60 protein-coding genes and 3 pseudogenes (2 of these 63 only partly in view) are annotated in these 54,226 nt (G+C 62.3%); 21 read left to right on the forward strand and 42 right to left on the reverse strand.

Translation table 11 applies throughout. The features are described 5' to 3' along the window. Nucleotides 1–177, forward strand: the 3' end of a protein-coding gene (locus LV28_RS26160) for a hypothetical protein (protein ID WP_038619068.1). 672 nt of this gene lie to the left of the window's left edge; the window shows 177 of its 849 coding nt (coding positions 673–849); its start codon lies off the left edge, out of view; the stop codon is at nt 175–177. Here the strand turns inward: LV28_RS26160 and LV28_RS26165 are convergent. The 9 genes from LV28_RS26165 to LV28_RS48240 all read right to left on the reverse strand — a co-directional run bounded on the left by LV28_RS26165 (nt 174) and on the right by LV28_RS48240 (nt 7,733). Further along, the gene (locus LV28_RS26165) at nt 174–1,328 is read right to left on the reverse strand and encodes a phage late control D family protein (RefSeq protein WP_038619065.1); all 1,155 of its coding nucleotides are present in this window, start codon (nt 1,326–1,328) and stop codon (nt 174–176) included. The genes LV28_RS26160 and LV28_RS26165 overlap by 4 nt on opposite strands. Next, nucleotides 1,328–1,837 carry a phage tail protein gene (locus LV28_RS26170; protein WP_038619062.1) on the reverse strand — a complete coding sequence of 170 codons (510 nt, stop codon included), beginning with the start codon at nt 1,835–1,837 and terminating at the stop codon, nt 1,328–1,330. Before LV28_RS26170 ends, LV28_RS26165 begins: the two co-directional genes overlap by 1 nt. A gap of 10 nt (nt 1,838–1,847) precedes the next feature. Beyond that, a complete protein-coding gene (locus tag LV28_RS26175; RefSeq protein WP_038619059.1) occupies nt 1,848–4,508 on the reverse strand; it encodes a phage tail tape measure protein in 2,661 nt (886 codons plus the stop codon). Beyond that, nucleotides 4,505–4,609 (reverse strand): GpE family phage tail protein, encoded by a 105-nt coding sequence (locus LV28_RS49210; RefSeq protein WP_255315191.1) that lies wholly within the window; start codon nt 4,607–4,609, stop codon nt 4,505–4,507. The genes LV28_RS26175 and LV28_RS49210 overlap by 4 nt, the downstream gene beginning before the upstream one ends. After that, nucleotides 4,606–4,923 carry a phage tail assembly protein gene (locus tag LV28_RS26180; protein ID WP_048806470.1) on the reverse strand — a complete coding sequence of 106 codons (318 nt, stop codon included), beginning with the start codon at nt 4,921–4,923 and terminating at the stop codon, nt 4,606–4,608. Before LV28_RS26180 ends, LV28_RS49210 begins: the two co-directional genes overlap by 4 nt. A gap of 62 nt (nt 4,924–4,985) precedes the next feature. Continuing rightward, a complete protein-coding gene (locus LV28_RS26185; protein ID WP_038619056.1) occupies nt 4,986–5,495 on the reverse strand; it encodes a phage major tail tube protein in 510 nt (169 codons plus the stop codon). A gap of 22 nt (nt 5,496–5,517) precedes the next feature. Then, the gene (locus LV28_RS26190) at nt 5,518–6,696 is read right to left on the reverse strand and encodes a phage tail sheath protein (protein WP_038619053.1); all 1,179 of its coding nucleotides are present in this window, start codon (nt 6,694–6,696) and stop codon (nt 5,518–5,520) included. Between the two features lie 132 nt (nt 6,697–6,828). Then, nucleotides 6,829–7,548 carry a DNA-methyltransferase gene (locus LV28_RS26195; RefSeq protein ID WP_038619050.1) on the reverse strand — a complete coding sequence of 240 codons (720 nt, stop codon included), beginning with the start codon at nt 7,546–7,548 and terminating at the stop codon, nt 6,829–6,831. Next, nucleotides 7,506–7,733, reverse strand: coding sequence for a Com family DNA-binding transcriptional regulator (locus LV28_RS48240; RefSeq protein ID WP_081326795.1), 228 nt, complete (start codon nt 7,731–7,733; stop codon nt 7,506–7,508). The genes LV28_RS26195 and LV28_RS48240 overlap by 43 nt, the downstream gene beginning before the upstream one ends. A gap of 373 nt (nt 7,734–8,106) precedes the next feature. Between LV28_RS48240 and LV28_RS26200 the strand changes: the two genes are divergently transcribed. Further along, nucleotides 8,107–9,102, forward strand: a complete 996-nt coding sequence (locus LV28_RS26200; RefSeq protein ID WP_038619044.1) for a tyrosine-type recombinase/integrase — start codon at nt 8,107–8,109, stop codon at nt 9,100–9,102. A 3-nt stretch (nt 9,103–9,105) separates the two neighbouring features. On the opposite strand, the gene LV28_RS26205 is transcribed toward LV28_RS26200, so the two are convergent. The 17 genes from LV28_RS26205 to LV28_RS26285 form a co-directional block, all read right to left on the reverse strand. After that, nucleotides 9,106–9,456, reverse strand: coding sequence for a hypothetical protein (locus LV28_RS26205; protein ID WP_038619042.1), 351 nt, complete (start codon nt 9,454–9,456; stop codon nt 9,106–9,108). A 592-nt stretch (nt 9,457–10,048) separates the two neighbouring features. Further along, on the reverse strand, nt 10,049–11,386 hold the full coding sequence (locus LV28_RS49125; RefSeq protein ID WP_218918588.1) for a phage tail protein: 1,338 nt from the start codon (nt 11,384–11,386) through the stop codon (nt 10,049–10,051). After that, complete coding sequence (locus LV28_RS26215; RefSeq protein WP_038619035.1) at nt 11,383–11,997, reverse strand: phage tail protein I; 615 nt, start codon at nt 11,995–11,997, stop codon at nt 11,383–11,385. Before LV28_RS26215 ends, LV28_RS49125 begins: the two co-directional genes overlap by 4 nt. Continuing rightward, nucleotides 11,994–12,929, reverse strand: coding sequence for a baseplate J/gp47 family protein (locus LV28_RS26220; RefSeq protein ID WP_038619029.1), 936 nt, complete (start codon nt 12,927–12,929; stop codon nt 11,994–11,996). Before LV28_RS26220 ends, LV28_RS26215 begins: the two co-directional genes overlap by 4 nt. Next, nucleotides 12,926–13,297, reverse strand: coding sequence for a GPW/gp25 family protein (locus LV28_RS26225; protein WP_038619027.1), 372 nt, complete (start codon nt 13,295–13,297; stop codon nt 12,926–12,928). The genes LV28_RS26220 and LV28_RS26225 overlap by 4 nt, the downstream gene beginning before the upstream one ends. Further along, a complete protein-coding gene (locus LV28_RS26230) occupies nt 13,294–13,929 on the reverse strand; it encodes a phage baseplate assembly protein V (protein WP_038619020.1) in 636 nt (211 codons plus the stop codon). Before LV28_RS26230 ends, LV28_RS26225 begins: the two co-directional genes overlap by 4 nt. A 70-nt stretch (nt 13,930–13,999) precedes the next feature. Continuing rightward, nucleotides 14,000–14,452 (reverse strand): phage virion morphogenesis protein, encoded by a 453-nt coding sequence (locus tag LV28_RS26235; RefSeq protein ID WP_038619018.1) that lies wholly within the window; start codon nt 14,450–14,452, stop codon nt 14,000–14,002. A 2-nt stretch (nt 14,453–14,454) separates the two neighbouring features. Then, nucleotides 14,455–14,904, reverse strand: coding sequence for a phage tail protein (locus LV28_RS26240; RefSeq protein ID WP_038619015.1), 450 nt, complete (start codon nt 14,902–14,904; stop codon nt 14,455–14,457). Further along, nucleotides 14,901–15,413: a hypothetical protein gene (locus tag LV28_RS26245; RefSeq protein ID WP_115344426.1), complete on the reverse strand. Its 513-nt coding sequence runs from the start codon at nt 15,411–15,413 to the stop codon at nt 14,901–14,903. Before LV28_RS26245 ends, LV28_RS26240 begins: the two co-directional genes overlap by 4 nt. After that, on the reverse strand, nt 15,410–16,225 hold the full coding sequence (locus LV28_RS26250) for an N-acetylmuramidase domain-containing protein (protein ID WP_038619013.1): 816 nt from the start codon (nt 16,223–16,225) through the stop codon (nt 15,410–15,412). The genes LV28_RS26245 and LV28_RS26250 overlap by 4 nt, the downstream gene beginning before the upstream one ends. After that, nucleotides 16,209–16,532 carry a phage holin family protein gene (locus LV28_RS26255; RefSeq protein ID WP_038619011.1) on the reverse strand — a complete coding sequence of 108 codons (324 nt, stop codon included), beginning with the start codon at nt 16,530–16,532 and terminating at the stop codon, nt 16,209–16,211. Before LV28_RS26255 ends, LV28_RS26250 begins: the two co-directional genes overlap by 17 nt. Beyond that, nucleotides 16,529–16,903 carry a phage holin family protein gene (locus tag LV28_RS26260; RefSeq protein ID WP_038619009.1) on the reverse strand — a complete coding sequence of 125 codons (375 nt, stop codon included), beginning with the start codon at nt 16,901–16,903 and terminating at the stop codon, nt 16,529–16,531. The genes LV28_RS26255 and LV28_RS26260 overlap by 4 nt, the downstream gene beginning before the upstream one ends. Before the next feature lie 2 nt (nt 16,904–16,905). Next, a complete protein-coding gene (locus tag LV28_RS26265) occupies nt 16,906–17,109 on the reverse strand; it encodes a tail protein X (protein WP_038619007.1) in 204 nt (67 codons plus the stop codon). Next, the gene (locus tag LV28_RS26270) at nt 17,109–17,591 is read right to left on the reverse strand and encodes a head completion/stabilization protein (RefSeq protein WP_038619005.1); all 483 of its coding nucleotides are present in this window, start codon (nt 17,589–17,591) and stop codon (nt 17,109–17,111) included. Before LV28_RS26270 ends, LV28_RS26265 begins: the two co-directional genes overlap by 1 nt. A gap of 100 nt (nt 17,592–17,691) precedes the next feature. Further along, nucleotides 17,692–18,375, reverse strand: a complete 684-nt coding sequence (gpM, locus tag LV28_RS26275) for a phage terminase small subunit (RefSeq protein WP_038619003.1) — start codon at nt 18,373–18,375, stop codon at nt 17,692–17,694. A gap of 2 nt (nt 18,376–18,377) precedes the next feature. After that, nucleotides 18,378–19,388, reverse strand: a complete 1,011-nt coding sequence (locus LV28_RS26280; protein ID WP_038619000.1) for a phage major capsid protein, P2 family — start codon at nt 19,386–19,388, stop codon at nt 18,378–18,380. 51 nt (nt 19,389–19,439) lie between these two features. After that, nucleotides 19,440–20,318, reverse strand: a complete 879-nt coding sequence (locus tag LV28_RS26285) for a GPO family capsid scaffolding protein (protein ID WP_038618997.1) — start codon at nt 20,316–20,318, stop codon at nt 19,440–19,442. Between the two features lie 142 nt (nt 20,319–20,460). On the opposite strand from LV28_RS26285, the gene LV28_RS26290 reads away from it, so the two are divergent. Both LV28_RS26290 and LV28_RS26295 read left to right on the forward strand, forming a co-directional pair. Beyond that, entirely contained in the window at nt 20,461–22,233 is a 1,773-nt protein-coding gene (locus tag LV28_RS26290) for a terminase ATPase subunit family protein (RefSeq protein WP_038621740.1), read from the forward strand. Beyond that, nucleotides 22,230–23,288, forward strand: a complete 1,059-nt coding sequence (locus LV28_RS26295; RefSeq protein WP_038618994.1) for a phage portal protein — start codon at nt 22,230–22,232, stop codon at nt 23,286–23,288. Before LV28_RS26290 ends, LV28_RS26295 begins: the two co-directional genes overlap by 4 nt. A gap of 8 nt (nt 23,289–23,296) precedes the next feature. On the opposite strand, the gene LV28_RS26300 is transcribed toward LV28_RS26295, so the two are convergent. Then, nucleotides 23,297–23,542 carry a hypothetical protein gene (locus LV28_RS26300; protein ID WP_147291585.1) on the reverse strand — a complete coding sequence of 82 codons (246 nt, stop codon included), beginning with the start codon at nt 23,540–23,542 and terminating at the stop codon, nt 23,297–23,299. Between the two features lie 918 nt (nt 23,543–24,460). Between LV28_RS26300 and LV28_RS26305 the strand changes: the two genes are divergently transcribed. The 3 genes and pseudogenes from LV28_RS26305 to LV28_RS48250 form a co-directional block, all read left to right on the forward strand. Next, the gene (locus tag LV28_RS26305) at nt 24,461–25,054 is read left to right on the forward strand and encodes a hypothetical protein (RefSeq protein WP_038618988.1); all 594 of its coding nucleotides are present in this window, start codon (nt 24,461–24,463) and stop codon (nt 25,052–25,054) included. Nucleotides 25,055–25,140: 86 nt separating this feature from the next. Continuing rightward, nucleotides 25,141–25,350 carry a hypothetical protein gene (locus tag LV28_RS26310; protein WP_147291584.1) on the forward strand — a complete coding sequence of 70 codons (210 nt, stop codon included), beginning with the start codon at nt 25,141–25,143 and terminating at the stop codon, nt 25,348–25,350. Between the two features lie 372 nt (nt 25,351–25,722). Further along, a pseudogene (locus LV28_RS48250) lies at nt 25,723–25,966 on the forward strand (Arm DNA-binding domain-containing protein); the annotation flags it as partial. Nucleotides 25,967–25,968: 2 nt separating this feature from the next. On the opposite strand, the pseudogene LV28_RS48255 reads toward LV28_RS48250, so the two are convergent. From LV28_RS48255 to LV28_RS48260, 4 genes and pseudogenes are all read right to left on the reverse strand, one after another. Continuing rightward, nucleotides 25,969–26,268: pseudogene (locus LV28_RS48255) on the reverse strand (lambda-exonuclease family protein); the annotation flags it as partial. Between the two features lie 73 nt (nt 26,269–26,341). Then, nucleotides 26,342–27,304 (reverse strand): DUF932 domain-containing protein, encoded by a 963-nt coding sequence (locus LV28_RS26315; protein WP_038618982.1) that lies wholly within the window; start codon nt 27,302–27,304, stop codon nt 26,342–26,344. Between the two features lie 91 nt (nt 27,305–27,395). Continuing rightward, a complete protein-coding gene (locus LV28_RS49215) occupies nt 27,396–27,875 on the reverse strand; it encodes a complement resistance protein TraT (RefSeq protein ID WP_257125735.1) in 480 nt (159 codons plus the stop codon). A 260-nt stretch (nt 27,876–28,135) separates the two neighbouring features. Further along, nucleotides 28,136–28,459 (reverse strand): annotated as a pseudogene (locus tag LV28_RS48260) (JAB domain-containing protein); the annotation flags it as partial. 351 nt (nt 28,460–28,810) lie between these two features. On the opposite strand from LV28_RS48260, the gene LV28_RS26330 reads away from it, so the two are divergent. The 7 genes from LV28_RS26330 to LV28_RS49220 all read left to right on the forward strand — a co-directional run bounded on the left by LV28_RS26330 (nt 28,811) and on the right by LV28_RS49220 (nt 37,352). Beyond that, complete coding sequence (locus tag LV28_RS26330; RefSeq protein WP_038618976.1) at nt 28,811–29,002, forward strand: ribbon-helix-helix domain-containing protein; 192 nt, start codon at nt 28,811–28,813, stop codon at nt 29,000–29,002. A 3-nt stretch (nt 29,003–29,005) separates the two neighbouring features. Then, nucleotides 29,006–29,413, forward strand: a complete 408-nt coding sequence (locus LV28_RS26335; protein ID WP_038618973.1) for a very short patch repair endonuclease — start codon at nt 29,006–29,008, stop codon at nt 29,411–29,413. Then, entirely contained in the window at nt 29,406–30,593 is a 1,188-nt protein-coding gene (locus tag LV28_RS26340) for a DNA cytosine methyltransferase (RefSeq protein ID WP_038618970.1), read from the forward strand. Before LV28_RS26335 ends, LV28_RS26340 begins: the two co-directional genes overlap by 8 nt. A 21-nt stretch (nt 30,594–30,614) precedes the next feature. Beyond that, nucleotides 30,615–32,963: an ATP-binding protein gene (locus LV28_RS26345; RefSeq protein ID WP_038618967.1), complete on the forward strand. Its 2,349-nt coding sequence runs from the start codon at nt 30,615–30,617 to the stop codon at nt 32,961–32,963. Nucleotide 32,964: 1 nt separating this feature from the next. Continuing rightward, nucleotides 32,965–34,641, forward strand: a complete 1,677-nt coding sequence (locus LV28_RS26350; RefSeq protein WP_038618964.1) for a DEAD/DEAH box helicase family protein — start codon at nt 32,965–32,967, stop codon at nt 34,639–34,641. Beyond that, on the forward strand, nt 34,638–35,174 hold the full coding sequence (locus tag LV28_RS26355) for a hypothetical protein (protein ID WP_038618963.1): 537 nt from the start codon (nt 34,638–34,640) through the stop codon (nt 35,172–35,174). The genes LV28_RS26350 and LV28_RS26355 overlap by 4 nt, the downstream gene beginning before the upstream one ends. Nucleotides 35,175–35,339: 165 nt before the next feature. Next, entirely contained in the window at nt 35,340–37,352 is a 2,013-nt protein-coding gene (locus LV28_RS49220; protein ID WP_052408617.1) for an ATP-binding protein, read from the forward strand. 39 nt (nt 37,353–37,391) lie between these two features. Here LV28_RS49220 and LV28_RS26365 read toward each other — a convergent pair whose 3' ends face one another. After that, nucleotides 37,392–37,700: a hypothetical protein gene (locus LV28_RS26365; RefSeq protein ID WP_038618960.1), complete on the reverse strand. Its 309-nt coding sequence runs from the start codon at nt 37,698–37,700 to the stop codon at nt 37,392–37,394. A gap of 91 nt (nt 37,701–37,791) precedes the next feature. Between LV28_RS26365 and LV28_RS26370 the strand changes: the two genes are divergently transcribed. Beyond that, nucleotides 37,792–38,178 (forward strand): uracil-DNA glycosylase family protein, encoded by a 387-nt coding sequence (locus tag LV28_RS26370; RefSeq protein ID WP_218026210.1) that lies wholly within the window; start codon nt 37,792–37,794, stop codon nt 38,176–38,178. Nucleotides 38,179–38,239: 61 nt separating this feature from the next. Continuing rightward, entirely contained in the window at nt 38,240–38,428 is a 189-nt protein-coding gene (locus tag LV28_RS49225) for a transposase (protein WP_115344424.1), read from the forward strand. On the opposite strand, the gene istB is transcribed toward LV28_RS49225, so the two are convergent. From istB to LV28_RS26385, 3 genes are all read right to left on the reverse strand, one after another. Then, complete coding sequence (istB, locus tag LV28_RS26375; RefSeq protein ID WP_038618959.1) at nt 38,397–39,182, reverse strand: IS21-like element helper ATPase IstB; 786 nt, start codon at nt 39,180–39,182, stop codon at nt 38,397–38,399. The two genes, LV28_RS49225 and istB, sit on opposite strands and share 32 nt — an antisense overlap. Continuing rightward, the gene (gene istA, locus LV28_RS26380) at nt 39,179–40,195 is read right to left on the reverse strand and encodes an IS21 family transposase (RefSeq protein WP_038618958.1); all 1,017 of its coding nucleotides are present in this window, start codon (nt 40,193–40,195) and stop codon (nt 39,179–39,181) included. Before istA ends, istB begins: the two co-directional genes overlap by 4 nt. A gap of 454 nt (nt 40,196–40,649) precedes the next feature. Then, on the reverse strand, nt 40,650–41,702 hold the full coding sequence (locus LV28_RS26385) for a GGDEF domain-containing protein (protein ID WP_038618957.1): 1,053 nt from the start codon (nt 41,700–41,702) through the stop codon (nt 40,650–40,652). A gap of 294 nt (nt 41,703–41,996) precedes the next feature. Here LV28_RS26385 and LV28_RS26390 point away from each other — a divergent pair, with 294 nt between their 5' ends. Next, entirely contained in the window at nt 41,997–42,836 is an 840-nt protein-coding gene (locus tag LV28_RS26390) for an FCD domain-containing protein (RefSeq protein WP_081326796.1), read from the forward strand. A gap of 85 nt (nt 42,837–42,921) precedes the next feature. Here LV28_RS26390 and LV28_RS49230 read toward each other — a convergent pair whose 3' ends face one another. The 3 genes from LV28_RS49230 to LV28_RS26400 form a co-directional block, all read right to left on the reverse strand. Then, complete coding sequence (locus LV28_RS49230; protein ID WP_257125736.1) at nt 42,922–43,629, reverse strand: porin; 708 nt, start codon at nt 43,627–43,629, stop codon at nt 42,922–42,924. Beyond that, nucleotides 43,596–44,129 (reverse strand): porin, encoded by a 534-nt coding sequence (locus LV28_RS49235; RefSeq protein ID WP_058371619.1) that lies wholly within the window; start codon nt 44,127–44,129, stop codon nt 43,596–43,598. Before LV28_RS49235 ends, LV28_RS49230 begins: the two co-directional genes overlap by 34 nt. Before the next feature lie 106 nt (nt 44,130–44,235). After that, complete coding sequence (locus tag LV28_RS26400; protein WP_048806468.1) at nt 44,236–45,159, reverse strand: alpha/beta hydrolase; 924 nt, start codon at nt 45,157–45,159, stop codon at nt 44,236–44,238. 190 nt (nt 45,160–45,349) lie between these two features. Between LV28_RS26400 and LV28_RS26405 the strand changes: the two genes are divergently transcribed. Genes LV28_RS26405 through LV28_RS26415 form a run of 3 tightly spaced genes read left to right on the forward strand, consistent with a single transcriptional unit; the run spans nt 45,350 to nt 48,163 of the window. After that, a complete protein-coding gene (locus LV28_RS26405) occupies nt 45,350–46,348 on the forward strand; it encodes an NAD-dependent epimerase/dehydratase family protein (protein ID WP_048806467.1) in 999 nt (332 codons plus the stop codon). A gap of 3 nt (nt 46,349–46,351) precedes the next feature. Next, entirely contained in the window at nt 46,352–46,762 is a 411-nt protein-coding gene (locus LV28_RS26410) for a RidA family protein (RefSeq protein ID WP_023593938.1), read from the forward strand. A gap of 48 nt (nt 46,763–46,810) precedes the next feature. Further along, nucleotides 46,811–48,163: an MFS transporter gene (locus tag LV28_RS26415; protein WP_081326797.1), complete on the forward strand. Its 1,353-nt coding sequence runs from the start codon at nt 46,811–46,813 to the stop codon at nt 48,161–48,163. Between the two features lie 100 nt (nt 48,164–48,263). Here the strand turns inward: LV28_RS26415 and LV28_RS26420 are convergent, their stop codons facing one another. From LV28_RS26420 to LV28_RS26435, 4 genes are all read right to left on the reverse strand, one after another. Further along, on the reverse strand, nt 48,264–49,616 hold the full coding sequence (locus LV28_RS26420; RefSeq protein WP_023593940.1) for an acetyl-CoA carboxylase biotin carboxylase subunit: 1,353 nt from the start codon (nt 49,614–49,616) through the stop codon (nt 48,264–48,266). A 92-nt stretch (nt 49,617–49,708) separates the two neighbouring features. Continuing rightward, nucleotides 49,709–50,632: an IclR family transcriptional regulator gene (locus tag LV28_RS26425; protein WP_160117962.1), complete on the reverse strand. Its 924-nt coding sequence runs from the start codon at nt 50,630–50,632 to the stop codon at nt 49,709–49,711. A gap of 152 nt (nt 50,633–50,784) precedes the next feature. After that, a complete protein-coding gene (locus tag LV28_RS26430) occupies nt 50,785–51,573 on the reverse strand; it encodes an enoyl-CoA hydratase/isomerase family protein (protein ID WP_038621714.1) in 789 nt (262 codons plus the stop codon). A 36-nt stretch (nt 51,574–51,609) separates the two neighbouring features. Beyond that, nucleotides 51,610–53,148, reverse strand: coding sequence for an acyl-CoA carboxylase subunit beta (locus LV28_RS26435; protein WP_048806465.1), 1,539 nt, complete (start codon nt 53,146–53,148; stop codon nt 51,610–51,612). A 256-nt stretch (nt 53,149–53,404) separates the two neighbouring features. Between LV28_RS26435 and LV28_RS26440 the strand changes: the two genes are divergently transcribed. After that, nucleotides 53,405–54,226 carry the 5' portion of an ABC transporter substrate-binding protein gene (locus tag LV28_RS26440; protein ID WP_255315189.1) on the forward strand. It continues 780 nt past the right edge of the window, so 822 of the gene's 1,602 nt are visible here — the first part of the coding sequence; its start codon is at nt 53,405–53,407; its stop codon lies beyond the right edge, outside the window.

Consider the following 54,226-nt stretch of genomic DNA (forward strand, 5'->3'; position numbering starts at 1 on the left):
GAGGTGCAGCTCATTTGCAACCAGGGGGTGCACGGCGTTAAGCCGACGTCCGCACAGATTTCATTCGTTCGAGACATGGCGCCTGTGCTAGTCGCCATCCTCAAGCGAATAGTGTTCGATGGCTCGAAGGCAACTGCACTCGCCGGTGCCTTTCGTCGTTGGAAACCCAGAGGTTAGTCCTGTTCTTCCGGCACATCCGTCGCCTTCATCTCCAGCTCGAGTTCCGTAGTGAAACCTCCATTGCCATCGAGCGCGTGAACGGCCCTGGCCAAGAGCCACTCGGTTCCATCGATCTGCGGTTTGAAACCTCGTACCGACGCGGGTACCTCGGGGAACAACTCGGGCCTGCCCCGCGCCAACGTCCACGAGAAGCTCGCCACCCCCCGCTGAATCCGCTGCCACTCCGCGCGTGCGGCGCGCAACGCATTTGTCTTGCTCGCGTAGGTGTGCCGCAGCTCCTTGGTGTTGCCGGTGGGTTCGACGATTGGCGGCTCTTTTTGTGCTGACTGATCGTTGCCTTTCTTTTTCGAGGAACTACGGGCCGAGCTCGTCTCAGCCACGGCGGTGACAACAACCTGTCCCTTCTTCGCTGCGCGCGTGTCCTGATAGTAGGCGACCACGGAGTCGAATGACTCACGATCGGCCACGGAGAAGTGATGGCGGTCACCTGTCTGCCGTGTGATCGTGACAGGGGACAGGGCTTTGCCGGATGCTGTGACAGCCTGCCCAATCTTCGTGAACAGCAGCTTGTCGGCTTTCACTGTGGCGATCGCATCGAACATCTTCGCCACGCGGGTGAGCAGGCTCGCATCGGACTCGCCCGTCTGGTCGAGATGCGAGAGCAACTGGTTGGCCAGAGCCGATGCCACCATCGCGCCGAGATTGTGCCGCCCGGCGATGAGGTTGACGAGATCCAGTACGGAGATGCCGTGGTAGGACGTCTCCCGCTTCGTCGTCAGACCCGAGCGCAGATCGGCGCTGCGCGCGCGAATGATGAGGCGGTCCGGCGGGCCTTCGTGGGTGATCTCGTCAACGGTGAAAGAGCCCTTGTCGACCAGCCCCTCATGTTTCCAGCCGATGGCTACCGATAGCTTCGCGCCGCGCGAGGGCAGCTCGAGCGCACCGTCGGAGTCATCCAGCTCGATGTCGAGCCGATCGGCTTCGAAGCCGCGGTTCTCTTCGAGCCGCAGACTGATCAAGCGGCCATCGAAAGCGCCCGTAATGTCTTTGCCGTCTTTCCTGATGCGGTAGATCGGCACCGGGACCAGATCGTCCTGCGTGCCGACGGCCTTTTCGAGCAGCCCGGCGGCGTCTACCAACGCTTCCATCACGGCGCCTTCCCCACTACGCCGCCCACCGCCGCACCTATCGCGCCGCCCACGAGTCCGCCGGCGCCTCCGAGGGCGTCGCCCGCAAGGTTGCCGAGGAGACCGGTGGCGAGGCCGAGCAGGCGAAGGTCATAGTTGTCCGCGCGTTTGAAGGTCGCCGTAAATTCGATGCGCCGCGGGGTGCCGTTGCTGAAGAACACCGTGCTTGTCGTTTCCAGGCTCTCGAGCGTGTACATGCCGTAAATCGTGCCCGTGCCTTCGATGAGCGGCCACGCTTTGCCTTGCGAGCCGAGCAGCTCGAGCACCTTGAGCGACAGGCGCCCGCCCGACAGCTCGGGCAGCAGCACGCCGCTTAACGTAATGGGCTCCTCATCGGGGCCGAGGAACTGACGAGACGGTCGCATGCCGATGCGTGCGTTCGATGCAAAGCGCCAGCTCACCTGGCGCTTGAATTCCTGATAGGGCACGGTGCTCAGCGTGAACACGAACAGCCCGTAAGCCATCATCATGGTGAATACCTCAATCCGGGTCGGTGAGTCGTGAGCGCACGCGCGCTGCGTCTCTACGCTGCAGCTCTTGCAGCTTGCGCTCGAGCATTTGCATGAGCTGCGCTTCGCTCATGCCCGGCGCGGCGTGCAGATGAATCTCGTAGTGATTGCCCGCCACCGGTGTTGCCGTGGCCGCGCTTGCCGCGATGGGCGGGCGCGTATCGAAGGCGATGTTGGCTGCGGCGGGCATGCTGGCGGCAAATGCGATTCCTACCCCGGCTCCGGCGAGCTGCCGCGCAAGCGATCGCACGGCGGACAGGGGGCCTTCCTGCGTGCCGGTGATGCCCTGCTCGAGGCCCGCCGTCGTGAAGCCGCCCAGCTCGGCGAACACGCGGCTCGGCGAGTGGATGCCGAGCTTTTCCTTGAACCACCCGATCGTTCGGTCGCCGAGCCCCACGACGGCATCTCTTGCCGCGCCGAACGCGCCCGTGATGCCGTTGACCAGGCCCATGACCATGTTGCGGCCGAATTCGGTGAACTTGCCCGGCAGCTCGATCCCGAACCAGCTCAGCACGCCGGCGAATGCCTGGTAGAACATGCCGAGCGGCGACCAGTTGAGCAGCAGCGAGGCGATGGCGCCAATACCGCCCGAGAATGCCGTCCGGATCTCGGCCCATAGCCCCACGAAGTACGCCTTCACCTTGTCCCAGTTGGTGTAGATCAGGACGGCGGCAACGGCCAGCGCCGTAAGTGCGATGCCCAGCGGATTCGTGAGCAGTGCGCGGCCCATCCACATGATGGAGGTGCCGACGAACCGGAAGGCGGAGCTGACCAGGCGCAGGCTGGTCGCCAGCACGCCGCCCTGAATACCCGCCGCCTGGAACGCGAATCGCAGGACGGCGAAGGGGCCGAGCAGGGCTGCGGCCGCGAGCATGGCCGGGCCGAGCAATAGCAGCACGCCCGCAATGCCGGCCATCGCGACCATCAGCACCTTGGCTGTCGTCGTGTGTTTCTCCATGAACCCGGTGACAGCCTTGATAGACGACGTCAGCATCTGCATGGCGCTCACGTAGAGCGGAAGCACCTGATTGCCCATCTCCAGCATCAAGTCACGCAGCTTGGCCTGATTCTCGGCTTCTACGCCGCTGGCGTTGTCTTTGGCGAGCTTGTCGAGCGTGTCAATGTCGGCCGCGCCCCGGTTGAGCTTGGCATTCTTGTGGATCTGGTCACGCTGCAGATACATCTGCGAGAAGAGATTCGACGCCGTGCGGTTGGAGAAAATGCCGCCGATGGCGTCGAGCACCTGTTGCTTCTCGGTGATGCCCTTGGCGGCGAGCTGCGGCAGCAGCACCTGCTCCATCCACTCGAATTGGTTCGCGCGGAACAGATCCGCGCCCTTGAGCGCACCGGGGTTCAGATAGGAGAGCTGGCCGGTCTTGTCGTGCTTCACCTTCGACGGATCGCCGATCAGGCCGAGCGCGTCGAGATTCTGCGCCACGCGCTTCGTCGTGCGCCCCTGATACAGGTTCTGGTACGCGCTCATGAGCGCCGTGCCGACGCGGTTGCCACCCATTTCCTGCACGAGCGGCTCGAGCTGGTTGTAGAAGCCGTCGGCGTCGATGCCTTTGGCGGCGAGGCCACCCGTCTTGATGACGTTGAGCCACTCCTCCGGGCCGACGCGTCCGCCCGTGGCCGTCAGCACGCGCTGCACCATGTTGGCCTGCTTGGCGAACTCCGCTTCACTGGCAAGGCCACCGCGCATTTCGATGACCTTGAGCATGTCCATAAACTTCCTGTCGTTCTCCTCGCCCTTTTCTGCCCCGTAGAGCGCCTTGTTGGCGAATTTCATCTTCGCGAGCAGCGGCGTGACCATCTCGGCGTGGTGGGCGTCGGCGAACACCGTCAGCGCGTCGCGCATGAGTTCGACGTTCTCGGTGCGGCTGGTGCCGTAGGTCTTCATCTGCTTGGCGAACGCGATCGCCTCCTGCGTCTCCTTGTCGTTCAGGCCCAGCGCACGCACGCGCTGCATCTCGGTCGCCATGTGCTTCGACTCGTGCAGGCCGGACTTGACCGGGGAGCCGAGCACGGCGCCGGCGGCGGTCGCGCCAACGCCGGCGCCGGCCAACGCCCCGGCCGTGGAGCGCAGCTTGTCGCGACGCTCGCGCGCGGCGCTCAGTCGTTCTTCCTGTTGCCGCAGTGCATTGAGCCGGTTCTTCTGCTCGGTCAGCTCGGCGTTGGCGCCGGCAATGCTGGTACGCAGGCTGTTCTCGTAAGAGGCGAGCGTCTGCGTGCCACGCCCGGCGGCGTCCATGCGCTGGCGAAGCACGGACAGACGCTCGCTTTGGTCAGCGTGCCGCCGGGACAGTTCGGTGACAGACCGGGACGCCGCCTGCATACGTTTAGCGAGCGCGTCGCTGGGTTTCTCTGCCCGTTGCAACTCGCTCGATAGCTTCTGCAGCTTCTCCTGCGCCGCCTTCAGCTCCGTCGAGGTCTTGCCGAGGCCAGCGCGCAGCTTGCTGAATTCGCCAACCTCGCGCTGTGCCCTCTCCAGATCCTTGAGGCGATCGCGCACCTCCTTGAGGCTGCGGGCGGCTTCCTTGTTGGTGCCGAGGATCTTGCGCGTGTTGGAAGTCATCTGGTCGATGGTCTTCCAGACGACTTCCAACTGCAGCTTGCGCCCTGCGTCGCTCATTCGCTGTCTGCTCCGCTACGTACTCGGGCGCGTTCGCGCCACTTCATCAGGTCGGTGAGGCTCCAGCCGTCAAGCGTGGACGGCTGGAAGGGGAAGATCACTGCAACGTCGGCGAAGGCGTCTTCGACGTCGAGGGGGAGGCTTCCGGCTTCGCGGCTTTCTGCAGCAAAAAACCGGCCACCACCAGCCCGCATTGCATCAGGTCAGCGGGGTCCATCTCGGCGACCTCGTATTCGGTCAACGAGGGGGCGGTGATGCGCGGCAGCACTTTGATGAGCGCGTCGACATTCATTTGCGCCAGCTCGAAGAGGTTCACACCGCGCAGCTCCCCGGCGCCAGGCTTACGGAGCTGGAACGTCGAGACTTCGCTTTTGCCGATCTTGATCGGAGTTTCCAAGGTAATGGTTTCGCGCATGGTAGTAGTCAGCTTTCAAAAAAAGGGGGGAGAAGGCCAGCGCCATGCTGGCCGGGGTGAAATCAGAGACCGATGTTGGCCTTGTGCTCGGCGAGTCGATCGGTGCCGCCCGCGTTCTCGATCATGTTGACCATGTCGATCTCGTAGACGACCTCCCCGTCGACGGTGAGCTTGTAGTACGAGAGCGAGAGCGTGCCGGTGTTCTCGCTCTTGTCGCCGGCTTTGGCGTTGCCGGGGTCGAGCTCTTTGTACCGGCCGCGCATGATGGCTTCGACCTTGGATGTCGTACCTTCCCCGTCTTCCTGGTAGGAGCCGGCAAAGCGCAGCAGGACGCCGTCGACCTTGGCGGTGCCGAAGGTCTTGATGGCGGACGTCATCAGACCGCCCCACGTGATCTTCGCTTCGAGCTTCTCCACGCCGAGATCGAGATCGACTTCGCCGGGCATGCCCCCGGCGCGATAAGCCTCCATCTTGCGAGAGAGCTTGGGCAGCGTGACTTCAGGCGTCAGGCCGACCCAGTTCTCACCGTCCTGAAACGTGTTGAAGAATTTGAGTACCTTGGGCAATGCCATGTTCTTGTCCTCTGGGTGATGGTTACGCTGCGGCCGCGACCTTTGCCGCGAAGTCGACCAGATAGCGGTCGGTGATGCGTTGGCGGAACGACAGATCTTCCAACGGCGGTACCGGTGTGTAGTCGTAGTCGATGAACAACTTGCCCGACTTGAGCGATTCCTTCGTGTTCGGTGCTTCGTCGTACCAGGCGCTACCGCCAATCAGATATCCGGCCGTGACGAGCGAGCGCATCTTGGCGTTGACGCCTTCGATGATGTCGCGGGCCAGGGATGGGTTGAGCGGGCCATCGACGGCCCAGAAATGCGCCTCGGCCATCGTATCGGCGAGAATCTGTGCGGTGCGCGTGTAGTTTTCAAAGGCGAAGAGCGGATCGGCCGAGCAGGTGCGCGAACCCCAAAAGCGGAAGCCTTGGTGGTTAATGAGCGTGGTCACGTCGTGACTGTTCAGGAAGCCTGCGTCGGTCGACGGGTCTTGCAGATCCCAGAAGACATCCTTCGAAATACCCGTCACGCCGTTGACCGGCACGTTCGAGAGCGTTTTGTGCCAACCCGTCTCGTTATCGATCTTGGCGCGCATGCCGAGCGCTCGGGCGACTGCGTATGCCGATGCTTCGCGATTCGCGACCGTGTCCCAGCTCACGAAGTCGGGCCAGATGATCATCGTCTCGCGAGCGCCAAAGTTCTCGCGGTACGCGATGACGTCTTCTTTCGTGGCGCACTCCCATGCAGCCGCGTACTGGAACGCGCGCAGTTTCTGCGCGATCCCGGTCAGCTCGGTGGAGACGGGAAGGCTGTCGAAGCCCGGGACGCCGAGAATGCGCGGCTGCACACCGACCTTGTTTTTCGCCGAGAGCAGCGCCTTCATGCCGGTGTACTTGCCGTCAGCGGTGGTCGTGCCGATGATGGCACTCGTCGTTTCTTCGGGCGTCTTGCCTTCCGCGACGCGCACGATGACCGTGGCGCAGTTGGTCTGGTCGGCAATCGCGTCGAGCGACGCCGCCAATGTGCCCTTCGTGCCCGCCTTGCCGATGGCGGCCTGCACGTTGGTTTTCAGGACAGGGACGTTAAGCGGGTATTCGGTCGCGTCGGCGTCTTCTGCCGTGCAGACCATGCCGATAACGGCCGTCTCGATGGTACGGATGGGGCGGGTGCCGTCGTTCAGCTCGAGCACGCGCACGCCATGGTGGTAATCGCTGGCCATTCAGATCCTCCGGAGGTGTTGGAAAGCGTGCCGGTAGGATCGCTCGCGCTCGCGCGAGAAGCACGCGCCGGGTGTTGTGCCGTAGGCTCACACAACACCCGGCGCACGCAAGGTCAGATCACGCCCGCGGTGTCAGGCCGCGTCGGTCGCCACACGTGCCGTGGCCATCGCGTGATACGCCGGTTCCAACTCGCACCCGATCCAGAAATGGCCGGCATCGCGCGCGGCTTTCAGAAACGTGCCGCTGCCGGCGAACGGGTCGAATACGGTGGAGCCGGGAGGAACAAGCCGGACGACTTGACGGGCCAATTCGTCGGGCTTCTGTGTCAGGTGTTGTTTCGGACGCGGGACGCGCTCGTTGAAGACGCCAGGCAAAAACGTGCTGGAATCCTTGGGAAGACTGCCACGCGACGCCCAGACCATGTATTCGGCCTGTGCAGAGAAGCCGCCGCGCCGCGGCCGCGCGCATCCCGGCGTCTTGTCCCACACGGCTACGCCATGCCAGATGAAGCCGGCGCCCTGAACGGCGTCGGTCAGACTTGGCAACTGCCGCCAGTCGACGAAGCACACGAGATACCCGCCCGGCTTCGTGACACGGAATGCCTCGCCGAGCCAGGTCATGCACCAAAACGTCCATGAGCGCTGGTCCTTATTGTCGTGCGAGAAGTCCGGGTAGGCGCCCGACGAGCTGTTGATGTACTTCTCACTGGGCGGGCGTGCCCGAGAGCTGCTGTGCAGCCCGCCGGACGAGTAGGGCGGATCGGTGAAGACCAGGTCGATGCACTGGTCGGGGAGCTGGCGAAGGATGCTCAGAGCGTCCTCGCGGAAGATCTGATTCTGAAAGTCAGCAATGTGCTGGGGGGGCGATGTTGCTCATGTGAGAGTGTCCTCATATCCGACGCTCGGTGGCGCGCTGGTATGGGGCTCTCGGCCCTCAGAAAATTGAGTGTGCCGCAACGGGCACATTTGATGGAGAGGCGCACGTACTCGCCTTCTCCGAGCTTGCGATTGCACGAACCGCAGCGGATTTCCTGCATGGATTAGCCTTGCACTATTGTGGTAAGGTTGCGCGGCCTGTCGACAGGTGGCGCGGCCTTGCCAAACTTGCAGGCATGCTCTGCGAGGGCGGGGCGTGTCCGATGTTCCAGCACCGGGCACGTCGCCGCGTCTTTCCCAACACCCAGCACGCCGCCGCCCGGTCGGTTCCCGAGCGTTGCCAATGTACCCGCAACCGGGTGTTGGGCTTCCTGCAGGATCTCTCACGCCCGCGCGAGGCGCACGCGTCGAGTGTTGTCGTCTCGGCTGGCACAACACCTGTACAGCCCGCCCGGTCGAATCGCGGCAATATCTCGGTGCCATACCGGTCGGCGACGCGCCACCAACATCTCGGTACCCGTGTCGAAACTCGCGATGAAGCAGAGCCGCCTAAGGCGCTCTACGCCCCCCACACTCGCCGCTGCAATTTCGCGTTACCTCGCAGAGGTGTCGCCTCTCAAGAAGAGCCAGACTGCCGAGCAGTCTATCGCCAGGACATGGCTGGCCACCCGCATTGCGGGGCGGCCAATCGACAGAATCAGGAACACTGACCTCATTGCGCTGCGGGACGAATGGGCCGAGGCGAGAGCAGCCGCCACGGTGGTGCGAAGGCTTGCCTTTCTGTCACACGTCTACACCGTGGCCCGGAAGGATTGGGGATGGACGGAACTGGCCAACCCCGTGCAACTCGTGCGCCGCCCGACGGTCGATGACGCTCGCGATCGGAGAGTGATCAGCCGAATCCGCATGCGCGGGGTGTCAGCGCAGGACTGCCCTCGCAGTGAGCTGGAGTGGATTATCCAGTCCACGTCATCGCGGGAACTGCCGGTTATTGTGACGCTGGCTGCTGAGACGGCCATGCGCAGGTCAGAGATCTGCAGCATGCGGCGCGAGCATGTCGACTTGCTTCACGGCGTTGTGCATCTGCCTGACACGAAGAACGGCACTTCCAGAGACGTGCCGCTTACTCCCTGGGCGCGGGAGACACTGCGACAGTACCTCGCCGGCAGACCGCAGCGCGGACCGATCTTCACAGTGACGCCGGGCGCAGCAACGCGTGCGTTCATACGGGCTCGGGCGCGGGCGCGCACGCGCTACGAGGATCTGTGCCGATCGCTTGGGCGGCGCCCGAACCCGCTGCTCTTCACCGGTCTCCGGCTGCATGACCTCCGGCACGAGGCGACGTCAGTACTTGCGCCAATCTTCCAGCTCCACGAACTCGCGAAGATAAGCGGCCATAAGAGCACCCGCATGCTGTTGCGCTACTACCATCCGGATGGCCGGGAGCTCGCAAGAAAGCTCGCGCGCAGCCCGCTCGGCCGTCGGCAGATAGCCCGCATCCGGGAAGCTCGGGCGAGCGACGATGCATAGACGTCAGATCGTGTCCGAGGTGACAGGCGGTGGAGCGTCCAGAGTCAGCCAGGGCGGGATGGGACCGCCGCCCAGATAGGTGACGCTTTCACCGTCAATTTCCATTGCGGTGCCGAGTTGGTATTCACGACCGCTTTCAGCGACATAAAGCGTCTTGTCGCGATGGTCTTCCACGACCGACCACGTTGCTCCATCCCACATCGGCACCTTGCCACTTTCGACGGTCGGCGGTTGCACTTCGACCGCGCCGTAGGGCACATTGAAGTTGCCGGGCGACAGGTACAACTCGTGCGCGGTGGCCGAATACAGGAAGAACCCGTGCTCGTCGGTCTGATATACGGTCTTTTTTTCCATTACTTCTCTCCTAAAGGTACTTTCACTGCAAATGCGCGACGCTCGGACGCGGCAATCGAGCGCGAACTTGGAGCACACGCATTTGGTCAACGCTGTGTCTATCGGCCTGTCACGCCGCAGGTGTTTGATTGGTCCGCGAGACTTCCCGGCGGCGTCAATAACCTGTATTCGAACGCTGTAACAGCCGCCAGCGGCAACTCGGAGGCTCGCCGTAAACACTGCTTACGCACCGCGCATCCATGTGTAGCGTCCGCTTCACTGCAAATGCGAACGCTCGGCACGGCACAACGTGATGCAGATCAACGCGTGGTTGGCCAGGTCGGGAGCGTCAGAAACTGGAGTATTTCGGGCCGTTCCAAAGCGTCGGATCACCGATTTACTTCGACCGCGCGGCTGGACAGTCGGAGCTTTTCGTCAATTCGGAATTCGATAATTCACGCGTGATTCGTACCTCATCCGAGGCCCGTCCCTCTAACGTGGCCTATGCGCCTCGCATCCATGTTTAAACATGAATTCGGGAGCGTAGGCAGTGTGCTTCGGTGCCGTTTCCCCGGTCCCGGTGTAATCCGTCGCGGGTGTGTTTAGCACGCTGCTACCGGAGGCAAACGACGCCAAGTTGCCGCCGCTGACCGCACTGTTGAGGAAGCTGGTGCCGTTCTGTGCGGAGTGACGGTGCGATCGGATGGTGTCGATCTTGTAGGACCAGCGGCGTCGCATTTGCAGTGAAGCGGACGTACACATGGATGCGCGGTGCGTAAGCAGTGTTTACGGCGAGCTCCGAGTGCCGCTGGCGGCTGTCGCGTCGAATACAGGTTATGACGCGCGGAAGTCTCGCGACCTCAAACACTGCGGGCGTGACGGCCGATGACACGCGTTGATGCGTGTGCTCAGTTCGCGCTCGTGCCGCGTCCGAGCGTCGCGCATTTGCAGTGTCAGCGTCAGTTCCGGTGTAACGGCGGAACATGTTGCGCAGGTCCGGTAGTCGAAATTGCGTGCCGCTGACATCCACGAAGTAGTGCGCACCGCGATTGCCGTCCCACGTCGCCTGGGGTACCACAAGGTTGTTCTCCTGCGCGTATCCCCAAAGGCGCGAGTAGTCCGCCTTGCTCACCACCCCGCCCATGGCATCGACCTCGCTCGCCAGGGGCACAAGCGTGTGCCCGTCCACCGGGCGCCCACATAGCGGGGAGCGATAACCGGTGAAGAAGTTGGATGCCGACCAGATCCAGATCTCGCCGCACTCAGCGACGGCGATCGGGCCGATATTCTTCGTCGGCAGATCGAGAATCGAGAAGACGAGCGGCGTCTTGGCCTTCAGCGCGTACTGGGAGTGCGGGTCTTCGCCGTTCACATGCGCGTCGAACGCATCCGAGATGGATTTGGCGACAGCCGTCTTCTTGGCGTACTGCGGATGAGGATCGTCGGCGTCGGCGTGGGCCTTCATCGCGACCGTGATCACCTTGTCGGCATACTCGCGCGTTGCCAGAACGACGCTCGGGTCGATCTTCAGTTCAACGTTGGCGACGCTGGAGACGATGATGACCATCCGCACGCCTTGGGTCAGGCCCGACCCTTCTGCGAGTTTCGGCTTATACGTGGGCGGGGCGTTGGAGACGTAGCAGATGTCGCCATCCTCATCGATGAGGGCCATTTCGCGAATCCACTTGCCGCCCTCGTTCTCCGGGATGATCTGTTCGGCGATCAACTGAGAGGGATTCCTCGGATCGACTTCCAGAGAATTGAGCGGCGCGCGTCGCCATTCGCCGAGTAGTGCCTTTTGGTTGGGCTTCGGCGTGGGGATCGGTGCGTTGTCGCCGCCGCCGTCACCGACGGCCAGCGCCACGAACTTGCGGCGCAGGCCGAGGGCGATGGCGTTCGCTTCCTTGGCGTTCCCGATGTCGGTGGCGATGGTATAGAAGGTCGCGCTCATGGGTATACGGTCAAAATTGAGATCAGATGTGTGGCGGCACCCACATAAGCCGGGCCGCTTACAGGGACAGACTCAGGGGTGTACGGGTAGACGGTCAGGATTTGTCCGTGCGTCGTGGCGGCACCGAAAAACTGATTCCCTCGCACCTCTAGGCTCACCTCTAGGCCAACGAGATGGCGAGTTGCTGGCTTCACGTCGTCGATGATGCGCACCAGCTCGTTGAACATCTCATCGGTGATGCCGGTATCCAGCACGCCGACACGCAGACGGAACGTGCCTCGGCGTGCGGCTGGTGCTTGCTGCCACCACTCGATAACCTCGATCAGGTACCCGAGCGGTTCGACAGCGCGGCGCAGGGACGTGATCGTGCCCTTGCGTTTGTGCAGCCAGAAGCTCTTGCGGATGACCTCGCGCTTCGTCGCCTCGGGCCACGCATCGTCCCATCGGTCGACGGAAACGGCCCACGCGAGGTACGGCAGCAGCGGCACGGGGCAGGTGCGGATATTCCACAGGTCGCGGATCGGCACCGGCACACGCGTGATCTCCGCAAGGGCGCGGGCGGCCGCGCGCTCGAGCGGCGTGGAGCTGGGAGGGAGCAACGGGGTTGTCATGCCGACTCCGCCAGCACCACACCGTCGGGGCCGAGCAGCCGCAACTTGATGGCCGTGCAGATCGCCGCCTGCGTCTTGTCACGGGGAATGTCCTGAGGCGGCGACGCGATGGTGACATTCTCGACGCCTTCAATGGCAAGCGCGGCGTCTATCTTTGCCCGGTAGATGCTCAATCCAAGGCGTCGACGCGATTTGGCGAACGATTTCGCGTTTGCCTGGGCGACAGGCAGGAGAAGCGCCTTTTCGGGGCTGGTATCGGCAACGTACAAGTCGGCGACAATCTCGTAGAACGCGACGCTCGCGGGCTGCACGGTCACTCGGTCGCCCACGGGACGAATGTCCTCGTCGCTCAGCTTGGCACGGATCGCGGCGAGCGCTTCTTCTGGAACGCTGCCGTCGTCGGCGACGCCCAACGCCGTGATCACGGCTTCGCACGGCTCCGGGCTGACACATGAGGCGTCCGCGACGCGCCCGTCAGCCGAGCGAGCGTGAAACTCATACGCTTTCGTCGGCCCGGCGATGGAGAGCCCTTCGAACGCGTTCTGCGCGCGCTCGAGCAGTGCATCGTCCTCTTCGTATTCCCCTTCCACTGGCGGAGTGGCCGTCGGGTCAGGCTCAACGATAGTCAGGCGCTCCACCTCAAAGAACGCGACCAGATTGTCGAGGTCTTCATCCTTCGCATATGGCAGCATGACGGCCACGGCCGCTTCGTTCACGCGCTGACGCAAGATCATCTCGCGATAGGCGTTCTCCTGTAGCAGTTTCACGATGGGTTCCGATTCCAGCTCGAGCGTGGCCGCGAGCGCTTCGCGCTGGTCGGCCGGGGTCAGCTCGATCAAACGGGCCTTGCGCTCGGCCAGGATCGACTCGAAGTCGAGTTGCTCGACAACGGTCGGAGAGGGGAGCTTCGAGAAGTCGACCAGCGCGCTCATGCAGCGCCTCGTCCAAGGGCAACGCTCGCCTTCACAGGCGAGCCGGAGCGCGAACCGTCGACACGGTCGGCCTCGAAGTCAACGACGGTTTTGCCAGCGTTCTCGCCGGTCCCGACATTGAACGTGAGGCTCGTCAGCGACAGGCGCGGCTCCCAACGGGTGATGGCCATGACGCACGCGGCTTGAATCAGCATGCGCGTGTAATCATTGGTCGGCTGGTCGAGCAGCTCGGGTACCAGTGAGCCGTATTCATGGCGCTCGACACGCGATCCGATGGGCGTGGAGAGAATGTCGGCCACGGATTGCTCGATGTGTTCGATATCGGAGAGCGCGCGGCCGGTGGCCTTGTTCATGCCGAGGTAGGTCATTTGTTCGGACCGTCCGTGTTGTCGCTGCCCCGCTGGACCCCGCCGTGATCGTGCAAGTCCAGGACGACGCCGTTTGACGACAGCGCACCGCCTTCGTGCGTGATGTCGCCCCTGATGACGGTCTTTCCACCCTGGCCGCCCTGGCCGGACATGCCCCCGTTGTAGGTCAGGAGCTTGTCGACGGTCAGCGTGCCGCCCACGTGGACGTTGCCGGTGAACTTGGCCTCCGGGAAGTCGACAGTGGCAAGCTCGCTGCCCTGCACGTGGGCGGTTTTCACACCGGTGGCGCCTAGTGCGCCGGTGGCGTGGTTGTAGACGACGCGTGCGCCATCCGGAAAGCCGATCAGGAATTCGTCGGGATTCTCGGACGGGGAGGGAATGAGGTCGGATGGCAGGCCGCGAAGCACGATGCCGTTGCCGGTCTCGCCGCTCGGTGAGAAGACCGTGACCTGCTCGCCCTTGCTCAACGGCGACCAGATGCGCACACGCCCGGCGGCCGGCTGCATGCACGGCAGCCAGTCCGTGAGGCGGTCGCGGACGAGGACGCGCACGCGCAGCGGGCGGAAGGTGATTTCCTCCACGGTGCCCGTGGAGATCAGATTGGCGAGAAGGCGATTGAGTTCGGCATCCATGAGCGCAGGATGCCGCGCGCGCGGGAGGACGTCACGCCGTTGGTGTTGTACCGATCACGGGCACAACAAGTCAGCGTGCAACGTGTGCAATGACGAGATCAGCCAGCGCCGATTGATCGGTCTCTGAGATGCCGAGCAGTTCGCGCGAGGCGTACTTCACCACGGGACCGTCTTTCTGCACCCGGTCGCGCAAGCCATAGTGGTGGACGAGCGCCATGCGTTGCACCTGGCCGACGAACGTCACGACGGCGCCGTCGGCATTTCCCTGCGCTTTGAGATATCGGGAGGTGCGCAGCTTCGTGAACATCTTGCGGCGGATGCTTCCTTGCTTACGCCGGAGAACTTGCGGCTTTCGCGGCTCGTAGGCCGAGCCGTCCGGATTGACCTGCGCGGCGATTCGCGCCTGCGATTGGCGGCGCAGCTCGCGGGCGATGTTGCCGGCAAGCACTCGCCGCCCGGCCGGGCTCAGCGAATTGAGCAGGCCGACGGCCCAGGCATCGAGCTCATGGAGATCCGTCGCCACAGTCACACCCCGAGAAACGCCCGGGTCTCAGCGTCAAGCAGCGGCTCGTCCCGGTAGCTGAACGTCGGATTGCCCTCGACATAGCGCACATCGACCGACTCGGTCAGCTTGATCTCGATCTGGACGTCAGCCGTGGTCTGCGTGCGGATCTCGGCTTCGAATTTGATGCCGTCGCGTTGCCTATCGTCGTTTGCCAGGAGTTCTGGTTGCCAGTCTGCCGCCCACGCCACTATGGGCAGCATGAGCGTGGCCGAGTCGTCCGGGTAGTCGGTCACGATGATGGTCAGCGTGTACTCATACATGAACGAGCCGCCCAGGGAGCCGATCGCGCCTGCAGCGTGTGTCGAGCGCAGACGGCCGGCGTCCACAAACACATGCAGCTGGTCAGGGTTATCGCGAATGTAGCGATTGTGCTTCACCAGCGCGGCTCGCAGGGCTTCGGGCTTTTTCATCGTGCTCGGCCCTCGTCTTCTTCGATGGTCACATACGGGCTTGCGCGCAGCTTGTCCCGCAGGGCATCGAAGCGGGCAGCGAGCTCGTGGTAGGCCGTGTAGTTGTCGGCAACGGTTTCGGCGACGGCAGAGAGCGCAACGCCGGAGGGTCGCGCATCAGCAGTGCCGGGATCGTCAAGTGTGGCGTTGCGCGCGGCGGCGTCGTGCAGGCGCACAAAACCGGCAGGCACAGTGCAAGCGGCATCAGCTTCAGCAGAGACATAGACGGGTACCTTCTGGATGATGGTGTCGCCCTTGACGCGGATCTCGCGCACCCGGTCGACGTACTTCGTGATGACAACGGGGTTTTCGCGGGCGTCATTGAGATCGGCCACGAGCTGCACCGCCTCCTTTTCCGCGGTCTGCGCGCGGCGCTCGGCCGCGTCGAGGCGGAGCTGCTGTACCGCGAACAGCAGCGCAATGCCGGCGAGCGCGAGGAGCGTACCGACGATTTTTTGCAGCGGCGTCACGCTGAAACCTCCAAAGCCTTGTACTTGTCGTAGGCGCGGCCGAGTTTCACGTCATACAGGTTCGTGGCGTAGTCGTAGCCGTTGTAGATCTCGGCGAACGCGGCCCACTTCTTTGCCTTCATCGCTTTGAGCAGGGCGGGAGCGTCCATTACGAATCGAACGAAGGCGTCGAGCTGCGCGGCTTCACCGGTGTGCATCAGGTCGGTGAACGCCTCGACGCTCTCGTAGCCCAGGCGCTGCCAGTGATAGGCCATGATCTGGAACGCCCCCCAACTTGCCGATGACAGCGCGCTCGGTCGGTGGATCGTGCAGGCGTCCGCCAGGCGCTTGTGCTCGCCGGCGCCACCCACATAGCCGCCGCGCTTGGGGTTCACGAGGTTCGGGAAGCGCTGCGCGAGCGCAGGCGCATCGAAGCCCGCTGTGCCCACTTCCCGGTACATCACGTGGCGCTCGTACAGGATGACGGGCCGGCCGTCCGGCAGGAAGCCACAGCCACGGCTCTCCACTTCGTTGACGGCTCGCACGACGGCCAGCTCGACGCCGAGCTTCTCTGCGGCCGCAGCCAGATCGGCAGCCGTGAGATGTCCCGGCGCCCGGGCGCCGGCCGCGATCGCCTGCTGGGTCTTCGGTCCGGCGATGCCGTCGACAACCAAGCCGAAGTGCTGTTGCACGTCCATCACCGCGCGGGTGGTCGCGGGACCGAACCATCCGTCGGCGGCAATGGCGGCGCCGAAGGTCACGAGGGCGGTCTGCAGCGCACGCACGGCGGCGCCGTGATCGCCCTGGCGAAGCGTATTAGCGAGCGTGATCATGGGTCTTTCTCAGTAGGCGGGTGATGGGGTTGTCGTGCCCGACGCCACCGCGGAACAGGTCAACGACGTTGCCGCGCACGGCGAGCACGGCGATGCACAGCACTGCGTTGATCGCGAGCGACGTCACGTCGACGGGCGGCGGTGCGCCGAAGATGGCTCGGATGGGCACAGAGCCCGTGGCGAGGATGAGTGCGTAGGCCAGGCGCGAAGCCCACGGTCGGTGGCTGCCGGACGCGCGCCGGAACATCATCAGGCGCAGCGCAATGACCGCGCACAGCACGGCGTTGAGGAATGCGAGGGTACTCACGGCTTCGGACCTCCCTTAAAGGCGTCGAACAGCTTCTCGGGATTCGCCGCACGCCGGATAAGCCACATCAACAGCTTGATGACGACAGCGGAGGCGACGAGCGCTCCGACCGCGGCATTGACCTGAATGCGCTCGGGCAGCGCCCAGCCGATCAGGTCGGCAGCCAGGCGCGCGGACAGGCATCCGGCAACGAACGAGATCAGGAAGAACGCCAGGCGCTTGAGCGGCGCGAGATCGTCGGAGGCCAACACAAACACGCCAGCGCCGGCGAAGGCTCCCATGACCACGGCGGCGTCGACGCCGGGGAACAGGGAGAGCACGGCGACACCGGCCGTGGCGACCGTGGCGTTGGTGGTAACAGGTTCAGTCATGGTCAGTCCCACAGTTGCACGGTCTTTTTCTCGGCCTGTGCGGGTTGGTCGGGTAGTTCGATGAGGTGGCCGTGGGGCAGGATCGGGCCGAGATCCGCCAGACCAGGGTTCGCCGCGAGCGTGGCTTCTACCAAGCCTTGGGTGCGGCCGAAGTAGCGCCAGCAGATGGCCGAGACGGTGTCGCCTTGCATCGCACGAACGCGCATCAGATCAGCTCCACGGTGATGCGCCGTTGCCCCGCGATGTCATTGATCGCCCATGCCGCATCGCGCCGCAGCTCATCGGCACCGGGGCGCGAGACCTCGTCCTCTTTCCGCGCGGTGGCCGTCGCGTCGAAATTCCGGTACCGCTCGATGAGGTTGGCGTTGGCCCAGCAGTAAACCGCCCGGGTGTAACGCAGCTCGAGCGCGGTCTTGCCCCCCACTTCGGGTACCGGCCGGCCGTCGACGCGTTTTACATCGGCGAGCGAGGTGTAGCCTTCGGCCTCACGCAGCGCTCGCCAGGCGGAAAGCTCGGCGTTCGCGTGCAGCATGGCCTCCACCACTTCCGCCTGCAGGCGCACCGTTGTCACCGTCCCGTCGAGGCGCTGCGTATCGCGCATCGCGTCGAGATCGATGTCGGGGAAGAACCCATCGTTCTTGATGACGACGCCGTCGTCGGTGGTGGGAGCGGGAGCGAGGAAGGACATGGGGCGGTTCCTGGGTAATAGTGGGCGGTGGAGGGGGCGTCGGCGGTGGCGATCAAGCCTGCGTCAGCCCCCTGCCGCCCGGCGCGGGGTACGCTCGGTGTCAACCGTCGCCGTTGCCGTCGGCGGTCGAATTCTGGTTGCGCAGCTTGGTCTCGAGGCGCTCGATGTCTTTGATGACGCCCACGTTCTTGTTCAGCTCGAGGGCGCGCTTGAGGCGCGCGAGCGCAGCACGCGGATCTCTGTCCATCTGTGCAAGGCCGATCTCCTTGTAGAGCTTCGCTCGCACCTGGTCGGGCATGTCCTGGTCGTCCGTCAGACGTGCGACGGCGAGCAGGCTCGTGAGGTCGATGTCCCCGTTGACGGCGCGGGCCTTGCGCGCCATGTCCGCGAACTCCTCGGTGATGACGCATGCGGTGGTGCGCGTGTACGGCTCGGGCATCTTGAGGCCGTACTCGATGGCGTGCGCCGCGATGGGCAGCGCGCCAGCGTAGTCGCCGACGTCGATGCGCCACACGAGCACGTTCATGACGACATCGTCCTGGACGCCGTGCCCGCTTGAGAGCACGCCGTCGACCCAGGCGGCGTACTTGGGCAACATTTCGCGCTTGGCCTCGGCCTTCTTCTCCGTGGACTGGATGGCGCTCAGTTGCCGCTTGTCCTGGGCGAGCTGCATCAGCTGCTGCTCGTAGGCGGTAGCGACGATGGGCTCATCGGTGCCTGCCGCGGCGGCGGTGGCGCGCGCCGCGGCGACCCGCATAAAGTGCTGTTGGGCGGGCGACGGCATGGTTACTCCGCAACGAACTCGATGTGCTCGACCAAGCAGCCGAGACCATAGTCTTCGACCACGAAGGCGTCGTTGCTCGACTCGAAGTTCTCGACGCGATCGCGCCTCGGGTTGTCGATGACCGAGCGACGGCGCCCGCCATCCTGGAAGTAGATGGACAGGTTGTCGAGACGCGTGATCATGAACGCGTTGGCCGGGAAGTACGGGACCATGGCCGCGGGGCGGCCGCCCATCGCCTTCTGGCTCATGATGATCTGGCCCGCCAGCTGCTCCGTGGGCGCCTGAACGCGGTTGATCAGCGGGAAGTATTTCTCGTGTGCCAGCGCGCGGCCGCACAGCACGACGAGATCCGTGTCTTCCTGGTGCCACGGGTCGAGCAGGCTCGAGAGGGCGTCGTACACGGCGGCGTCGAGGTTCGCGTAGTCGCCGCCGGCACCGATGACGACTTTGCCGGCCGTCTTGCCGTGATCCATGACGCGGGCCGGAGCCTGCTCGCGGTACTTCTGCAGCCAGCCCTTGTTGACGTCCTGCAGCAACGGGTTCGCAACGCGATCCGACGTGGCCGCGCGGGACACCCCGTTAAAGCCGATGCAGATGCGGTCCAGCGCTTGACGCTTCAGGAGCGCGTCGCGCACGCGCGTCTGGAAGTCCGGGAATTTCGCCCAGGCGTCGAGTTTCGAGTACTTCAGGTGCGAGTCGAAATTGGTCTGCGTGCAGACATAGCCGTTCGGGTCGAGATCCGTCGGATCGATCGTCTCACGCTCCTTCAGATCCGTGTTGGTCGTGCTCGCGAGCGGGGAGCCGACGCCAAGACCCAGCTTCTCGCCCTGCTGCTCGGTCACGCCCACGATGTTGATCCGCTTCAGGAACTCGGTCGATTCCTGCATCTTCGTCTCGAGCTTTTGCTGGACAGACGGTACTACGGTGAACTTCTCGGCGGCGGTCTCGACGCCGTTGAGCTTTTCCAACTGGCGCAGATAGCCGTTAAAGGCGATTCGGGTTTCCTTACGCATGTGTGCTTCTCCGGTACGGTGGTTTCGCGTGTGGTGGTGTTGAGAGGGCGATCAGCAGTCGGTGAGCTCGACGGACTGTGCGCTACCGGTGGCGGCCGTGCGCGGCGCACTGCCGTCCGTGCTGGAGAGCTTTTCGACCAGTGCGTCGTGGTCCGAGCGCAGCTTTTCGACGGCCTCGGCAACAGGCTTCATGGCCTCGGTCATGCTCGAGCTGAATTGCTCCATCGCCTTGGCGACGGCGTCCGCTCCAGCCTTCGCCAGCATCTCGGCGGTGAACTGCTGCGGCTGCTCGCCGGCGGCCGCAGTCTTTTCCGGCGGCGTAGTCGGCGTAGGCTTCTTGCCCAGCAAGCCAGCGGTGAAGCGCTCGAGCAGCGATGCGGAGGAACCCTTCAGGGTCATGGTGACCTCGCCTGCTTCGCCGGTTTCGTCTTCGAAGTCGATCTCGGCCGGCTCGGCGGCGGTGAACAGGTTCTCCGGGCGAAGCTTGCGCCCGGCCAGCGGGTTTTCCGTGGCGCCGGCGCTGAATTTGAGCATCTCCGTGCCCAGGCTCGCGGGGTTGTCCGTCACAGCCATGCCGACCAGGTACGCCTGGCCGCTACCCGCAAAGTCCGGGTCCACCTCGATGGACGAATAGACCTTCTGGCGATTCTTCGTCGTCATCGCGACCAGGGCGTCGGTCGGATCGAGCTGCGCGAGCAGCTGCAGCTTGCCCTCGGCGTTCGTCTCGGTCTTGAGTGCGATTACGTCGCCGTATGCCTTGAAGGGGCCGTCCGGGACGATGCCGCGAATGTGTTCCAGGTTGATGCGTGCGCCGTACTTGTTCGGGTCATACGTCGCGGCCATCTCCTGAATCATTTCCTTCGTGATCGTGCGGCCGTCGGTCGTGGCGCCTTCGGTGGCGACGCGAAAGAACTTGGTTTTCTTTGCCATGTTGGGTTTCCTCGGGGTGAGCGTTCAACATGGCCCATGTTCGGCGTCGGCCGCGCGTGGGGCAACGCATCGTTGTTGTGCCCCGGCGCCTTACAACACGGGCGCGTCGACCGTCCGCGCGCGCGTGGGCAACCTTGTCGGCATGACGCAACAGCACGCCCCCGACATCGATCCGCGAGTAGAAGCGCGCAACCTGTATTTCGCAGGGTGGCGCGTCGCGCGCATCGCCGAAAAGATCGGCGAGAAGCGCTCGACCGTGCATAGCTGGTGCCGGCGCGATAAGTGGAAAGAGACCGCACCGGTCGATCGCGTCGAGCTGTCGCTCGAGGCGCGCATGATCGAGCTGGTCCGCAAGGAAAACAAAGAGGGAAAGGACTTCAAGGAAATCGATCTGCTCGGCCGGCAAATCGAGCGCATGCAGCGCGTGCACAAGTACCAGCAGACCGGCAACGAAGTCGATCTGAACCCGAAGATCGCGAGCCGCAACAGCGGGCCGCGCAAGAAGGCAGAGAAGAACAGCATCAACGAGAAGCAGTTGGCGCAGCTGCGCGATGCGTTCATGGATTCGATATTCGACTACCAGCGCGCCTGGTACGAGGCCGGGGACAAGTACCGCATCCGCAACATCCTGAAGAGCCGGCAGATCGGCGCGACGTGGTACTTCGCTCGCGAGGCTCTCATTGACGCGCTCGACACGGGCCGCAATCAGATCTTCTTGTCTGCGAGTAAGGCGCAGGCGCATGTGTTCCAGCAGTACATCAAGCAATTTGCCAAGGATGCGGCGGACGTCGAGCTGACGGGCTCGCCGATGCATCTGCCCCACGCCGGCGCGAACCTGTATTTCCTGGGCACCAATGCGCGCACGGCGCAGAGCTATCACGGCAACCTGTATTTCGACGAGTACTTCTGGACCTCGAAATTTCAGGAGCTTCGCAAGGTCGCCTCCGGTATGGCGATCCACAAGCACTGGCGCCAGACCTACTTTTCGACGCCGTCAAATCTGGCGCACGAGGCGTACCCATTCTGGAGTGGCGCGCTGTTCAATCGCGGCCGGAAGAAGGACGAGCGAATCCAGCTCGATCTGTCGCACAAGGCGCTAGCGCGCGGTGTGCTGTGCCCGGACGGGCAGTGGCGGCAGATCGTCACGGTCGAGGATGCGCTCGCCGGCGGATGCAACCTGTTCGACCTCGAGCAGTTGCGCCTCGAGTATGGCCCCGACGACTTCGCCAACCTGCTGATGTGCCAGTTCGTGGACGACGTGCTGGCGGTATTCAAGTTTTCGCTGCTGCAAGGCTGCATGGTCGACAGCTGGGAGGTCTGGGACGACTACCGGCCGTTCGCTGCTCGTCCGTTCGGGTATCGGCCGGTCTGGCTGGGTTACGACCCGAACGGCGGCAGCGGCATGGGAGATTCGGCCGCGCTCGTGGTGCTGGCGCCGCCGGTCGTGCAGGGCGGCAAGTTCCGCATCCTGGAGCGCATCCCGTTCCGAGGCCTCGACTACGAGGCACAGGCCGAGGCGATCCGGAAGGCGACCGAACGTTACACGGTCACGTACATCGGCATCGACCGAACCGGTATCGGGGACGCGGTGTTCCAGCTCGTGAAGAAGTTCTTCCCTGCCGTGTTCGGCTTCACCTACTCGCCGCACGTCAAAACGCAGCTCGTGCTCAAGGCACACGATGTCATGAGCAAGGGCAGGCTCGAATTCGATGCAGGTCACACCGACATCGCGCAGTCCTTTATGACTATCCGCAAGACGACCACGGCCAGCGGAGGGCAGGTTACGTACAAGGCTGATCGGTCAGCCGAGGCGAGCCACGGCGATATCGCGTGGGCAACGATGCATGCGATGTCGAACGAAGGCATTGACGGGCAGGCTGGCACCAACCAAGGTTTTATGGAGATGTACTCGTGAGCAAGAATCGACACGCGCGATACCGTGCGCGCCAGGCGCAAGCGCCGGCCGGCGAACCCACAGCGGCCCCGGCACCCGGGGTGGATACGTTCGCCTTCGGCGACCCCGTCGCCGTCCTGGACAAGCGGGAGATCCTTTCGTACATCGAGTGCATGAAGATGTCGAAGTGGTACGAGCCGCCGTTATCGTGGGACGGTCTGGCGCGCTCGTTTCGCGCGGCGCCGCATCACAGCTCTGCCATCTACGTGAAGCGCAACATCCTGGCCTCGACGTTCATTCCGCACAAGCGCTTGTCGCGCGCGGAATTTCGGGAGTTCGCGCTCAACTACATGGTGTTCGGCAACGCGTACTTCGAGCTGCGCAAGAACCGGCTCGGTGGCCCGCTCGCGCTAAAAACGTTGCTCACGAAATACACCCGGCGCGGTCTGGATCTGGAGTCGTATTGGTGGGTGCCGGAAGTCGGGCAGGAGACGCCGTTTGCCAAGGGTGACGTATTCCACCTGATGGAGTCCGACGTCGAACAGGAGGTGTATGGCTTGCCGGAATACTTGCCCGCGCTCAATGCGGCGTGGCTCAACGAGTCAGCCACCCTGTTTCGCCGCCGCTACTACAAGAACGGCAGCCATGCGGGCTTCATCCTGTACATGACGGACGCCGCGGCGAGCCAGACGGACGTCGATGCATTGCGCGAAGCGCTGAAGAACTCGAAGGGGCCGGGCAACTTCCGCAACCTCTTCATGTACGCGCCGAATGGCAAGAAGGATGGCATGCAGATCATCCCTGTGTCCGAGGTGGCGGCGAAGGACGAGTTCTTCAACATCAAGAACGTGACGCGCGACGATCTGCTGGCTGCTCACCGTGTACCGCCGCAGCTCATGAGCGTGATTCCGAATAACACGGGTGGGTTCGGTGACGTCGAGAAGGCCGCGAAGGTTTTCTGGGTCAACGAGATCATGCCGCTCCAGGAGAGCATGAAGGCAGTGAACGAATGGCTGGGTGAGGAGGTGATGCGGTTCGAACCGTACGCTTTGGCGCAGGTCACGACGGCAAAGTAGCCCAGGGCCTACTTCTTTGCTGCGTCCGGGACGGGCAGATTGTCCCGGGCCGCAGCCTCTCGATTGAAACGCATCCGGTCGACGCCAGCTTCGGCCACGCACGGCTCTTCCAAAAGGCTCGAGCGCATCGTCTCGATCGCCGCAAGCCATCCCCCCACATCTTCCCGCCACGCGGCGCGGATCACTTCTATCTCGCCCCGGCACGCGACCAGCACGCGGTGCATCCGGTGAATTTCCCACAGCAGTTCCCGCACCTCTGAAGACGGCGCGCGCTCCCATATTGCGCGCAGTTCCGAGGGCGTTAGGGCACGGCGTTCGGGGGTAGCAGGGTTTCGGCGTCGCATCGCTGAAAATACTGTATGAATAAACAGTATTTTAGCCCAAACACTGGACCGCACAAGAGGCCCTACAACGGGCTGGTGGCGGGGGAAGGGGCAGGCACGGGGGAGGGGGCCGCAGGCCGTTGTGGGCGCGGGCAGGCCCGTTGGCGCTGCCGTTTTTTTGCCGCCCACCCCCTCCCCAACCCCCAGCGCGCGCGGTCATGACCCCGCCACGCCTGCGCGCTTGATCGAACACTTTTTATGCACCTACTCACAGACCGGATAGGCCCGCCAGCACTGGCGCGGGAGGGCATACGAAGGTGCGTCGGACGTGTGCACTTTCATGCGCCAAGCTCATGCAGTGCCGTCCGTGCGGGCCGATGTGGTCCGCCGTAGCCCCGCCGTGCTGCGTGATCTGGAGTCTATTTCCCGGTGGGTGTCGGGAAAAAGGTAACCGAGGTAACCACCATCAAAAATCGCTCGGAAACCCGCATGGATAAAGGATTTCGCTGGTTACCTTTCAAAGGTAACCGAGGGTAACCAAAAGGTAACCGCGTTCTAAGTCTTTGATTTTAAATGGAGTTGGAAAAATGAGAAGTTACCTTCGTAAAAGGTAACCGGTTACCTTTGGGTTACCCTAAAGTTACCTTTTATCTAAATCGCTGAAAGCCTTTACTGGTAAGGCTTTGAGGCCAATTTTCTAGGGCTGGTTACCTCGGTTACCTTTTTCCCGACACCCGCCGGATTTTCACGGATGAGATACTTCGAGCGGGGCTGACTATGGCGTGCCACGAGGTAACCGGTGCGTACCAAGTCGACGTCATGAACTGACACTCACAACACCAACGAACGATGACCAGCAAATACAAGGTGGTGCTGTACGGGATTGGGGCGCTTGTCGCCCTCTGGATAGCCAAACGGCTCGAACTCGCATCAGACACCCTGATCGTGTCGCTCGTCGGCATCGGCGGCGTATATCTAACGGCGCAATCCAACGCGAAGGAAAAGGCCGCCGATCGTGCGGCCGACGAGCGACGTGTCGACAAAGAACGAGTGATGCGACTGAAGCGCGATGTCTTGTTGCCCGCGATCGAAGGGTGCAGCTCTGTGACGCAATGCGTTGGGTCGATGCTCGATGAAAAAGCAGAGACGGCGAAGATTCACGGGGAATACAGCACGGCGTTGTCCGACATGACAAAGGTGCTGCTCATCGGAGACGTGGTGACGGTGGCCGCGATGATTAACTACCTGCAAAAGGTTCGGGAACTGTGGGTGCTGGTCGCTGGGGAGCGGTTCGCGCTGGATCAGATCAGGGCGCAGCTCGTCGAACTCGAGACCGCGTACGCTCGCGACAATCAAACGCAGCAAGAGCTGTTTGCTTTGCAGCGCACCAGAATCTCCGGGGGAATCCAGACGCGGCAGCCCTTGAGAGAACGGCCCAGCTAATTGCGAGCCATGAGCAGTCTAAGAAGACGCTGATCGACCGTGCGGTGCAGCTACGGATTGCATACAGTGAGCGAGAGATTCAGGCCGTGACGGCTTTACTGGGCGCGGGAGACACCATCGATTTGGAAGTCGAACTGCTCCGATGCCTGCGGAAGGAAATTGATCTGGATTTTGATATGCCCGCCACTCGGGCGCGAATGGTTGCGGGCCGCGAGCGAATCGTGAAAACGCTCACGCAGAGGGTCGATGAAGTCAGAACCAGAATTGCGTCGATTCGTCAGGCAAACGGCGCATGAATAGACCGTTGCGTCGCGTTCGCAATTGATGCCTAGACCTCGATGCGACGGGGCTTTTATGCCAGTGAAATGCATCGAATTGCGAACGCGAAATTGGCCCTAAGTATTTGATTTTCTGGATTTCTGCAAAGACTTTGTAATCATCAGGTGGCGGGTTCGAGTCCTGCAGCCGGCACCAAATACTGATCCACGGAATTCCGTGGTGATCCTGAAACCCGTGATAGCATAAGGCTTCGCGGGTTTTTTTATTCCGATGTTGTCCAGCGGGCCCGCCTGAATCCGGGGGCATGTGGGGGCACCGCAGGGGGAATTTCTTCAGTTTCCAAATGCCCCCGAAAAAAGTGCCCCCCGACACTGTAAGGCTGGTGCCTTATGCCGTTGACCGACGTCGCGATTCGCAAAGCCGCTCCCCGTGAAAAGCCTTACCGCCTTGCTGATGGGGGGCATGTACCTCGAGGTTTCGCCGTCCGGCGGGAAATACTGGCGGCTCAAATACCGCTTTTTGGGCAAGGAGAAGCGGCTGGCCTTGGGCGTGTATCCAGACGTGCCGTTGGCTGCTGCCCGGGAAAAGCGTGACGACGCCCGCAAGAAGCTTGCGGCGGGCGTCGATCCCGGTGTGTTACCGGTCTGTTTCGTGTACGAGGCGGCGACGATGGGTTCTAACATCACTCCCCAAAAAACTGGTTCGGTCGTATCCTGTGGATCAGGCCGGGGCAGGTTCGTGTCGCGCCCGGTCTTGATCAGCCACAGTTCGAGCGGGCTCATATACGGCGAAAGGCCCACGGCCGCCGCCGCGTCGGAGCCGCCAATCCCGTTTTTCCTGACTTCCAGCCAGTCATCACGAGATAGGTCTTTTGTTTCCACAAGCCGTAGCGCGGGCCGATGCCGACCGCACCCGACTGATTCAGGCAAAGCCATTCGTAACCTCCAGATGTGAAAAAGCCCGGCGGGGATAAGCCCGGCCGGGCGATATGACGTCGCACTGGAATCTTCAGGCGATCAGCTTGAGCGCTTCGTTCCAGGCTTTCTCCTTCAGGGTGGCGCCTGCGCCGAACCATGCAGCATCGCGTCGGTTATCGTCGCTGCGCGCGCGGCGCTGATGATCGACGAACTCGGTCACCGAATTCACCAGACCCCAGGCCGTGCCCGATGCCGAAGGCAAAGTCGCGCCCTTGCCGTGCCCGGCGTACAGTTCGTGAACGGCTTTGATCGCACGATCGTTGGTGGCCGGCATCGGCATAGACGGCCCGCTCGACGGATAGGTGAGCACGCGCTGGAAGAACTTCTCAGCCACGGCATCGCTGACCTTGCGTTCGGATAGCGCGCGCATGCGAGCCATGAAGCCGTCCCAACTTGAGGTCGCTATTCCCAACTGACGTTTCACGGCAGCGGCGTCGAATTGGGAACGGTGTCCGACCTTGACGGCTCCCCTGCTGTCGCCGAGCGCGATCTGCAGCGTGTTGTTACAGACCACCCGAATACTCGTGAACTGTGCAGTGGTCGCCAGTGTGCCGTCGCAGGCTGTCGCGAGCAGCAGGTAGCCGTTGACCGTGTCTTTGCCCTTGAGCGCGACGGACTGGCCGGTACGGGCGAGCGCCCAGAGCTTCTTGCCATCCTTGAGCACGCCAGCGGTTTCCAGCTCGAACCCGCCTACCGCGGTGAGATCACGATAGAACTCGAGGATTTCACGTGGTTGCACGACTTGATAGCGCGACGAGACGACGGACAGGGGAGCCTTGGTGTCCGAGCGATACAGCACGCGCTGCTCGGGAAAGGCGTGGATCGAGCCGAGATTGCCGCTGCCGGCGACAAAGCGGACGTCGGCGGACTCGATTTGCCAGTCCATACCCGCCTGTCTTTGCCATACCTCGATCGGCTGTTTGGGTGCAAGCTTTTGGCCGAGACCATGCCACGGGGTCTCGTTGACGTAAGCCATTGATTGAACGAGATGCATGAAAAGCTCCTTGTAAACGGCATAAAGCCCGGCACATGGCCAGGCGATGATGGGGAAAAGCGAGAGGGACTGCTGAAGGGGAAACGGCCGCTCAGTCCGATGCTTTGGGGTGACTGAAGGCGTGTCCGCAGGCGTGGCAGCGGAAGTTGTCTAGCACGGTCGAATCGACGACTTCGCCGAACATCGAGCCGGTTGCGCAGCCCGCTGCGCCGCCGATGAGGCCGGCGATTACGGCACCGGCGATGGCACCACACACGGCACCGGCAGGACCGGCGAGCACGCCGACGGCTGCACCGGTTTCAGCGCCGGACAGGGCGAATGCGACACCGCTCGTTGTGCCGGCGACCGTACCGATAGCTCCGCCCATCTTGCGCGCACGATTGCGGGCATCGACGCGGTCGGACTGGCATTTCGGGCAGGACGGAACAGGCCCAGATCCGCTGGACCGGGCTTGGGTAGATTGTCGAGGCGGCGGGGCGAAACCTTGCTCGAACGGTTCGTCATCCTCGCGTTCGTGCAGGTACATCTCGTCCGGATCGTGAAGTCGAGGATAGAAACGTGGATCACGCATGAGCCGCCTCGCGGCGCACTTTTTCCGAGTGCAATCGGAGGCCGACGGTCGCGACGACCCCGGCCACGAAGACAAGGCCGAACGCGAGAAGGTACTCGAATGGGGAGGGGTAGGTTGGCATCACTGGTCCCAGAGACGTTCGCCGGCGCGGGATCGCACGGGCGGAGCGGCAGGCTGCGGCCGTACTCAGGTGGGTCATATGTGGTTGAAATATTCTTCAATCCACGAACGCTCCGAAAGGCCTTCTTGTGCAGAAAATGCTGGAGAGCCCCCTTGACGATCTCGCGCGGTTGGACCGTAGCGCCATCGATCGTGGTGCGGAACATGTCGCCGTATTCGATCAACCGATGACACGCATCGAGAAACAGGATCGCGAAGACCTCGTGGTCGAAGCCGGCGTGCAGCTTGGCGCACAGGTACTCCTCGACCGCCGTCGGCGAACTGAACTCAGCACCGCGCTGCATCTTCTGGCCCGTGATCAGGTGTGCGGCCTCCGGGATCTGGTCAGGCGACGCCGACGGGTAATTGCCCTGATCGTCACGCACCACTAGCGAGGCATCGAGTGAGAAGCAGGGTTGCGACATGATCGTACTTCGGTTGCTCACGCGGAATTGCCCGGGACCGTCGCAAGCACGGCGCAGCGCAAGCCGTCGGGGGAGGCCGACGACCGCAGATCGCAAGCGCCAGCGGCGCGCAGCCCTTGACGGCGAGAACGTCGTGGTACGGTGAAGGGACCAGCAAAACCACCCATCAACCTCTCAACGAAGGCACAGACAGGCAAGCGGGCGCGCAGGCCCGCATGGGCCGAAGGCGTCAGGGGACCGGGCGTAGCCCGCGAGCCCGACGGCGGTATGCCGCAACGCCCACCCAGCTAATCGGTGAGATGAGCGTTGCACCACTCTGGTGTAATATGGTGAAAACTGTCGGGGGTAATCATGGGACAGCGAAATTCCGGCAAGAATGATCCGGACGCCAAGACTCGCATGTCGGTGAGTCTTCCATTCTCATTGCACCAGGAACTGGAGCGCATAGCGCGTGACAAGAAAGTGTCACTGGCATGGGTGATGCGCGAGGCGGCCGAAAAGTACGTGGCGGACCAATGGCCACTGCTTGCCAAGACAAAATGACTCATGGACAGCGTCAGTCCCGCACGTCGCTCGGAGATCATGGGGCGCGTCCGTTCACGCGACACCAAGCCCGAGATGCTGGTGCGAAAACTTGTCCATGCGCTGGGTTATCGATATCGACTTCATGCCAAGGAACTACCAGGAAAACCCGATCTGGTGTTCCGGCCACGTCGAAAAGCGATCTTTGTTCATGGCTGCTTTTGGCATCGCCACCCGGGCTGCGCGTTGGCGCGACTGCCAAAGTCACGCGAGGAATTTTGGCTACCCAAATTGGAAGCCAATCGGCAGCGCGACATAAAAAACCAGCACGCCCTCCAGGAAGCTAATTGGGGTGTGCTAACTATTTGGGAATGCGAGCTTGGCGACATCGACAAGCTCAAAAAGACAATAAAGGAATTTCTCGATGCGTAGCGTTGAGCTTTTCGCGGGAGCGGGAGGACTGGCGATCGGCATGGCCAATGCCGGCTTTCAACACGCCGCGGTAATCGAATGGGACCATGACGCGTGCGAAACCTTCAGGGAAAATCAACGGCATCACGCCCACGCTGTCGAAGGCTGGCCGGTTCATGAAGTCGATGCGCGGAGTTTCAACTTCGGAGCGTTGCCCGCAGACATCGCCGTCATCTCTGGAGGACCGCCATGCCAGCCATTCTCCATGGGAGGCAAGCATCAGGCGCAGCGCGACGAACGGAACATGTTTCCCGAAGCGGTGCGTGCCGTTCGCGAACTGATGCCCAAGGCGTTCATTTTCGAGAACGTCAAGGGGCTGACGCGGGAGAGCTTCATCGCCTACTTCTCTTACATCCATCTTCAACTGCAATACCCGGAACTGTCCCGTCGCAAGGGTGAGAACTGGATACAGCACCGATCACGGCTGGAGCAACATCATTCGGCTAACAAGAACGCGCCTACGTACAACGTCCTCTTCGACGTGCTGAACGCTGCCGACTATGGCGTGCCGCAGAAACGCGAGCGTGTCTTTTTTGTGGGTTTTCGCTCCGACCTCGGAGCCCAGTGGTCCTTTCCGCAGAAAACACACTCCGAGGATGCATTGCTCGTCTCCAAATATATCGATGGAGCATACTGGGAAGAACACGGGATTAACAGGCGGCGAATGGACGATGTGCCGACTCGCTATGCGAAACGAGTGCAGCGTCTGCGCGTCACCCCGTCCCTACTGGAAATAGACCGATGGCGCACCACTCGGGACGCGCTTCTCGATCTGCCTGATCCAGAGGTTCATCGGAACAACGCGATAACCAATCACGTGTTCACCCCCGGCGCGCGCACCTATGTGGGCCACACTGGAAGCCCGCTCGACGAACCCGCGAAGACACTGAAGGCTGGCTATCATGGCGTGCCCGGCGGAGAAAACATGTTCGTAAAGGACGATGGATCCGTTCGCTATTTCACCGTGCGCGAAGCCGCCAGATTGCAAACCTTCCCCGACGAATACGAGTTCCACGGCTCCTGGAGTCAAACCATGCGCCAGTTAGGCAATGCCGTCCCTGTGCAACTGGCCGAAGTGGTGGCCGGATCGGTGGCAACCAGCTTGGCCGCGTGCGAAAACACCACGAGACGCGGCGCATAACCAGGAAAACAGGGAACCCACATGACCGTAGCCGAATTCGATCTAACACCCGATCCGCGTGTCCTGCAAATCCTCGGTGAAATCAATCTCGATCAGTGGAAATGCCTAGCGGAACTGATCGACAACAGTGTCGACGCCTTCATTAATTCGCTCCGCGATGGAGCGAAGGTTGAATCTCCCTCCGTAGTGATCAGTCTTCCGACGCACGACAAGGAGGACGCCTGCGTGACCATTCGAGACAACGGTCCGGGGATGACGCTCGAACAGTTGGAGCGCGCCGTTCGTGCTGGTTGGAGTGGGAACAATCCCTTGGACAACCTCGGCCTGTTCGGCATGGGCTTCAATATCGCCACGGCGCGCTTGGGCATGGTTACCGAGGTGTACACAACGCGCGCGGGCGAAACGGAATGGGTTGGCCTTCGCATCGATCTTAACGAACTGCGTCGAACCCGCACATACCAAACACCGCGACTCACGAGACCCAAGGCGGATCCGGCGGCCCATGGAACCGAAATCAAGATCCTGCGACTCAAGGCGGATCAGCGGCTCTATTTTTCGAAGAGCGCGAATCATAACAAGATTCGGCGCCAGCTAGCCCGGGTATACGCGCCTTTGCTGTTGTCCAATGACAGCGCTTTCTCCCTTCAAATCAACGGCCAGAACATTCAGGCCAAACGTCCTTGCCATTGGAGCCCCGATCGTTCGGTGCAAGGAAGTGACGGGACACCTACGCATGCCGTCGAGACATTCGATTTCGCATTGCCGTCTCGGCATTACTGCCTCACCTGCATGTTGTCGTTCTCCGGGTCGGAGTGCCCTACGGGCAGCCCCGATTGCAGAACTGTCGAGGTCAAACGCCGCTTGCATGGTTGGGTCGGGCTTCAGCGGTACATGCACGAAGAGGACTTTGGCATTGACATCATCCGCAACGGGCGTGTCATCGAGGTCCAAAACAAGGATCTTTTCGTCTGGAGTGGTGGTGAACGACCAGAACGCGAATATCCAATCGACGATCAACGCAATCGCGGCCGTTTCATCGGTGAAATTCACCTTGACCACTGCCGAGTGAGTTACACGAAGGATCGCTTCGAACGTGACGACACTTCATGGGCGGAAATGGCAACCCTTGTAAGAGGGGAAGGTCCGCTACAGCCGAAAAAAGCCAAGGCACTCGGCTTCGAACCGCAGACCGCGCCGCTGTATCGTCTGTTCCAGGCATTCCGACGTAGCGATCCCCAGGGGAAAACTGGCCGCTGGTCGAGAATCCTTGCGGTCAGAAATAACGAACGCGCCATCGAGATGGCCGATCTCTTCCACAAGGGCGACCCGGAATATCAGACCGACGAGAAATGGTTCGAACTGGTCGAAGAGGAGGATCGGGGCGTTGTGGGCGCGACGCCGACCGCTACTGGTCCAGGCTCAGCGGCACCGACGGTACCGGATGGATTTCTCGATGACGATGATGGCGCCCCTCCCAAGGGCGCCATCCCTGCCCCCGTTACGCCGACCGCCTCGACCACGACCACACCTAGCGCTCCCGTGGCGCCTTTGCGGCAAAAGCTGCACGAACTGTCGCGCGTCTACAAACACCCCCTACTCAAGATAGAATTTACCGTCGAGGCATTCATGGTCGGGGCGAGTGACCCCGACTTGCCGGCCAAGGCGCCATGGACTCTTAAGATCGAGGATCCTGGAACGAGAACATTCCTTTTCCTGTTCGATACCAGTCATTCTGTCTTCCGCTCGGTCACAATGACGCCCATGGACGCATTGCTTTCCGAACTGGCCTTCAAAACCTACGAGTTCCTGAAAGAGGCCAGTCCAAACTCGGCGGTTTTTTCCACCATCCTTGCCGACCTGCGGAGCGAGTACGCGGAAGACGCAAAACTCGACCCGAAAAACATCATCGCTTTCGCTGACAAATCGCTTCGAGAGATTGCTCAGTCGATAAGCACCGCCAATGGGACGCAATCGTTCGACGTCTTGTTCTCAGAACTGCCAGCGCCCGCACAGGAAAAGATCCGGCGCAAAATCGCCACCACCGGCGTGAGCAGCGCCCATGCCGTCATTGACGCTGGCGAATTCCTTTCCTACGCGGAGGCGTTGGATATCAAGCAGTTCGTTCGGCGTTACCCGGAGCTTTTCTTCGATGGCAAATTCTGGGCGCAGCCTTACGCTCACTTGGACTACGGCGACTCCAAGGTGAACGAAGAGGCTAGAGGAAGGGTGCTGGAGCGCTACGATGCATATCTTGCGGACGCTGTTTGGCTAGCCTCGCAGAGTCCACGAGACCTCGATCGTTGTGACCGCGACGAACTCATTCGCGCGACGCTTTCGGTGCGTCTGCTCGGCCAGGACGGAAGCGTGTGAAATGGAAGGCTATTTCCTCGACTCACGCCGTCTGCTGAACGGATCATGGCGCGCGTTCGAACGTGACGTAGCGCGGTTGCTGGTACAGAACGCTTTCGAGGATGTGCGGATCGTCGGCGGCTCAGGGGATCGTGGAGCGGATGTGCTGGGGGTAAAGAGCGGCAAACTCTGGGTTGTCCAATGCAAGTTCACCAGCGACAGTTATCCGGATCACCATGCCGTTGACGAGGTGGTGGAGGCTTCAAGCTTCTACGAGGCGGATCGACTCGCCATCGCCACGTCGCGAGCATTCGGCCCCGCGTTAAACGCGGCAATCGATCGATGGGCCCGGCTTGGCATCAAGATCGAGTCGTTGCCACCGGCGACTCTCGTGGAAATGATGCGCCGCAGTCCAGAATACCCTCGGGCGCGGAGGGATCTTCGCGACTACCAAGACGACTGTGTGCTGCGACTAACCGCAGCGCTACGCGAGACGGGCCGCGGCCAACTGGTACTCGCCACTGGCTTGGGAAAGACGGTCGTCATGGCCGAAACCACCGCGCAATTACTTCGAGACGGTGTCATAGACTCCGGGCGCGTGCTTGTGCTCGCCGACAAACGTGAATTGGTTGAGCAACTGCAAAGGGAATTCTGGCAGCAGTTGCCGAAGAACATTCCCACCCATCTGCTCATTGGTGGGGAGCAACCCACGTTCTGGGATGGGATCACCTTCGCCACGGTCCAGAGTGTGTTGCCACGGCTCGGTAGCCTTCCGGAATTCGGTCTTGTTTGGGTCGATGAAGCTCATCACATCGGCTCCGACAGTTTTCGCCGCGTTATCGAAGAGTTGAACGCGCCCATGGTTGGTGGCGCCACGGCCACACCATGGCGGGGAGACAACTTCGATATCGACACTGTGCTGGGCCAGCCTGTGGCAAAGATCGGGATCGACGAGGGGCTGCGTCGAGGCTTTCTTTGCGAAGCGGATTACCGCCTTCTGGCCGACAACATCAATTGGGAGTTTGTCAGGAAGCAGTCCCGACACGAATATTCAATCAAGGAACTCAATACTCGCTTGTTGATTCCGACCCGCGACGAGGAAGCGGCACGTGTCATCGCGGACTCCTTCAAGAAAGAGGCGCGGCGCAGCCTGATCGTGTTCTGCGCGAGCGTGGAACACTCGAAGGCTTTTTCCGCCATGTTGAAGCTTTATGGTTTTCGTTCCGCATACATCACTGGCGAAATGGACCCACGTGAGCGGGAAAAGACGATGGCGGCGCTACGCCGGGGAACGATCAACGCGGTAACCACAGTGGATATTTTCAATGAAGGTGTCGATGTCCCCGACGTGGACATGCTCGCTTTCATGCGAGTGACCCATAGCCGTCGAATATTCGTGCAACAGCTTGGACGCGGACTCCGCCTAGCTCCCAACAAGGACAAAGTGGTGGTGCTCGATTTCGTCAGCGATTTGCGGCGAATTTCCGAGGTAATCGACCTGCAAAAATCGATATCGGGCGATGTTGAAAGACTCGACTTGGTGGAACGCGTGGTGCAGTTCTCCGACCGCGGCGCTGGCCACTTCATGTTCGAATGGTTACTCGATCAGGCGGATCTGTTCAATCGAGAAGGCGATGCGAAATTGGAGTTGCCCGAGTTCAATTTTCCCTTACCCCCCTCTCCGGGAGCGGTTCAATGAGCATAGCGGTGCCCACGGAAATCCGGGATCGAATCCGGCAGAAGATATGGAGCAAGGCGGACGAGCTGGGCTGGTCGGGGCTATCAGACCTTGATCGCACGGTCTGGTACGAGAACTGGTCGAAGGACAAGGACGTCGGTGGGGCTTTGGCGCACTTTATGGACGCCCGAAGAGTCCGAGTATACATAAAGGATTCCCTACTGAAACCATATCTGCGTACCCGCCTGGAAGACAACGCTGACAAAGTGTTGTTGGCGGCAGGCTTGGGATTAAATACGGCTACGGTGCGCGATACATACGACAAGCCGCATGGTCGCTTGCTGACTGACGGCAAGATCATTTGCTGGGGAAACAGCCGGGACTGGAAATCGATCGTAATCTCGGTGTTCGAGCGTGCGTACAAACTCGAATCAGGAATACCCCACGCTGCGGTACTCATTGAAACTGGTAGAACCACGAATGACGGCATGCGCGACATGATTGTCGACATGGGAAGGAAGCTGGGGCTGGGTAACGTCGTTTGGATGGATTGAGACTATCCTCGACCGCTTGGCCGCTGATAGGCACGGTTTCACGTCGCCACCGCGCGTCCCTAGCTAACTAACCGATTGCCAGACGCACGGGCTTGCCGACGGTAGAATGCTGCGATACAAAGCGGCTTGGTGGACGGCGCCAGTCGACAGGACGGGAGAAGGGGCATGGCGGCAGAACAGTATCCAGTTGAGGTGCAGTCGGACTTCCTCGAGAAGATCACGCGCGCTCGCCCCATCCCGGCTCTGGCTGAACTGATCTGGAACGCGTTCGACGCCGACGCCACGGTAGTGGACGTCTCGTTCGAGTACAACGACCTCGGGGCGCTGGACGCCATCGTCGTCAAGGACAACGGCGAGGGCATCGCCCGTACGGACGCCCCTGGCTTTTTCCGTTTCCTCGGCGGCTCGTGGAAAAAGTCCAAATCGCAAACCGCGTCCAGCCGGTTCCTTCATGGGCAGGAAGGTCGTGGGCGTTTCAAGGCGTTCGCCCTTGGCAACGTTGCCGAATGGGCCGTGGTCTATCGTCGGGACGGCAAGTGCTGGTCCTACACCATCCGCATGACCGCGCTCGACATCCGCCACGTCAACGTGAGCGACGAGGCGCAGGTCAAGGATGATGCGCAGCCGGGCGTGACGCTCACCATCCGTGAGCCCACAAAGGAGTTTCGGACGTTCACGTCGGACGAAGGTCGTCAGGAATTGACCGAGGTCTTCGCGCTGTATTTGGCGGACTACGAGGAGAACGCGAAGATCGTTCTGGATGGTCGAGCCATCGACCCCGCATCGGCCATTGCCGGTCGCAAGAACTTCAACCTGGACGACATTGAGATCGACGGCAAGGAGCACTGGGTGCGTTTGCACGTCGTCGAATGGAAGGCGGCCGGCAACCGCGCGCTGTACCTTTGCAACCAGCAACGTTTCCCACTCGTGCAGGTGGACCGTCGCTTCCACATCGGCAACTTCACGTTCTCTGGCTACCTGTACTCGCCGTATTTCGACCTTGCGCAGAAGGAGGGGACGGTCGATCTCGCGGAAATGCAGGCCGCAGTCGTTGACGCTATCACGCAGGCGCAGCAAACGATCAAGGATCACTTCCGCACCCGAGCGGCGGAGCAGGCGAGAACGGTTGTGGAGGAGTGGAAGGACGAAGAGGTCTACCCGTTCGCGGGCGACCCGGTGACGCCGGTCGAAAAGGTCGAACGTCAGGTGTTTGACATCGTGGCCGTCAACGTGGCTCGGCACCTGCCGGACTTCAGTACGACGCAAAGCAAGAACAAGGCGTTTCAACTTCGGATGCTGCGCCAGGCGATCGAGCGTAGCCCGGAAGACTTGCAGGTCATCCTGGACGAGGTGCTTCGACTGCCGAAACGGCAACAGGAAGAACTGGCGCAACTCCTGCGCGACACGACGCTCTCTTCGATCATCGGGGCCGCGAAGGTGGTCTCGGACCGCTTGAAGTTTCTCAACGGTTTGGAGGCCGTGCTCTTCGACCCGGAACCCAAGAAGCGCCTGAAAGAACGATCGCAGTTGCATCGCATCATCGCTCAGAACTGTTGGCTCTTTGGCGAAGAGTTCAGCCTGTCGGTGGACGACCAGTCCCTGACCCAAGTTCTGGTCGAGCACAAGAAGATGCTGGATCCGAAGATCGTGATCGACGAGCCGGTGAAGCACATTTCGCAGACGCGGGGCATTGTGGATCTGATGCTTTCGAGGGCGACTAAGCAGCACCGGGCGAACCGTTTGTCGCACCTCGTCGTCGAACTGAAAGCGCCGAAAGTGCCCATTGGTTCAGACGAGGTGACGCAGATTCAGGGCTACGCGTTCTCCGTGATGGCAGACCCGCGTTTCTCCAAAGTCGGGGTGACGTGGAACTTTTGGGCGATCAGCGACGAACTCAAACCCTACACCGAGCACTTGGTGAAGGATGAGACCGGCCTGATTCTGGAAAAACCGAACGTCAACATCTACGCGAAGACATGGGCGCAAGTGCTCGACGAAAACCGTGCACGGTTGAAGTTTTTCCAGGACCATCTGGACGTACAGGTAGATCGCGACGCGTCGCTCAAATACCTGCAACAGCGTTACGCAGCCTACCTCGAAGGCGTGTTCGAAATTGAAGATTCGGACGCGGAAACGGAGGTAGACGCAGCGCCGGAAGCCGACGCAGCGGCTGCCTGAGGTTTTGTCGCTTTGTGATTCGTCACTGGGACAGTTAAGCTACGCGGAGACCAGCACGTCATCGCTCTTCGCGCGAGCTTCCACACGATGGATCCGCTTGATCTTCGTTGTTTGTTGGACCTCCCCGACCGGCATCTGACGCAGCAGTTTCGCGGTGAGCTGGCGATACGGGAGGGTACTCTTGCGCGGCGCACCGTAGCAATGGATGGCGCGCCAAGTGGCATCCGACGCCAGAATCTCGCAGACACGATCGAGGTCCGCCGGGTCGCGCGGCGTCACCACAATCGGTTTGACGTTCTCGCATTGACCTCCTCGCGCTTCCCAGGCGCGCTGGGTCGCACGGCGCACCGGCCTAGCGTCGCTCTCGTGGGCTGTGCGCACAACCGCGATTCATTGCGGTTTGCTACGCTTTGCGTTCCATCGGCAGCGTAGGACGACCATGACGATCGAGGAACAAAAAATAACGACCTTCCATTTGCGCGGTGGGGCGGCATTTGAGGCGACCATGACGCCCGACGACGCTCCACGCACCCTCCGATCACCGGAGGCGATCGCGTTCCGGCGCGCGATGCTCACCGAACCCCACATCGCACCGCTCGCCTCGTACGTTGCCGGGTTGCGACAGCAACATCCCGCATGGGAGTTCTTGGACTTTGACCCGCTCGATGGTGGAACTGACGCGGATATGCTGTTCCTGCTCGAAAAGCCCGGCCCAATGACGTCACCCACCGGTAAGAAGGTGGGCTCCGGGTTCATATCACGAAACAATGACGACCCCACTGCGGAGGCTGTGTTCGACTTCATGGTCCGGGCGGACATCCGGTAATACCCCCTGAAATCCACCGCTGGGAGAAGTAGAATTTTCTCGTTAAGAGGGAGTTCTGCAGATGAAGAAGTCGAGATTCACAGACAGCCAGATATTGGAGGCGCTCAAGCGCGCGGAGGCTGGGCTTGCGGTGCCGGAGCTATGTGTCAACGCCGGTTTAAATCTGACCCACCTTCCGGCGTATCGCCGAAGTAAATCTGACCCACCCAGGCTCCGTGTCACGCGGCGGCTTTCGCGCCTGCGCGTGTAGTTTGTCCAGCTTTCCGTTTGTCCTTCAGCCGATAGCTTTCGCCTGCAATCTGCACGATGTGCGCGTGATGCAGCAGCCGGTCGAGCATCGCCGCAGTCAGCGTCTGGTCGTCGGCAAATGCCGTGGCCCACTGCGTAAATGGCAGGTTGCTCGTCAGCACGATGGCTCCGCGCTCGTATCGCTTGGCCACCACGTTAAAAAACAGATTGGCTTCCTCGCGTCCAAACGGCAGGTAGCCGATTTCATCGATAACCAGCAGCTTTGGGCCAACCACGGCGCGGTTAAAAAACTCCCGCAGCCGGTTCTGCTGCCGGGCTGTGGCCAACTGCATCATCAAGTCGGCGGCGGTCGTGAAGCGCGTCTTGATTCCTGCCTGTGTCGCCCGATACGCCAGGGCGCAGGCGATGCGCGTTTTGCCCACGCCAGATGGCCCGAGCAGCACGACATTCTCGGCCCGTTCGATAAACGCCAGCCCGGCCAGCTCCTGGATTTGGGCTCGCGGTGCGCCGCTGGCGAAGCCAAAGTCGTATTGCTCCAGCGTCTTGATGCCCGGCAGGGAGGCCATCTTGGTCAGCGTCTGGCGCTTGCGTTCCTCTCGGGCATCCCGTTCGGTCAGCAGTAGCTGTTCGAGGAAGTCGGCGTGACTGGCATCAGCGTTGGCAGCGTTCTGGGCCAGCACGCTCCAGTCGTTCCCGATGCGGTCCAGTTTCAGTTCGTCACACAGCCCTGCAATGCGTTCATGCTGGAGATTCATGCTGCCACCTCCAGCAAGGCGTCGTAGACCGACAGCGGATGCTGCAGGCTTTCGCTCGGCAGCACTCGCTTAAGCCGCGTCGGTACCGGTGCTGTAATCGAGGCCGACACCGGCAACGGCAGCAGTGCCGCTTGCTCTAACGGCAGTCGAACCGACGGTTTCTCTTTCGTCGTGGCATGCACCCGGACATTCGCCACCTCGGCCAGCCAGCGGCCAATATGGCCGTTAGCCGCCTCGACATCCAGCTTCAGGCCAGATTGCTTGAGCGTCGCCGCCAGCGGCACCACGAAGCTCTGCTTCAGATACCGGTTGAAGCGCTCGACCTTGCCCTTGGTCTTGGCACGGTACGGCCTGCATACCTTCGGCGTAAATCCATACGTTTCCGCCAGCGCCAACATCTCGCCGTTCCAGCGATGATGACCGTCGCCGTAAGCATCGCGTTCGACGATGACCGACTTGGCGTTATCGAACAGCACATGCTCGGGCGTGCCGCCGAAGTAGACGAAGGCTTCTCGCAGACACTTGCACAACGTCGTGGCATCCTCGCCGCTCGTGAAACGCACGTACGTCGCCCGGCTGTAGCCCAGCGTGGCGACCAGCGCCAGCAACGGCGACCTGCCGCGTCGGATCGTGGTGAAGTCGGCTTGCATCTGTCGGCCTGGCGGCGTCTCGAAGCGCACGACCGGTTCCGGCTCCGCGTCCCTGTATGGCGCGAGGAACACCTTGAGTTGGCTGATACCGCCGTCGTAGCCTTCTTCCCGCAACTCGCGCAGCAACACCGTTGCCGGAATCCAGTGCGGCCGCGCCGCCTCGATTCGCCCAAGCAGGTACGCTTTGAACGGGTCCAGTTTGGTTGGCCGAGGCTCTCGCCCCTTATACCGGCTAGCCTTCTGGTCGCGCAGATATCGTCGGACCGTGTTCCGCGAGACACCCATCTGCCTCGCTATCTCCCGCACCGGCGCTCCGCGCCTTGCCAATACCTTGATTTCCACTGCTTGCTCCTGAGTCAGCATCGGCGGCAAAAGCCGCCATCCTCTCCCAGGTGGGTCAGATTCACTTCGGCGGGTGGGTCAGTTTTACATCGGCGCTAACAAAAATTAAGCGATTCGGGAATTAAAGAGCAATTTTGAATTACGATCAGATGCAGATTTGTACGGTACAAGTTTCGATGTTCTAGAAATACCAAAATAGCAGTACGTTCTTAAAAAAATGGACTATCGCGGCTCTGCATTCACCAGGCGGCGTGTTCGGGGCTCGCCGCCGCCTCAATAAACGTCAAAGGCCCACGTGAAACGTGGGCCTTTGACTTTCCCTATGGCTCCCGCGCTCCCACCGTGCAGCAAGAGGCGATTCAGTAACCGTCAGGGGCATGGCGTCACAGAAATGCGTCAGGCGTCACCGCCGCACGGATCAGTTGGACGCACCGGAAGACCCCAAACCAAAACAATCACCCCCCAAATCCACCAATCAGCGCGACTGCCGCTTATATCCGTCGCCGCCGATGCGAGCCCGGTCTACCGCTGCGATACGGTTGCGTCCCTGGTCCTTAGCCTGATAGAGCTGCGCATCGGCCAGATTGATGAACGCGGTGACGTCAATGTCTCCCGTCGGCACGACGGTGGCTACCCCAAAGCTCGCCGTGACTCGCTGACCGTGCGGGGAGCGTAGGTGAGCGATGGCTTCCTCCGCGATCAGCGCGCGGCAACGCTCCGCGACACGCACCGCGTCATCGGCATTCGTGTCGGCGAGCACGAGCATGAATTCTTCCCCGCCAAATCTGCCAAGGAACGCATTCGGCCCAACTGCCGCTTCGAGCACGCGCGCAAGGCGCTTCAGACATTCGTCGCCTTGGAGGTGACCGTAATAGTCGTTGTACGACTTGAAGAAATCGATGTCGACCATCACGAGCGAAAGCGGCTTTCCCGATGCCTCCGCGTTCGCCCATTCGCGGGCGATGACCATGTCGAACATGCGACGGTTGCCGACCCCGGTCAAACTGTCTGACAACGAGAGCCGTTCGAGTTCGCGCTGGAGTTCCGCGAGCCGTGCCTCGGTGCGCTTGCGTTCACTGATGTCGAACATGAAGCCGATCAGCGCCTCAACGTCACCGTTCTCCTTGCGCACGACGTGGACAACGTCGCGAATCCACACATACCCGCCGTCCGCGGTCAGCGCGCGATAGTCCGCCTCATGATCGGCGCCCGCTTGCGACTGCGCGACGCAAAATTCCACAACCGCGTCACGGTCCTCCGGGTGCATCCGCGAGGCCCAGTCCTCGACTGTTTTCCACGTTGACGGCGCGTAGCCAAGCAGTGCTTCAATCTGCGGGCCGATATAGGTGAACTGCATTGTCGCCCAGTCGATCTTCCAGGGAATCGCCCGGGTGGATTCGAGCAACGTGCGATAAACCGTGGGGTTGTCCTCGCCGGGCTGGCGGCCGGACGATGCCAGGCTGTCCTCGTGGCGCAGGAACGCGGCTTGAAGCGAACTGGGAGTTAAATCCTTTTCTTCGTGGCTCATCGTGATCTTCCAATACCCTGTAAACCCATTATCGGCAAATGCGGCAGGGCCTTGAGCGCAGCGCGAAGATGGATCGACCCAGGCCCCGCAAGCCATCGCTTGCCCACCATCGGATCGAAGGCGTTCGCTCAGGTTCATGCAGGCCTTCATGACGGTCCGGGCCATTTTCTTCCGGATACCACCCCCATATCGGCGCCATCTTGGATTTCAAGCATTCATGGTAAATTTAGAAAATTACGAGGATTTTCGAAAATTTCGCGAAAACACTACTTCGCATGGGAGCGTGGAGGTCAGATGCGACCGAAAGGTGAACGAGATGTCCGGCAAGTCACTCAAGCATCGGGGCGAGAGAAGTCCGATGGGCACACGCTATCGGAACAGGCATATTGGCTGATGCACCGTGACATTCTCGCGGGCGTCCTGGCGCCGAACGAAAAGTTGCGCTTGCAGGGACTGCAGGCGCGGTACGGTCTGGGCATGAGTCCCATCCGTGAGGCCCTGATGTTGTTGAGTCGCGAGGGACTTGTCTCGAACGAAGGACAGCGCGGCTTCCGCGTGACGCCGGTATCCGTCGAAGACTTGCAGGACATCGTCTGGGCGCGACTGAACATCGAGACGATCCTGCTCGGTCAGTCGATTCGCCACGGCGACGCCGACTGGGGGGCGGAAATCTCGGCGGCGTTTTACAAACTCACACATGCCCCCGTTCCCGCATCGCTCGACGACATCGAGACGCTGGAGGCGTGGGAAGCCGCGCACCGGCGATTCCACCGCGCCCTGCTCGCCGGCGCCAAGTCACCTTGGCTGCATCGCGTCGACGCGCAACTCGTCGATCTGACGGAACGCTATCGACGAATCCGTCTCGCCCGCATGGGGTTTACCGCTCGCACCGACAGCATCTTCACGGAGCACAAGGCACTGATGGAGGCGGCGCTCGCACGCGATGTCGATACCGCGTGCCATCTGCTGCACGAACACCTGACGGCGACCTTCGATGCGCAGAAATGGCTGGATGACGGCCTTGCCGCCACCGATGACGTACCTGCCGCCGCACCCGCGCCGGCCAAACGTCCTGCCAGAAAGGCCGTGTCGCCGCGCGCACGCCGCTCGGCCGACACCCTTGAAAAGGCCTGATTGCCGCCGCGTCGTTGAACGCGTCGCCCACGAACGCCCCAGGCCATTCGAAGCGCGAACGTCTCGCGCTTCGCGCCCGCAGCCATCAGAAGCGATGACGCATCCCCAGCCCGACGACGATCTGTGTCGGCGTCGCCGACTGGGCGTATCCACACAAGATGGCGTTCGCAAAAGGCGTGCCGGTACCGCCGATAACGTGCTGGTAGACGGCGTCGATATAGACGTCAGTGCGCTTGGAAAAATAGTAGGCGGCTTGTAGATTGACCTGGTGCCACTTCGGGCTCGCGCTCGCAGTGGCATTTTCATATCGACCCATCGTGAAAGCGTAGGAGCCGATCAACGTAATGTTGGCGGTCGCGTTGTAGGTCACGTTCACGTCGAAGTTGTCCATGCGCAGGCTGGCATTCCCCATGGGCCTGTAGCCGAAGAGATTGACCGACGAACCGTCGCTGATGACCGTACGCGTCCACGTGGCGCCGTAGGTGCCGTTCCCCCAGACGTAGCTTCCTCCGATACCGAAGACCGATTGCTTGGCCGCGATGAACGTCGAGTCGCCCGAGCCGCTGCTGCCGTCGACCGCGCCACCCGCGTTCGCGCCCGCGTTATTGATGACGATAAAGGCCGCGCCGAGGCTGAGCGGCCCGTTTTCGTACCCGAGGCCCGCGCTGTAAGCCCGATTTGCCGCGGCCGCACCGGCCTGATTCGAGAACGCGTACATGGTGCGCATCGACAGACCGCTCCACGACGGACTGGTGTACATCACCGAATTATCGATACGAAACGAGTTACCCATGTTGTCGTTGTCGAATGGATGGGCAAACGCCGTGCCACCGGTGAAGCCCCCGTATGCACGGCGAGATACCAGATGGTCGGGTCGTATTGACGACCGAGCGTGAGCGAGCCGAGCCGATTGTCCTTCAGACCGACCCAGGCCTGCCGCCCGAACTCGCGAGAGCCTTGTCCCAGCTTGCCGGTGAAGAGGTTGAAGCCGTTCTCCAACTGGAAGACGGCGCTGGTCCCGCCGCCCAGGTCTTCCGTGCCTTTCATCCCCCAGCGCGAACCGTTGATCATGCCGTTTTGCGCCTGAAAGCTGTGCGCCCCACCCTGGTTCGACACGTAATTGATGCTCGCGTCGATGCTGCCGTACAGCGTGACGTTCGACTGCGCGTGGGCGACGGATGCGCCAATCGCGAGAGGGACCGCGAGCCATGAAAAGGAAAGCCGGGAATGCCGGGGGCGGCGAGTATGGCGAGTATGGCGAGTTTGCCGGGCAAGACTGGGGCTGCGCATCATGGTGACTCCGTAGGGCGTGGTGACGGCGCTTGTGGGGCGCCTGTTGAAAACTCATGAACAGGGCTGTCGCCCCGGCGCGATACGAGCGCTGGCATCGGGCACGGGTTCAGCCGATCGGAACCGTGCCGTGGTGAGCGATGCCCGCCAGACGGCCGTACCAGGCATGGGCGGGATCTCTCAGGCGTGTGTGTGTCTGGAAGTGATCGGCGCCAGGCTCGACGAAGGCGGCGCAGGGCGCGCCCTGTGCCTTGAGCAAGCTGGCCATGCGCTGATTCGAAAGGGCGACGCGGACACTGTCGTGTTCGCCCCAGCCGAGCACCATGGGCACGCGATTGCCTCGCGTCCAGCACATCGGACTCATCAACGCGTCATCGGTATCGGGGCCGAGCACCATTTCGTAGACACGCGCTTCAAGCGACCCGTGCGCCGGCGCCGGATGATGCAGATCGAAGATGCCGGAGATCGGCAAGCACCCCACGATGTTGTCAGGGTTCGCACCTGCGAGCGCGATCAGGTCCGGGCGCAGCGCGAGCAATGCCGCCAGATGCCCGCCGGCCGAATGACCGGCGAGCACGATGCGGCGAGCAGTGTCCGCGCAGCCCGTGGCCCAGTCGGGCAGAACCACCGGTAATGCGGCGAGCAGGTCCGCGCCATCGAGGAGCGCGGCGGGAAGCGCGGCCGCGGGTGCAAGCCGATAGCCGGGGGCGACCAGGATGCAACCGGTTGCCACGACGTTCGCCGCCATGAACGTCACATACTCCTTGTAGCCATTCGTCCAGCCGCCACCGTGAAAGAACACCACGATCGGGGCGTCGGGCGGCATGTCCGGTGCGGAAAACACGTCGAAGCGCTGTAGCGGATCGGTGCCATACGGAAGATTCCTGGCGACGCGCAATCCTTCCACCGGACGCCGGGCCCAGTCGAGCACCAACGCTTCATAGGCGCGTGCGGCGGCGCTCGGGAGAGGCATTTGCGGCGCGTGGCCCTCGGGGGCAAACGTCGCGATCTGCTGCGAAATTTCTGACTTCATGCTGGTAGATCAGGGAAAGTACGGATAAGTACGGCACACCATTGAGCGGCCGTGATGGATTCATATAATTAACGTACAAATTTATAAAATCAAACTTTTTTTGTATTGACACCGTGATTTTGTATCCGTAACTTGCGCTTCATGGAGGGTCGGAGCACCCGGTTCGGGTGCCGACAGCAAGGAGAGTGAAATGACGGTTTTAGTGACTGGCGCAGGGCTGATCGGCCGACTGACGGCAACGGCGTTGCATGCGCAGGGCGAGGCGGTCGTGCTGGCGGATGTCCGGGTTCCGCAGGAGGCAACTGATCTGACGGTGCCGATCGTTCGCTGCGACGTGACGGACTTTGAGCGTTTATCCGATGTGGTCCAGGGGCATGGCGTGACATCGATCGTGCACACGGCAGCGTTGCTGTCGAGCGCGATCCGGCGGGACCCGCTCGCCGGCGTGAAAGTCAACACGCTGGGAACGGCGAACGTGCTCGAAGTGGCCCGCCGGCACGATCTGGCGCGGGTCGTGGTTGCGAGTTCGACCACGGTGGCTTATGCCGCATTCGGCACGTTGCCCGCCGCGCCGATTGGCGAGGACTTCGCGACCCATGCCGTAAGCGAGGCGCCGGCCAGTATCTATGCGGCAACGAAGGTCGCCAGCGAACACCTGGCACTGGCCTACGACTCGCTGTACGACATGAGCGTGATCGTGTTGCGTTACGGCGCGGTGCTGGGGGCGGGAAGGGAGGCGTCGACGAGCGTGCCCGGTCGATTGCTGGGTTGCCTGCTCGACGCCGGTCGTCGCGAGGCGCCCGCGCGGCTCGACGATCCCGTGTTGCTTTGGAACGGGCGTGAGGAATTCGTCGACGCTCGCGATTGCGCGCTCGCCAACGTGGCGGCCCTGCGCGCCTGGGCGCCGGCGCAGCGCGTTTTCAACATTGCCACGGGCGACTGGTTCACTGTCGAGGAGTTCGTCGGCGTGGTCCGGGAGCGGTATCCGGCACTGCGCATTGGCGAGATGCAATTACCGGCGGGTGGCTTTGCTGGCTTCCCGCACACACGGCCGGCGCCATCGGATGTCAGCGCCGCTAGGCGTTACCTCGGCTTCAACACGCAATACGCGTTGCGCGATTCCGTCGACCATTTTGCTGCCGCACACGGTGCGCAGGGCGACGCGTTGGTTCAGACCCTGCGGAGCTAAGCGATGGCACAGGTCATTCCCGTTGATTTGCCGGATCTCGGCCAACCGTTCTCGTGGGCGACGCGCGCAGCCGGCATGACATTCACCGCGCAAGGTCCCGTGCGAGGCGACGGCACCATCGAGACGGGAAGTATTGAAGCGCAGGCGCGTCTGACGTTCGAAAACCTGCGCCGCACGCTGGCGGCAGGCGGTCTGCGCCTGCACGACGTCGCGCAGGTGCTGATCTATCTCACCGAGGACGAGGACATGCGTGCGGTAGACAGGGTGTACCGCACCTTCTTCGACGCCCCGTATCCGAATCGCTCGACTGTCGTGGTGAAGGCATTGGTCGTGCCCGGCATGCGTATCGAAATCGTGGCATATGCGGCTGCGTGCGATGCACCCGCGCGCGCGACAACGAATTCCCCCATCTGAACGGGCAAGGCCCGGCAGGACCATCCATCACAAGAGGACAGATTTCCCATGAAGCCATCCGAGTCAAGTGTGAGCGCGCTGCGGGCGTCGGCCGATGCCGGGGTCGAGCGAGCCACCATCCACCGCATCACGTGGCGACTGGTGCCACTGATTTTCATCGCGTGGTTCGTCAACTATCTCGATCGCGCGAACATCGGTTTCGCCGCATTGCAGATGAATCAGGAACTGGGCATGGGGCCGGAGATGTTCGGCTTCGCCGCCGGCATTTTCTACCTCGGCTACATCGGCTTCGAGGTGCCGAGCAACATGATGATGCATCGCTTCGGCGCACGCGTGTGGCTCGCGCGCATCATGATCACCTGGGGGATCGTGTCGGCGGGCACGGCATTCGTGCAGACCCCGCAGCAACTCTACGTTGCGCGTCTCCTGCTCGGCGTGGTCGAGGCGGGCTTCTTCCCCTCGGTGTTGTATTACCTCGCGACATGGTTCCCGAAGCAGCATCTCGGACGCGCGATCAGCCGGGTCTACTCGGCCAACATTTTCTCGCTGATCGTGGGGGCGCCTGTCTCGGCCTTGTTGATCGATCACTTCCATGAGGCGAGCGGGTTTTCCGGATGGCGATGGATGATGATGATCGAGGGGCTGCCGGCGGTGGCGCTTGGTGTGATCGCGTGGTTCGTGCTGGTCGACAGGCCGTCGGACGCGAAATGGCTGAGCCCGGCGCAACGCGAGTGGCTGGTGACTACGATGGCGAATGAGGAAGCGGTTGCGGCCACCACGGGAACGTCGAGCTTTCGCAGCGCGATGGTCGCGCCGATGGTCTGGTTGATGGGCCTGCTGTATTTCTGCATTGGCATCGGCTTCTTTGGCATCTCGACATGGTTGCCGCAGGTGATCCGTCAGATGAGCCGGTTGTCGATCGTCGAGATCGGTCTGGTCAGCGCCATACCGTTCATCCTTGGGGCGATTGCGATGTTTGCCAACGCGCGCCATTCGGACCGCACGATGGAGCGTCGCTGGCATCTGGCAGGTGCGCTCTTCGTCGGCGCCGCGGGGTTGGCGGGCAGCGGCCTGACGTCGACCTTGCCGATCGTGTCGTTCGTCTGCATCTGCGTGGCGGCCGCCGGCATCGTCGGGTCGCTCAGTGTGTTCTGGACCATCCCGCCGACGTTTCTGTCCGGTGCCGGCGCCGCAGGTGGAATTGCACTGATCAACGCTATCAGCGGTCTCGCGGGATTTTTTGCCCCCTGGCTGGTGGGTGTGGCACGCGGACATTCCACCGACTTCACGTTGGCGCTGTATTGCCTGGCGGCCAGCGCGGCAGCGGCGGCAGTGCTGGCGGCGGTCCTGCCCTACGGCAAGCGCAAGCCTCGAGATGAGGTCAGCGCCTATGCGCACTGATCGAATGCATTGAACGGTTTAAGGCGGGAGGCGGCATGACGCGGGAACTGGCCAAGGCCCGGGCGAAGGAAGTGGCATTCGCCTCATCGCGCCGCGAGCTTCACCGTCCCGCCGCCGCCAGAATATCGGTGCCGAGTCCGGTATGAATATGTCCGAGTTGGAAAAGTTCGTCGTCGAGCACCTGCAGCGCGAACGGAATATTCGTCTTGACGCCTCGAACTTCGGTCGCCCGCAGGGCTTGCGACATTTGCCGGATGGCGGACGTGCGATCCGGCGCATGCACGATGATCTTCGCCAGGAGCGGATCGTAATACGGTGTGACGGTGCTGCCTTGTGCGTACCCGGTCTCCACGCGAACGCCGTCACCCTGCGGTAGCTCGAATACCTCGAGTTTCCCGGGCGACGGGAAGAACCGCACCGGGTCTTCGGCATAGACTCGCACTTCGATCGCGTGCCCGTTCACGCGGGGCCGGTCCGGAATCACCGCCGCGAGCGATTCGCCCGCCGCCAGCCGGATCTGCGCCATCACGAGATCCACTCCCGTAATGGCTTCAGTCACGGCGTGCTCGACTTGCAGGCGTGTATTCATCTCGAGAAAGTTGCATGTCCCGTCCGCGCCGAACAGCGTCTCCGCCGTACCGATCACGTCGTACCCCATGTCCTGGAGCAAACCGGCGATCCGCTCGGCGGTGGCCTCCATGTCGCGGCGCGGCAGCAGCGGGGCGGGCGACTCCTCGATCACCTTCTGATGGCGGCGCTGCACGGAGCAGTCGCGCTCGAACAGATGGCAGGCATTTCCGGCCTTGTCCGCCAGAATCTGGAACTCGATATGGCGGGGCCGCTCGATCAGCTTCTCCAGATACAACTCGCCATTGCCGAAGCTCTTCTGCGACACCGACCGCGCCTGCGCAATGGCCGCGAGCAACGACACCTCGTCGCGCGCGGGCACCATGCCGATACCCCCACCGCCGGCGGCGGGCTTGATCAGCACCGGGTATCCGATCGCACGCGCTGCCGCGCTGATCGATTCCGTGTGGTCGTCGAGCAAACCCGAGCTCGGCGACATCGGCATGCCGTGGCGTGCCATCAGTTCCCGCGCGCGCGTCTTGTGTCCCATCGCTTCGATCCATCGCGGCGACGGCCCGATGAACGCAGCCCCTGCGTCGATGACGCGGCGCGCAAACGCGGCGTTCTCGGACAGAAAGCCGTAGCCGGGGTGTACGGCGTCGGCGCCCGAGCGCGCCAGCACGCTCATGAGACGATCCTGATCGAGATAGCTCGACATCGCCGGTGCGGGGCCGATGGCATACACCTCGTCGGCCTGGGCCAGATAGGGCAGCGTCGCGTCCGCTTCGGAGCACACCGCCACGGAACGGATGTTCATCTGACGCAGCGCGCGAATGATGCGCGCCGCGACCGCGCCGCGATTCGCGACGACGACCTTGGTAAACATATCTCTCTCCTCCTGCGTTTCTCCATGCCGGGAACGGCATACCGCAAGGCGGTGCCGCGCCCGACGCGATCGCCGCGATCGCCGCGATGGGCCTAGCCTGAAATCCTGTCCGTCATGCCGCCCCATCCGACGCGCGCGTCGTCGAGCTGCTTGCCCAGTGCCTCGGTCTCCTGCCGGAGCGCCCGCAGCGCTTCGTCGAGATGGGCGCCGGACATGCGCGACGCGATCGACGCAATGCTGATCGAGACGAACGCCGGGCCATCGCGTCGAGGTAGCGTCATGCCAATGGCGCTGACGTCCGCGATCACCGTCTGCAAATTCATGGCGTAACCGTCGTGGCGGGTCTTGGTGACCAGCTCGCGCAAGCGCTCGGGCGAGATGTCGCGATAGCTCGGCAGATGCATCGCGTTCGCCGCGATCGCCGCTTCGACCGCGCTGTCGGGCAGCGCGGCCAGCAGCGCCATCGCCCCGGCTCCGGCGCCCAGCGCACGCCGCGCACCGATCCTCAGGCTGTGCGTGCGAATCGGATAGCTGCCCTGCACGTGATCGAAGCACACGGCCTCGTGGCCGCTGCGTACCATCAGAAAAACGGAATCGCCCGTCTTGTCGGCGAGCCGCCGCAGCGTCGGCTGGCACCGCTCCTTCAGATCGAACGCGGGCGACGCACTCAAGCCGAGCACGTAAGCCATATGTCCGAGCGTGTAGCGCCGGGATTGCGCGTCGAGTTGCAGCATGTGGCTAAACGATAGGCCCTTGACGATGCGATGTGCCGTAATGCGCTCCAGGCCCAGGCCCTCGGCAATCTCGTGGAGCCGCAGTCCTTGCGGGCCGCGCATGGCGACGAGGCGCATGACGGCAATGGCGCGCTGAATGCTTTGGGTACCCTCGTTCGCGCGGCGCGCTACTGGCGCTGTAAGCGCATCGTCGTTCGACAAGTCGTCACCGGGCATTGCCGTTGCATCGAGTCCTTCGATTCCATCGCCGATGTCCTCGGCATCTCGGGGTGGGAGTGTCATGAAAATGGCTTCCGTTCGTGTTTCGTCCTGCACGTCCGCGCCGACCCAATGGGACCGCGTATCGATGGTGGGCAACGGTGGGCGTGCGACATAGGGGGCAGGCATTGGCGTGCCGAAGCGCGGGCGCCTCAACGCCTCAGCGCGTCAACGCGTCAACGCCCGCGAAACGATGGCGCGCGCTTCTGTGCGAACGCCTCCCGCCCCTCCTTGCGATCTTCCGTGTCGCGCAGCAATCCCCATAATCGGCGCTCGTGCGCCAGCGCGACGGGCAAGGGCATCTCCAGCCCATCGCGCACCGCCTGCTTGATGGCATGCACGGCCAGCGGAGCGGCATTGGCCAGGCGACGTGCGATGCCTGTCGCCGTCTCCATCAGCGATTCGGGCGCGACCACGTGGCTCACCAGCCCGATGCGCAACGCGGTTTGCGCATCGATCGCGTCACCGGTGAGCAACATCCACATGGCGTTGGCGTGGCCGACAAGACGTGGCAGACGCTGCGTTCCGCCCGACCCCGGCATCGACCCAACCTGGACTTCCGGCAATGCGAAGCGGGCCGTCTCGGCCGCGATGCGAATATCGCAGGCGAGTCCGATCTCCAACCCGCCCCCATATGCCAGCCCGTTGAACGCGCAGATCACGGGGGTGTCGAAGTCGAGGCCGAGCGTGAGCGATCCCGCTTCCGCTTCGGCGCCTTCACCGCCGAACACCTGCGCGGCGAACGACGTCGCGGGCGGCGGGGTTCGTCGCAGGTCCGCACCGCTGCTGAATGCGCGGTCTCCGGCCCCCGTCACGATGACGGCGCGAATCTCCGGTGTGTCGCCGATATGCCGCCACAGTGCCTGGAGCCGCGCGCGCATCGCATAGTCGATGGCGTTGAGCGACTCGGGCCGGTTCAGGCGCACCGTCGCGATGCCTTCATTCACCACAAATTCGATACTCATGATGTCGATGTCGCCGAAGTTGCGCACACCCTCGTCTCAAGGGTCGATGCGGTGCTTGAAGCCGGGCGTGCGCGAATCCGCCGCCACGCGCAGCGCGCGCCGGATCGCGTCGCGCGTCTCGCCCGGGTCGATCACGTCGTCGATCCAGCCCTGCGCGGCCGCCTCATAGGCGCTCGACTGCTCGTCGAGCTTCGCCATGATTTCGGCCTTGCGCGCCACCGGGTCCGGCGCGGCCGCGATCTCGCGCCCGTATACGAGTTCCACGCCGGCTTCCGGCCCCATCACGTCGAAGTGGGCGTCCGGCCACGCGGCGAGATAGTCGGGACGCATCGCGCGCCCGCACATCGCGAGATAGGCCAGGCCGATGGCCTTGCGCGCCACGATGGTGATCTTCGGCACAGAGGCGGCACACACGGTGTTGAGCAGGCGGGCGGCGAGAGACACCATTCGTTGCTTTTCGATGTCCGGCCCGACGAGGAACCCGGGCGCGTCGCAGATGAACACGAGTGGCACGTGGAACGCGTCGCAGACATCGACGAACTTGCGCGCCTTCTGCGCGGTCTTCTCGTCCATCACGCCGCCGCGCGACATTGGGTTCGACGCCACAAAGCCGACAGGCTGTCCGTCGATGCGGCCAAAGGCAGTGATCAGATTCGGGCCGAAGCGCGGCCGATAGTGAAAGAGGTCGCCGGCGTCGACGATGAGGCTAAGCACACGCTTCATGTCATACGCCTGGCGCCCGACATCGGGAATCATTGCGCGCAGCTTGTCGCGTCCCTCCTCGGTGTCGAGGGCTGCGGGTCGGGCCTCGGCGACCGGCGGCAACTCGCCGCAATGGCTCGGCAAAAACGACAGGAAGGTCCGCAGGCTGCGCAGCGTATCGGCCTCCGTTTCGCCCACGTAGTCCGTCTGACCGGTCACGGACTCGCTCACGTCGGCGCCGCCGATGGCATCGGTCGTCACCGATTCGCCGGTGCCCACCTTGACGACGAGCGGTCCGGACATGCCCATCACGCCTGTGCCGCGAGCGAGGGCCGTGAAGTCGGATTGAGCGGCCGTGAACGAGGGACCCCCGAAGGCCGGACCAAGGATTGCCGCGAGCTGTGGAATCTGGCCCGACATCCGGAAATGATCCGCGAAGCGTGCGCCCATGTTGGCCGCCATCGCCCCGAAACTCTCCTGAACACGCGCCGCGCCTGCCTCCATCAATGCAATGAACGGCTTTCGATGACGCAGTGCCGCATCGCGAACCCTTGCGATCTTGATCTCGCCCACCCGCCCGCGCGTGCCGCCAAGCACGGTCGCGTCGTCAGCGGCGACATACACGATGCGTCCGTCGATGGTGCCATGTCCCGTCACGATGCCGTCGGCCGGCGTGCGCTCGCGCAAGGACGCGTGCGCACTGCGTGCATGAACGCCGATTTCGACAAAGCTCCCGTCATCGAGCAGCAATGCGATCCGCTCGCGCGCGGTCAGCTTGCCTTGTTCGCGAAGCTTGTCGATGGCGGCTTCCGACGTCGCACCCCGGACGGCTTCGCGGCGGGCTTGAAGTTCGTCGATCTTGCGTTTGTCCATGGGCGTCCTGAAGGTGCGATGGACGCGGAGAGCGAAGCTTTCCACTTATCCATATATTGAAATAAATAATGATTCTATGGTGCGGTGCGTGAGCGATCATGCCGTGTCGGTATGATCGCTTATTGACATCGAGAACCATGTTTCCTAGCTTTTATAGCGGATATTTCAACAACGTGCCAGAGAAATTGGTGCAATTCGAGGTGGGGTTTTCGATGTTTTGTAATTCCAATATGTGAACATAAATAATGAGGTCGAAATGAATCGAATCACGGGAAGGCGCGCGATCGCGCGCGTGGCGTCGGGGTTTCGGGTGGGGGCCGCGGTGGGGGCGGTCGCGCTCGGGGTAATGGGCGTGCTCGGTGCGGTGGGCGTGTCGGGCAACGCGGCGGCGGCTGAGAAGAGCGCTCCCGCAGTCGATCGCAACACGCTTGTCGTGGCACTTGACAAGGAGATCCAGAGTCTCGATGCGCTGGTGACGGCCAGCGGCGATTCGCAACGCTATGCGATGTCGATTTTCGACACGCTGTACGGTTTTGACGACAAGGGCAATATCGTGCCGCGCATGGCGACGAGCTACGCGATGTCGTCCGACGGACTGGCTTACACCTTCAAGCTTCGGCCGAACATCAAGTTCCACAACGGCGATCCCTTTACGTCGGCGGACGTGAAGTACTCGATCGAGCGCGTGGTGGATCCTGTCACGAAAAGCACGCGGCGCCCGTATTTCGCGCCCGTCATCGAGGGTGTCGACACGCCCGATCCCCTCACCGTGCGCATTCGTCTGAAGCAGCCCGACGGCGTCTTCCTCAACAAGATCGCCGGCTTTCTGTTCATCGTGCCGCAGAAATACACGTCGTCGTTGCCGAACGTCGAGGCGTTTGCCGCGGCACCGATCGGTACCGGCCCGTACCGGGTGAAGGCCAACAAAGTGGGGCAGTACCTCGAGCTGGAGCGCTTCGACGACTTTTACGGCGACAAGCCTGCCATCAAGACGCTCGTGTTCAAGTACATTCCCGAGCCGTCGAGTCGTGTCAATGCGATCGTGTCGGGGGAGGTCGACATTGCCGCCATGATCCCG

This window comes from Pandoraea pnomenusa (genome assembly GCF_000767615.3).
In the GTDB taxonomy this organism is placed as follows: domain Bacteria; phylum Pseudomonadota; class Gammaproteobacteria; order Burkholderiales; family Burkholderiaceae; genus Pandoraea; species Pandoraea pnomenusa.

What these genes read in the sequence shown, in the direction of transcription:
- LV28_RS26165 (WP_038619065.1), bottom strand. Translation starts at nt 1,328, where the DNA reads ATGGAAGCGTTGGTAGACGCCGCCGGGCTGCTCGAAAAGGCCGTCGGC.
- LV28_RS26170 (WP_038619062.1), bottom strand. Translation starts at nt 1,837, where the DNA reads ATGATGATGGCTTACGGGCTGTTCGTGTTCACGCTGAGCACCGTGCCC.
- LV28_RS26175 (WP_038619059.1), bottom strand. Translation starts at nt 4,508, where the DNA reads ATGAGCGACGCAGGGCGCAAGCTGCAGTTGGAAGTCGTCTGGAAGACC.
- LV28_RS26180 (WP_048806470.1), bottom strand. Translation starts at nt 4,923, where the DNA reads ATGCGCGAAACCATTACCTTGGAAACTCCGATCAAGATCGGCAAAAGC.
- LV28_RS26185 (WP_038619056.1), bottom strand. Translation starts at nt 5,495, where the DNA reads ATGGCATTGCCCAAGGTACTCAAATTCTTCAACACGTTTCAGGACGGT.
- LV28_RS26190 (WP_038619053.1), bottom strand. Translation starts at nt 6,696, where the DNA reads ATGGCCAGCGATTACCACCATGGCGTGCGCGTGCTCGAGCTGAACGAC.
- LV28_RS48240 (WP_081326795.1), bottom strand. Translation starts at nt 7,733, where the DNA reads ATGCAGGAAATCCGCTGCGGTTCGTGCAATCGCAAGCTCGGAGAAGGC.
- LV28_RS26200 (WP_038619044.1), top strand. Translation starts at nt 8,107, where the DNA reads ATGAAGCAGAGCCGCCTAAGGCGCTCTACGCCCCCCACACTCGCCGCT.
- LV28_RS26205 (WP_038619042.1), bottom strand. Translation starts at nt 9,456, where the DNA reads ATGGAAAAAAAGACCGTATATCAGACCGACGAGCACGGGTTCTTCCTG.
- LV28_RS49125 (WP_218918588.1), bottom strand. Translation starts at nt 11,386, where the DNA reads ATGAGCGCGACCTTCTATACCATCGCCACCGACATCGGGAACGCCAAG.
- LV28_RS26215 (WP_038619035.1), bottom strand. Translation starts at nt 11,997, where the DNA reads ATGACAACCCCGTTGCTCCCTCCCAGCTCCACGCCGCTCGAGCGCGCG.
- LV28_RS26220 (WP_038619029.1), bottom strand. Translation starts at nt 12,929, where the DNA reads ATGAGCGCGCTGGTCGACTTCTCGAAGCTCCCCTCTCCGACCGTTGTC.
- LV28_RS26225 (WP_038619027.1), bottom strand. Translation starts at nt 13,297, where the DNA reads ATGACCTACCTCGGCATGAACAAGGCCACCGGCCGCGCGCTCTCCGAT.
- LV28_RS26230 (WP_038619020.1), bottom strand. Translation starts at nt 13,929, where the DNA reads ATGGATGCCGAACTCAATCGCCTTCTCGCCAATCTGATCTCCACGGGC.
- LV28_RS26240 (WP_038619015.1), bottom strand. Translation starts at nt 14,904, where the DNA reads ATGAAAAAGCCCGAAGCCCTGCGAGCCGCGCTGGTGAAGCACAATCGC.
- LV28_RS26250 (WP_038619013.1), bottom strand. Translation starts at nt 16,225, where the DNA reads ATGATCACGCTCGCTAATACGCTTCGCCAGGGCGATCACGGCGCCGCC.
- LV28_RS26260 (WP_038619009.1), bottom strand. Translation starts at nt 16,903, where the DNA reads ATGACTGAACCTGTTACCACCAACGCCACGGTCGCCACGGCCGGTGTC.
- LV28_RS26265 (WP_038619007.1), bottom strand. Translation starts at nt 17,109, where the DNA reads ATGCGCGTTCGTGCGATGCAAGGCGACACCGTCTCGGCCATCTGCTGG.
- LV28_RS26270 (WP_038619005.1), bottom strand. Translation starts at nt 17,591, where the DNA reads ATGTCCTTCCTCGCTCCCGCTCCCACCACCGACGACGGCGTCGTCATC.
- gpM (WP_038619003.1), bottom strand. Translation starts at nt 18,375, where the DNA reads ATGCCGTCGCCCGCCCAACAGCACTTTATGCGGGTCGCCGCGGCGCGC.
- LV28_RS26280 (WP_038619000.1), bottom strand. Translation starts at nt 19,388, where the DNA reads ATGCGTAAGGAAACCCGAATCGCCTTTAACGGCTATCTGCGCCAGTTG.
- LV28_RS26285 (WP_038618997.1), bottom strand. Translation starts at nt 20,318, where the DNA reads ATGGCAAAGAAAACCAAGTTCTTTCGCGTCGCCACCGAAGGCGCCACG.
- LV28_RS26290 (WP_038621740.1), top strand. Translation starts at nt 20,461, where the DNA reads ATGACGCAACAGCACGCCCCCGACATCGATCCGCGAGTAGAAGCGCGC.
- LV28_RS26305 (WP_038618988.1), top strand. Translation starts at nt 24,461, where the DNA reads ATGACCAGCAAATACAAGGTGGTGCTGTACGGGATTGGGGCGCTTGTC.
- LV28_RS26315 (WP_038618982.1), bottom strand. Translation starts at nt 27,304, where the DNA reads ATGCATCTCGTTCAATCAATGGCTTACGTCAACGAGACCCCGTGGCAT.
- LV28_RS49215 (WP_257125735.1), bottom strand. Translation starts at nt 27,875, where the DNA reads ATGCGTGATCCACGTTTCTATCCTCGACTTCACGATCCGGACGAGATG.
- LV28_RS26330 (WP_038618976.1), top strand. Translation starts at nt 28,811, where the DNA reads ATGGGACAGCGAAATTCCGGCAAGAATGATCCGGACGCCAAGACTCGC.
- LV28_RS26335 (WP_038618973.1), top strand. Translation starts at nt 29,006, where the DNA reads ATGGACAGCGTCAGTCCCGCACGTCGCTCGGAGATCATGGGGCGCGTC.
- LV28_RS26340 (WP_038618970.1), top strand. Translation starts at nt 29,406, where the DNA reads ATGCGTAGCGTTGAGCTTTTCGCGGGAGCGGGAGGACTGGCGATCGGC.
- LV28_RS26345 (WP_038618967.1), top strand. Translation starts at nt 30,615, where the DNA reads ATGACCGTAGCCGAATTCGATCTAACACCCGATCCGCGTGTCCTGCAA.
- LV28_RS26350 (WP_038618964.1), top strand. Translation starts at nt 32,965, where the DNA reads ATGGAAGGCTATTTCCTCGACTCACGCCGTCTGCTGAACGGATCATGG.
- LV28_RS26355 (WP_038618963.1), top strand. Translation starts at nt 34,638, where the DNA reads ATGAGCATAGCGGTGCCCACGGAAATCCGGGATCGAATCCGGCAGAAG.
- LV28_RS49220 (WP_052408617.1), top strand. Translation starts at nt 35,340, where the DNA reads ATGGCGGCAGAACAGTATCCAGTTGAGGTGCAGTCGGACTTCCTCGAG.
- LV28_RS26370 (WP_218026210.1), top strand. Translation starts at nt 37,792, where the DNA reads ATGACGATCGAGGAACAAAAAATAACGACCTTCCATTTGCGCGGTGGG.
- LV28_RS49225 (WP_115344424.1), top strand. Translation starts at nt 38,240, where the DNA reads ATGAAGAAGTCGAGATTCACAGACAGCCAGATATTGGAGGCGCTCAAG.
- istB (WP_038618959.1), bottom strand. Translation starts at nt 39,182, where the DNA reads ATGAATCTCCAGCATGAACGCATTGCAGGGCTGTGTGACGAACTGAAA.
- istA (WP_038618958.1), bottom strand. Translation starts at nt 40,195, where the DNA reads ATGCTGACTCAGGAGCAAGCAGTGGAAATCAAGGTATTGGCAAGGCGC.
- LV28_RS26385 (WP_038618957.1), bottom strand. Translation starts at nt 41,702, where the DNA reads ATGAGCCACGAAGAAAAGGATTTAACTCCCAGTTCGCTTCAAGCCGCG.
- LV28_RS26390 (WP_081326796.1), top strand. Translation starts at nt 41,997, where the DNA reads ATGCGACCGAAAGGTGAACGAGATGTCCGGCAAGTCACTCAAGCATCG.
- LV28_RS49230 (WP_257125736.1), bottom strand. Translation starts at nt 43,629, where the DNA reads ATGGGTAACTCGTTTCGTATCGATAATTCGGTGATGTACACCAGTCCG.
- LV28_RS49235 (WP_058371619.1), bottom strand. Translation starts at nt 44,129, where the DNA reads ATGATGCGCAGCCCCAGTCTTGCCCGGCAAACTCGCCATACTCGCCAT.
- LV28_RS26400 (WP_048806468.1), bottom strand. Translation starts at nt 45,159, where the DNA reads ATGAAGTCAGAAATTTCGCAGCAGATCGCGACGTTTGCCCCCGAGGGC.
- LV28_RS26405 (WP_048806467.1), top strand. Translation starts at nt 45,350, where the DNA reads ATGACGGTTTTAGTGACTGGCGCAGGGCTGATCGGCCGACTGACGGCA.
- LV28_RS26410 (WP_023593938.1), top strand. Translation starts at nt 46,352, where the DNA reads ATGGCACAGGTCATTCCCGTTGATTTGCCGGATCTCGGCCAACCGTTC.
- LV28_RS26415 (WP_081326797.1), top strand. Translation starts at nt 46,811, where the DNA reads ATGAAGCCATCCGAGTCAAGTGTGAGCGCGCTGCGGGCGTCGGCCGAT.
- LV28_RS26420 (WP_023593940.1), bottom strand. Translation starts at nt 49,616, where the DNA reads ATGTTTACCAAGGTCGTCGTCGCGAATCGCGGCGCGGTCGCGGCGCGC.
- LV28_RS26425 (WP_160117962.1), bottom strand. Translation starts at nt 50,632, where the DNA reads ATGACACTCCCACCCCGAGATGCCGAGGACATCGGCGATGGAATCGAA.
- LV28_RS26430 (WP_038621714.1), bottom strand. Translation starts at nt 51,573, where the DNA reads ATGAGTATCGAATTTGTGGTGAATGAAGGCATCGCGACGGTGCGCCTG.
- LV28_RS26435 (WP_048806465.1), bottom strand. Translation starts at nt 53,148, where the DNA reads ATGGACAAACGCAAGATCGACGAACTTCAAGCCCGCCGCGAAGCCGTC.